The sequence below is a fragment of the Ornithinibacillus contaminans genome, from assembly GCF_001038425.2.
GTDB classification, from domain to species: domain Bacteria; phylum Bacillota; class Bacilli; order Bacillales; family Amphibacillaceae; genus Ornithinibacillus; species Ornithinibacillus contaminans.
In genome coordinates this window covers 1-56898 of sequence record NZ_LDPV02000047.1, presented here as the reverse complement: position 1 = coordinate 56898, position 56898 = coordinate 1, and the positions used below count along the sequence as shown (strand labels likewise).

73 protein-coding genes and 1 pseudogene (1 of these 74 only partly in view) are annotated in these 56898 nt (G+C 33.0%); 12 read left to right on the top strand and 62 right to left on the bottom strand.

Going from position 1 to position 56898, the window contains the following annotated elements; all coding sequences use genetic code 11:
• Window positions 1-259: the 5' portion of a disulfide oxidoreductase gene (locus JF53_RS12530; protein WP_047980636.1), read on the bottom strand. The gene continues 179 nt to the left of window position 1, outside the view; the window shows 259 of its 438 coding nt (coding positions 1-259); it begins with the start codon at window positions 257-259; its stop codon lies off the left edge, out of view.
• Window positions 256-921 (bottom strand): DsbA family protein, encoded by a 666-nt coding sequence (locus JF53_RS12525; RefSeq protein ID WP_047980637.1) that lies wholly within the window; start codon window positions 919-921, stop codon window positions 256-258. Before JF53_RS12525 ends, JF53_RS12530 begins: the two co-directional genes overlap by 4 nt.
• A 325-nt stretch (window positions 922-1246) precedes the next feature.
• On the opposite strand from JF53_RS12525, the gene JF53_RS12520 reads away from it, so the two are divergent.
• The 3 genes from JF53_RS12520 to JF53_RS12510 are packed head-to-tail and all read left to right on the top strand — an operon-like array spanning window position 1247 to window position 2532.
• Window positions 1247-1471 carry a hypothetical protein gene (locus tag JF53_RS12520; RefSeq protein WP_047980638.1) on the top strand — a complete coding sequence of 75 codons (225 nt, stop codon included), beginning with the start codon at window positions 1247-1249 and terminating at the stop codon, window positions 1469-1471.
• 37 nt (window positions 1472-1508) lie between these two features.
• Window positions 1509-2051 (top strand): hypothetical protein, encoded by a 543-nt coding sequence (locus tag JF53_RS12515; RefSeq protein ID WP_236686949.1) that lies wholly within the window; start codon window positions 1509-1511, stop codon window positions 2049-2051.
• 13 nt (window positions 2052-2064) lie between these two features.
• The gene (locus JF53_RS12510; RefSeq protein WP_047980639.1) at window positions 2065-2532 is read left to right on the top strand and encodes a hypothetical protein; all 468 of its coding nucleotides are present in this window, start codon (window positions 2065-2067) and stop codon (window positions 2530-2532) included.
• A 262-nt stretch (window positions 2533-2794) separates the two neighbouring features.
• Here JF53_RS12510 and JF53_RS12505 read toward each other — a convergent pair whose 3' ends face one another.
• From JF53_RS12505 to JF53_RS12450, 12 genes are all read right to left on the bottom strand, one after another.
• Window positions 2795-3022, bottom strand: a complete 228-nt coding sequence (locus JF53_RS12505; protein ID WP_047980640.1) for a hypothetical protein — start codon at window positions 3020-3022, stop codon at window positions 2795-2797.
• Window positions 3023-3036: 14 nt separating this feature from the next.
• Window positions 3037-3396 carry a hypothetical protein gene (locus JF53_RS12500; protein WP_047980641.1) on the bottom strand — a complete coding sequence of 120 codons (360 nt, stop codon included), beginning with the start codon at window positions 3394-3396 and terminating at the stop codon, window positions 3037-3039.
• A 75-nt stretch (window positions 3397-3471) separates the two neighbouring features.
• On the bottom strand, window positions 3472-4353 hold the full coding sequence (locus JF53_RS12495) for a hypothetical protein (RefSeq protein ID WP_047980642.1): 882 nt from the start codon (window positions 4351-4353) through the stop codon (window positions 3472-3474).
• The gene (locus tag JF53_RS12490) at window positions 4353-4748 is read right to left on the bottom strand and encodes a DUF3846 domain-containing protein (protein WP_053071868.1); all 396 of its coding nucleotides are present in this window, start codon (window positions 4746-4748) and stop codon (window positions 4353-4355) included. The genes JF53_RS12495 and JF53_RS12490 overlap by 1 nt, the downstream gene beginning before the upstream one ends.
• An 86-nt stretch (window positions 4749-4834) precedes the next feature.
• A complete protein-coding gene (locus JF53_RS12485) occupies window positions 4835-5197 on the bottom strand; it encodes a hypothetical protein (RefSeq protein WP_047980670.1) in 363 nt (120 codons plus the stop codon).
• A gap of 18 nt (window positions 5198-5215) precedes the next feature.
• A complete protein-coding gene (locus tag JF53_RS12480) occupies window positions 5216-5500 on the bottom strand; it encodes a hypothetical protein (protein WP_047980643.1) in 285 nt (94 codons plus the stop codon).
• Window positions 5472-6209, bottom strand: a complete 738-nt coding sequence (locus JF53_RS12475; RefSeq protein WP_047980644.1) for a PD-(D/E)XK nuclease family protein — start codon at window positions 6207-6209, stop codon at window positions 5472-5474. Before JF53_RS12475 ends, JF53_RS12480 begins: the two co-directional genes overlap by 29 nt.
• Before the next feature lie 12 nt (window positions 6210-6221).
• Window positions 6222-6659 carry a single-stranded DNA-binding protein gene (locus JF53_RS12470; RefSeq protein ID WP_047980645.1) on the bottom strand — a complete coding sequence of 146 codons (438 nt, stop codon included), beginning with the start codon at window positions 6657-6659 and terminating at the stop codon, window positions 6222-6224.
• A 28-nt stretch (window positions 6660-6687) separates the two neighbouring features.
• Entirely contained in the window at window positions 6688-7359 is a 672-nt protein-coding gene (locus JF53_RS12465) for a hypothetical protein (RefSeq protein ID WP_047980646.1), read from the bottom strand.
• Between the two features lie 13 nt (window positions 7360-7372).
• Entirely contained in the window at window positions 7373-7699 is a 327-nt protein-coding gene (locus JF53_RS12460) for a hypothetical protein (protein WP_047980647.1), read from the bottom strand.
• On the bottom strand, window positions 7689-8717 hold the full coding sequence (locus JF53_RS12455) for a RecT family recombinase (RefSeq protein WP_047980648.1): 1029 nt from the start codon (window positions 8715-8717) through the stop codon (window positions 7689-7691). The genes JF53_RS12460 and JF53_RS12455 overlap by 11 nt, the downstream gene beginning before the upstream one ends.
• Before the next feature lie 44 nt (window positions 8718-8761).
• Entirely contained in the window at window positions 8762-8965 is a 204-nt protein-coding gene (locus JF53_RS12450) for a hypothetical protein (protein ID WP_047980649.1), read from the bottom strand.
• Window positions 8966-9337: 372 nt separating this feature from the next.
• On the opposite strand from JF53_RS12450, the gene JF53_RS12445 reads away from it, so the two are divergent.
• The gene (locus JF53_RS12445; protein ID WP_157052519.1) at window positions 9338-10663 is read left to right on the top strand and encodes a hypothetical protein; all 1326 of its coding nucleotides are present in this window, start codon (window positions 9338-9340) and stop codon (window positions 10661-10663) included.
• 49 nt (window positions 10664-10712) lie between these two features.
• Here the strand turns inward: JF53_RS12445 and JF53_RS12440 are convergent, their stop codons facing one another.
• The 14 genes from JF53_RS12440 to JF53_RS12380 form a co-directional block, all read right to left on the bottom strand.
• Window positions 10713-11429 carry a hypothetical protein gene (locus JF53_RS12440; protein WP_157052518.1) on the bottom strand — a complete coding sequence of 239 codons (717 nt, stop codon included), beginning with the start codon at window positions 11427-11429 and terminating at the stop codon, window positions 10713-10715.
• 20 nt (window positions 11430-11449) lie between these two features.
• On the bottom strand, window positions 11450-12298 hold the full coding sequence (locus JF53_RS12435; RefSeq protein WP_053071870.1) for a hypothetical protein: 849 nt from the start codon (window positions 12296-12298) through the stop codon (window positions 11450-11452).
• A 71-nt stretch (window positions 12299-12369) separates the two neighbouring features.
• The gene (locus JF53_RS12430) at window positions 12370-14082 is read right to left on the bottom strand and encodes a type IV secretory system conjugative DNA transfer family protein (RefSeq protein ID WP_053071871.1); all 1713 of its coding nucleotides are present in this window, start codon (window positions 14080-14082) and stop codon (window positions 12370-12372) included.
• Between the two features lie 186 nt (window positions 14083-14268).
• Entirely contained in the window at window positions 14269-15009 is a 741-nt protein-coding gene (locus tag JF53_RS12425; RefSeq protein WP_047980653.1) for a hypothetical protein, read from the bottom strand.
• A gap of 17 nt (window positions 15010-15026) precedes the next feature.
• Window positions 15027-16121 (bottom strand): CpaF/VirB11 family protein, encoded by a 1095-nt coding sequence (locus JF53_RS12420; RefSeq protein WP_047980654.1) that lies wholly within the window; start codon window positions 16119-16121, stop codon window positions 15027-15029.
• Entirely contained in the window at window positions 16075-16725 is a 651-nt protein-coding gene (locus tag JF53_RS12415; protein ID WP_047980655.1) for a helicase HerA domain-containing protein, read from the bottom strand. Before JF53_RS12415 ends, JF53_RS12420 begins: the two co-directional genes overlap by 47 nt.
• Before the next feature lie 15 nt (window positions 16726-16740).
• Entirely contained in the window at window positions 16741-17430 is a 690-nt protein-coding gene (locus JF53_RS12410; protein ID WP_053071872.1) for a hypothetical protein, read from the bottom strand.
• A 19-nt stretch (window positions 17431-17449) separates the two neighbouring features.
• Window positions 17450-17782 carry a hypothetical protein gene (locus tag JF53_RS12405; protein WP_047980657.1) on the bottom strand — a complete coding sequence of 111 codons (333 nt, stop codon included), beginning with the start codon at window positions 17780-17782 and terminating at the stop codon, window positions 17450-17452.
• Between the two features lie 12 nt (window positions 17783-17794).
• Window positions 17795-18199 (bottom strand): hypothetical protein, encoded by a 405-nt coding sequence (locus JF53_RS12400; RefSeq protein WP_047980658.1) that lies wholly within the window; start codon window positions 18197-18199, stop codon window positions 17795-17797.
• A 22-nt stretch (window positions 18200-18221) separates the two neighbouring features.
• Window positions 18222-20783: a hypothetical protein gene (locus tag JF53_RS12395; protein ID WP_047980659.1), complete on the bottom strand. Its 2562-nt coding sequence runs from the start codon at window positions 20781-20783 to the stop codon at window positions 18222-18224.
• A gap of 70 nt (window positions 20784-20853) precedes the next feature.
• The gene (locus JF53_RS17535; protein WP_157052517.1) at window positions 20854-21030 is read right to left on the bottom strand and encodes a hypothetical protein; all 177 of its coding nucleotides are present in this window, start codon (window positions 21028-21030) and stop codon (window positions 20854-20856) included.
• Between the two features lie 91 nt (window positions 21031-21121).
• Window positions 21122-22027 carry a hypothetical protein gene (locus JF53_RS17530; protein WP_053071873.1) on the bottom strand — a complete coding sequence of 302 codons (906 nt, stop codon included), beginning with the start codon at window positions 22025-22027 and terminating at the stop codon, window positions 21122-21124.
• A gap of 192 nt (window positions 22028-22219) precedes the next feature.
• Window positions 22220-22474: a hypothetical protein gene (locus tag JF53_RS12385; protein ID WP_047980660.1), complete on the bottom strand. Its 255-nt coding sequence runs from the start codon at window positions 22472-22474 to the stop codon at window positions 22220-22222.
• Window positions 22449-22700: a helix-turn-helix transcriptional regulator gene (locus tag JF53_RS12380; RefSeq protein ID WP_047980661.1), complete on the bottom strand. Its 252-nt coding sequence runs from the start codon at window positions 22698-22700 to the stop codon at window positions 22449-22451. The genes JF53_RS12385 and JF53_RS12380 overlap by 26 nt, the downstream gene beginning before the upstream one ends.
• Window positions 22701-22954: 254 nt before the next feature.
• Between JF53_RS12380 and JF53_RS12375 the strand changes: the two genes are divergently transcribed.
• Entirely contained in the window at window positions 22955-23221 is a 267-nt protein-coding gene (locus JF53_RS12375) for a helix-turn-helix domain-containing protein (protein ID WP_047980662.1), read from the top strand.
• Window positions 23222-23761: 540 nt separating this feature from the next.
• On the opposite strand, the gene JF53_RS12370 is transcribed toward JF53_RS12375, so the two are convergent.
• The 17 genes from JF53_RS12370 to JF53_RS12290 form a co-directional block, all read right to left on the bottom strand.
• Entirely contained in the window at window positions 23762-24094 is a 333-nt protein-coding gene (locus tag JF53_RS12370) for a ribbon-helix-helix protein, CopG family (RefSeq protein WP_047980663.1), read from the bottom strand.
• A gap of 163 nt (window positions 24095-24257) precedes the next feature.
• Window positions 24258-24755, bottom strand: coding sequence for a hypothetical protein (locus JF53_RS12365; protein ID WP_047980664.1), 498 nt, complete (start codon window positions 24753-24755; stop codon window positions 24258-24260).
• A 3-nt stretch (window positions 24756-24758) separates the two neighbouring features.
• Entirely contained in the window at window positions 24759-24992 is a 234-nt protein-coding gene (locus tag JF53_RS12360) for a hypothetical protein (protein WP_047980665.1), read from the bottom strand.
• Between the two features lie 58 nt (window positions 24993-25050).
• Window positions 25051-26163, bottom strand: a complete 1113-nt coding sequence (locus tag JF53_RS12355) for a replication-relaxation family protein (protein ID WP_157052516.1) — start codon at window positions 26161-26163, stop codon at window positions 25051-25053.
• Between the two features lie 268 nt (window positions 26164-26431).
• Window positions 26432-26899: a RusA family crossover junction endodeoxyribonuclease gene (locus JF53_RS12350; protein ID WP_157052515.1), complete on the bottom strand. Its 468-nt coding sequence runs from the start codon at window positions 26897-26899 to the stop codon at window positions 26432-26434.
• 270 nt (window positions 26900-27169) lie between these two features.
• On the bottom strand, window positions 27170-28264 hold the full coding sequence (locus tag JF53_RS17655) for a peptidoglycan DD-metalloendopeptidase family protein (protein WP_047980627.1): 1095 nt from the start codon (window positions 28262-28264) through the stop codon (window positions 27170-27172).
• A gap of 21 nt (window positions 28265-28285) precedes the next feature.
• Window positions 28286-28948 carry a hypothetical protein gene (locus JF53_RS12340; RefSeq protein WP_047980628.1) on the bottom strand — a complete coding sequence of 221 codons (663 nt, stop codon included), beginning with the start codon at window positions 28946-28948 and terminating at the stop codon, window positions 28286-28288.
• 14 nt (window positions 28949-28962) lie between these two features.
• Window positions 28963-31053 (bottom strand): CD3337/EF1877 family mobilome membrane protein, encoded by a 2091-nt coding sequence (locus tag JF53_RS12335; protein ID WP_047980629.1) that lies wholly within the window; start codon window positions 31051-31053, stop codon window positions 28963-28965.
• 155 nt (window positions 31054-31208) lie between these two features.
• Window positions 31209-33851: an ATP-binding protein gene (locus JF53_RS12330; protein ID WP_064965386.1), complete on the bottom strand. Its 2643-nt coding sequence runs from the start codon at window positions 33849-33851 to the stop codon at window positions 31209-31211.
• Complete coding sequence (locus JF53_RS12325) at window positions 33848-34360, bottom strand: TcpE family conjugal transfer membrane protein (protein WP_047980630.1); 513 nt, start codon at window positions 34358-34360, stop codon at window positions 33848-33850. Before JF53_RS12325 ends, JF53_RS12330 begins: the two co-directional genes overlap by 4 nt.
• Before the next feature lie 40 nt (window positions 34361-34400).
• Window positions 34401-34634 (bottom strand): TcpD family membrane protein, encoded by a 234-nt coding sequence (locus JF53_RS12320; protein WP_047980631.1) that lies wholly within the window; start codon window positions 34632-34634, stop codon window positions 34401-34403.
• Window positions 34635-34667: 33 nt separating this feature from the next.
• Window positions 34668-35744, bottom strand: a complete 1077-nt coding sequence (locus tag JF53_RS12315) for a conjugal transfer protein (RefSeq protein ID WP_053351203.1) — start codon at window positions 35742-35744, stop codon at window positions 34668-34670.
• A 4-nt stretch (window positions 35745-35748) separates the two neighbouring features.
• Entirely contained in the window at window positions 35749-35967 is a 219-nt protein-coding gene (locus JF53_RS12310) for a hypothetical protein (RefSeq protein ID WP_047981722.1), read from the bottom strand.
• Window positions 35968-36002: 35 nt separating this feature from the next.
• A complete protein-coding gene (locus tag JF53_RS12305; protein WP_047981723.1) occupies window positions 36003-36275 on the bottom strand; it encodes a hypothetical protein in 273 nt (90 codons plus the stop codon).
• Window positions 36276-36293: 18 nt separating this feature from the next.
• Complete coding sequence (locus JF53_RS12300) at window positions 36294-36665, bottom strand: hypothetical protein (protein WP_047981724.1); 372 nt, start codon at window positions 36663-36665, stop codon at window positions 36294-36296.
• 10 nt (window positions 36666-36675) lie between these two features.
• Entirely contained in the window at window positions 36676-37752 is a 1077-nt protein-coding gene (locus JF53_RS12295) for a ParM/StbA family protein (RefSeq protein ID WP_047981725.1), read from the bottom strand.
• Between the two features lie 21 nt (window positions 37753-37773).
• Window positions 37774-38292 (bottom strand): metal-dependent hydrolase, encoded by a 519-nt coding sequence (locus JF53_RS12290; RefSeq protein ID WP_053071940.1) that lies wholly within the window; start codon window positions 38290-38292, stop codon window positions 37774-37776.
• Between the two features lie 345 nt (window positions 38293-38637).
• On the opposite strand from JF53_RS12290, the gene JF53_RS12285 reads away from it, so the two are divergent.
• Window positions 38638-39156, top strand: a complete 519-nt coding sequence (locus JF53_RS12285) for a hypothetical protein (protein ID WP_053351202.1) — start codon at window positions 38638-38640, stop codon at window positions 39154-39156.
• A 73-nt stretch (window positions 39157-39229) separates the two neighbouring features.
• Here JF53_RS12285 and JF53_RS17525 read toward each other — a convergent pair whose 3' ends face one another.
• The 12 genes from JF53_RS17525 to JF53_RS12235 form a co-directional block, all read right to left on the bottom strand.
• On the bottom strand, window positions 39230-39400 hold the full coding sequence (locus JF53_RS17525; protein ID WP_157052514.1) for a Rossmann-fold NAD(P)-binding domain-containing protein: 171 nt from the start codon (window positions 39398-39400) through the stop codon (window positions 39230-39232).
• A gap of 32 nt (window positions 39401-39432) precedes the next feature.
• The gene (locus JF53_RS17520) at window positions 39433-39582 is read right to left on the bottom strand and encodes a hypothetical protein (protein WP_157052513.1); all 150 of its coding nucleotides are present in this window, start codon (window positions 39580-39582) and stop codon (window positions 39433-39435) included.
• Window positions 39583-39687: 105 nt separating this feature from the next.
• A complete protein-coding gene (locus JF53_RS12280) occupies window positions 39688-40764 on the bottom strand; it encodes a hypothetical protein (protein WP_053071943.1) in 1077 nt (358 codons plus the stop codon).
• A gap of 352 nt (window positions 40765-41116) precedes the next feature.
• A complete protein-coding gene (gene recD2, locus JF53_RS12275) occupies window positions 41117-43375 on the bottom strand; it encodes an SF1B family DNA helicase RecD2 (RefSeq protein ID WP_053071945.1) in 2259 nt (752 codons plus the stop codon).
• Window positions 43376-43395: 20 nt separating this feature from the next.
• Window positions 43396-43923, bottom strand: coding sequence for a hypothetical protein (locus tag JF53_RS12270; RefSeq protein ID WP_047981727.1), 528 nt, complete (start codon window positions 43921-43923; stop codon window positions 43396-43398).
• Between the two features lie 4 nt (window positions 43924-43927).
• Window positions 43928-44149 (bottom strand): helix-turn-helix domain-containing protein, encoded by a 222-nt coding sequence (locus JF53_RS12265; protein WP_047981728.1) that lies wholly within the window; start codon window positions 44147-44149, stop codon window positions 43928-43930.
• 148 nt (window positions 44150-44297) lie between these two features.
• Window positions 44298-44636, bottom strand: a complete 339-nt coding sequence (locus tag JF53_RS12260; protein ID WP_047981729.1) for a type II toxin-antitoxin system PemK/MazF family toxin — start codon at window positions 44634-44636, stop codon at window positions 44298-44300.
• Window positions 44630-44899, bottom strand: coding sequence for an AbrB/MazE/SpoVT family DNA-binding domain-containing protein (locus JF53_RS12255; RefSeq protein ID WP_157052512.1), 270 nt, complete (start codon window positions 44897-44899; stop codon window positions 44630-44632). Before JF53_RS12255 ends, JF53_RS12260 begins: the two co-directional genes overlap by 7 nt.
• A gap of 125 nt (window positions 44900-45024) precedes the next feature.
• Window positions 45025-46473, bottom strand: a complete 1449-nt coding sequence (locus JF53_RS12250; protein WP_047981731.1) for a vWA domain-containing protein — start codon at window positions 46471-46473, stop codon at window positions 45025-45027.
• 77 nt (window positions 46474-46550) lie between these two features.
• A complete protein-coding gene (locus JF53_RS12245; RefSeq protein ID WP_047981732.1) occupies window positions 46551-47648 on the bottom strand; it encodes an AAA family ATPase in 1098 nt (365 codons plus the stop codon).
• A gap of 63 nt (window positions 47649-47711) precedes the next feature.
• Window positions 47712-48326 (bottom strand): hypothetical protein, encoded by a 615-nt coding sequence (locus JF53_RS12240; protein WP_047981733.1) that lies wholly within the window; start codon window positions 48324-48326, stop codon window positions 47712-47714.
• Window positions 48327-48520: 194 nt separating this feature from the next.
• Complete coding sequence (locus JF53_RS12235) at window positions 48521-49450, bottom strand: DUF6744 family protein (RefSeq protein WP_047981734.1); 930 nt, start codon at window positions 49448-49450, stop codon at window positions 48521-48523.
• Between the two features lie 699 nt (window positions 49451-50149).
• Here JF53_RS12235 and JF53_RS12230 point away from each other — a divergent pair.
• The 4 genes from JF53_RS12230 to JF53_RS12215 all read left to right on the top strand — a co-directional run bounded on the left by JF53_RS12230 (window position 50150) and on the right by JF53_RS12215 (window position 52675).
• On the top strand, window positions 50150-50944 hold the full coding sequence (locus JF53_RS12230) for a ParA family protein (RefSeq protein ID WP_047981735.1): 795 nt from the start codon (window positions 50150-50152) through the stop codon (window positions 50942-50944).
• 3 nt (window positions 50945-50947) lie between these two features.
• Window positions 50948-51370, top strand: coding sequence for a hypothetical protein (locus JF53_RS12225; RefSeq protein WP_047981736.1), 423 nt, complete (start codon window positions 50948-50950; stop codon window positions 51368-51370).
• Window positions 51371-51440: 70 nt separating this feature from the next.
• Window positions 51441-52103, top strand: a complete 663-nt coding sequence (locus JF53_RS12220; protein ID WP_047981737.1) for a hypothetical protein — start codon at window positions 51441-51443, stop codon at window positions 52101-52103.
• A gap of 95 nt (window positions 52104-52198) precedes the next feature.
• Window positions 52199-52675 carry a hypothetical protein gene (locus JF53_RS12215; protein ID WP_047981738.1) on the top strand — a complete coding sequence of 159 codons (477 nt, stop codon included), beginning with the start codon at window positions 52199-52201 and terminating at the stop codon, window positions 52673-52675.
• 34 nt (window positions 52676-52709) lie between these two features.
• Here JF53_RS12215 and JF53_RS12210 read toward each other — a convergent pair whose 3' ends face one another.
• The 5 genes and pseudogenes from JF53_RS12210 to JF53_RS12190 form a co-directional block, all read right to left on the bottom strand.
• Complete coding sequence (locus JF53_RS12210) at window positions 52710-53054, bottom strand: hypothetical protein (RefSeq protein WP_047981739.1); 345 nt, start codon at window positions 53052-53054, stop codon at window positions 52710-52712.
• A 112-nt stretch (window positions 53055-53166) separates the two neighbouring features.
• A complete protein-coding gene (locus JF53_RS12205) occupies window positions 53167-53838 on the bottom strand; it encodes a ZIP family metal transporter (RefSeq protein WP_047981740.1) in 672 nt (223 codons plus the stop codon).
• A gap of 13 nt (window positions 53839-53851) precedes the next feature.
• A complete protein-coding gene (locus JF53_RS12200; RefSeq protein ID WP_047981741.1) occupies window positions 53852-54091 on the bottom strand; it encodes a helix-turn-helix domain-containing protein in 240 nt (79 codons plus the stop codon).
• A gap of 19 nt (window positions 54092-54110) precedes the next feature.
• On the bottom strand, window positions 54111-54587 hold the full coding sequence (locus JF53_RS12195) for a sigma-70 family RNA polymerase sigma factor (RefSeq protein WP_053071947.1): 477 nt from the start codon (window positions 54585-54587) through the stop codon (window positions 54111-54113).
• A gap of 39 nt (window positions 54588-54626) precedes the next feature.
• Window positions 54627-55189, bottom strand: a pseudogene (locus JF53_RS12190) (recombinase family protein).
• A gap of 526 nt (window positions 55190-55715) precedes the next feature.
• On the opposite strand from JF53_RS12190, the gene JF53_RS12185 reads away from it, so the two are divergent.
• Window positions 55716-56246 (top strand): sigma-70 family RNA polymerase sigma factor, encoded by a 531-nt coding sequence (locus tag JF53_RS12185; protein WP_047982124.1) that lies wholly within the window; start codon window positions 55716-55718, stop codon window positions 56244-56246.
• Between the two features lie 3 nt (window positions 56247-56249).
• A complete protein-coding gene (locus JF53_RS12180; RefSeq protein WP_047982125.1) occupies window positions 56250-56861 on the top strand; it encodes a hypothetical protein in 612 nt (203 codons plus the stop codon).
• Window positions 56862-56898: the final 37 nt, after the last annotated feature.

The following is a 56898-nucleotide window of genomic DNA, read 5'->3' as shown; positions in this document are numbered from 1 at the left end:
AATGGTAAAGCGAAATGAAATTACCTAAAATTGACAACGGTAATACATATTTAATTACACTAAAATCTTTAAAAAATGTAGCAATCCCAAGAATTATGGGTACTGGATACATGAAAATTCGTTGATACCAACATAACTCGCAAGGAACAAACCCTTTAATTTCACTAAAATATAAACTGCCAATCGTAGCTATAATAGAAGTAATCCAAGAAAAATAAAGTAATATTAAAACTAGTTTTTCATTATTCCATTTTTTCATTTTCCTTCAGTACTTTCTAATATAACTTTTTCGATTTCCTCATAATCAAAAGGGTCTTGTAAAATAGTTCCATTAATAATGACAGTAGGAGTTTGAGTTATATCATATTTTTCAACAAGGTTATTATCCTTTTCCAACTCATTCATGTATGCTTTATTGGATATAGAATCTTCTAAATCAACCAGATTAATATTTGTATTTTTTTCTGCAATTTTTAGGATATCTTCTTGACTGATCTTATTACCATTCACAAATAATAGGTTATATAGATCTTCATGAAACTTCCAATAAGAGTCGCTGTCTTTCTTTAAAACTGTTTCTGCATATAAAGAAGTAAGACTAGACAATTCACCGTGAAAAAAAACATTTACATAAGAAAAATTAGCCTTTCCCGTATCTATATATTCCTTCTTCAACTTAGGGAAAGTGGTAGCACTCCAATTTTGACATGCTGGGCATGCATAATCTCCATATTCTACGATAGTAACATCTGAATCCTTTTCACCTAAAAAGGGCTGGTCGAGAGTTGTTGGTAGAGTTGTACCTACAAAACTCTGTGCTACTTGCTTATCTTTTTCATATAGAAAGATAAACGCTAATAACATTATTGATAGAGCTGATAATACAAAAAATAATATTTTTCTATTGTTTCTCTTTTTCATGATTACCTCGCTAGAATTTAAAGTAATTAAACTACTAAATTCACCTCCAATACAATTAAATTCAACTTTCCGACACCCCCGTTTCTTGCAAATTTTCAATATATTCCATTTTATCACATTTTTTGGGAGATAATAGCGAAAAAGGTAAATTTTTATAAAATGATTAAATATACCTATTTTTGTTATTATAAGAATTAATAGAAAGTGAATGTAAGCTTTATATGAAAGACCTTCTAAATCAACTCACTCTATACAACAATAATCAAGTATTATATATTAATATTAACGTAATACAGTTAATGGTTTTTTTCAAGGGGTAGTAATGATGTTCAAATTAAAAAAACGGAAACATTTTTCAGTAAGTGATTTTAAAGTATTGCCGAATCTTAAAGTTAATTTAGCTAATTTGAGAGAAGAATTAGAAACAGCAATCACTATATTACACAACTTCGAAATCAAGGAACAAGGCAAGCTGAGTTATCACAGTGCATTAGGTAATTTACCTCATTTAAAATACAACAGTAGTAATAGGCAGATTCAATTGAATTAACACTTAAAGTCTCTTAGTACAGAAGGAGGAATATGTTATGCTTAGAAAAGATATATACTCATTCGTAGAAACTGAAGAATTAGCAACCTGCTCTGTGTGTGGGAATGAGTTTGAAGAAACGGAAATTAATATGACCGATTATGAACTAGACCTATGCAGTACATGTGAAAAGGACCATAAAATTACCAGCACAATACAAAGGGGGTATACTATGTTAACTGACAAAGAACTAGAACTAATTTCTCATTATGATTATCAAGTGTTGAACAATGGCATGTCTGGTTGGCTATCGAACCATCAATATAAACAAATTTTTGATTTTGTAGAGATATTAAGCAAGCGAAATTCAGCCATAGATCAAAAAGTAATTGCCATATTTAAAAAAGCGACAATTTCAGGTATGGAATATCTTCAGCATAAAGATTCTACTTTCATTCCCGAAATTAAAGAAATTGCTGATGAATCTTTAATAGATATTGAATCATGCGGAAAGCAATATAAGGAAGTTGCAACAGAATTTATGAACAGCTATGGAATGGAAGATTATTTGACGAAGTTTACAAATAACATAGGATTATAGGGGGAAATTAATTATGTTTGGTAATAAAAAGATAGAAAGTATCACGACTCACTCAGGAATTTATAAATTTGAGCTGCCTTATTTAACTGATAACTTAGTACCTAGAGAAAATGGTATAGTTCCAGTATATAATTGTGATATTGAAATCCATGTAGGAAATCAAAAGGATTTAGATAATGGTTTTCTTGCAACAGTCATTATTAGCGCAAATTCAGATGGTGTAGGTAATACTAATTTCGTAGAAGATATTGCTACAATGGTATTAAATAATTATATAGACAAAAAATCTATACGAGCTGAACATACCACTTTATATGACAAAATTAGATGGATTGAGAGAAATCATTATCCAAAGGAAAGATTTGATTTAGTGAATTTTGAATGGCACAAGGAAGAAGCTCGATACATTGATCCTGATTGGTACAAGCTAGCAGAAGATGATTGGATTCTTGAAAATCACAGACTACAACCTTATAAGTAATAAAAAAGACTACCATCTAAATTGATTGGTAGTCTTATCTTTTCTTAGTTTTGATAAACATTCGTACTCTATTACCGCGAAATGAGGATTAACTATTGAACGCTAGATCACACTTTACACAGTAGTAAGTTGCTATTTTTTTCTCTCCACTTTCTTTTGTAATGTGAAATGCTAGATCTTCTTTTGTTTGAAATACTACTCTTGTTGCACATTTTGGACACCTAATTAACTTCATAAACAAAATCCCTTTCCTTTTGGTATTTTAATACCAGTATTCAGTCCAGTAGATATTCCCACCGTTCTCAAGGTCTAGTGCTTCTCTAATATCTTCTTTACTCATTCCTGATTTAAAACAGTCGATAATCATTCGCAACCAACTATCCCACCATTCACAAGCACCTTCGATATAATAAGCAGTATCACCATTTTTCAAAAGGCGTTTTGTATCTTCCGTATATTCTGGTTCTATTTCAGTGTTTGCATATACCATATTCTAAAATCCCCCTATTCAATAGTTGATTCTGCAAAGTTTGCCTTCAAAAAGGTATGTGAAGGTATATATAGAATCACCGCTGGAATAAGAATAAGAATTTTAATCCATAGAGCTTCGGTTTCAACCGCAATCATATTTACTATCCCGTATGCGAAAGGCGTGATACACAAAATGAAAGCAATACTTTCATTCATGTATTTTCTTTCAATATAAGCAAATACACATACCGAGATTAATAGATACGCCAGAAACATTATAATGCTATTCATCACGTCTAAACCGACAAGGTTATATGCTAGAACTGGTAACACCGTATATATCGCCATTATTACCAGTCCTTCAATTCCAAATATTTTTATCGTTTTTTCCATGTAGTTCACTCTCCTAAAGGTTTTCCAATACTTATTGAAAAAGGATCTCTGCAGAAAACAGAAATCCCTTTTGTTTTAATTATGTTGCAATTGCCAAACGCCTCTTTCAAACGACACAAAGTTATCGTGCAATTGAAGCGTTTGACGAATTTTTTCCTTCCAATGATTGTTTTTCACAGCTTTATTACTGCCTTCAATAACCTTGTAAACTTGTTCTAATGTTGCCTTTCCACCTAGCCATTCCACAGCTCCTTGAATCAAATCACGCCAAGTAATCTTATTAAAGTTGCGTAAATCGAAGGACTGAGTGACTGTACGTTTCAAGTCAACTTTCCAAACCTGGTTCTTTTTAAACACCAGTAGGTGTTCATGAACTATTGGAATGAAATTGTATTTAGAATACGTTTTATTTTCACTGAAGGTATTGTGCTGCGATTTAATGATATGGCTCTCTAAATCTCCGAACCAAGTCATATCTTTAATAATGGAATAGTATTTACCTTTTTTCCTAACATCACCGACCAGAAAAGCATGCCTTCCACCATTTAATAAAGACTGATAGATTTTAGCGTTTACTTTATCTAGTTTGCTAATGAATTCTTCATAGCTCATAACATTAGATAAATCGTCAGGATTATAAAAATTCCGTTGTTTTTCATAAGCGATAATATCCCAATATGGCGGGTGTGAAAACACAAAATCCGAACCAAAGGGAATTTCGTCTGCTAGGCAATTGAAACCGTTATTTAGGTCAAGGTGTAGGCTATTTTTATAACCTAGTTCTTTTGCTACTGCTTCACCAGTTCCACCCCCACTAAAAACCTCTATGAATCTCTTAGGTTGTGAGTTTGGGTAGAAGTGTTCCAGTATATCCTTAATAACATGTCCAGAGCAATTTCCCCTGTAAGATGAATTGCCCCATTTTCCACGATTAGGGTAACTAATAATAGATTTCATTATGCACGTACCCCCATTAAACGTGGTTTAATTGAATCTATCAGTTTAAAACACTCTCCAGCCGTTAATCCAGTAAGAGATGTGCCATTTTCAGTATATACATTCCTTGCAAAGATAAGCTTTCCTGCTAGTTGGAAATTGCAGCCATCTGGTGCAACGAATTCAGTATAAAAGGTATTTTCTTTAAAGAGCCCTTCATCATCAACAATGATTGCAATATCGTCATTGTAATCTGTAATATCAATCCTTTCACAGCCAATGATTTTATAGTAATCATCTAATTCTAAGGTATCTCGATTTTCCTCGATTTTAACAATACTAAATTCATGTTGGAACATATAATAATTGAAGTCTAAAACTAATAAATTCAATGAAACTTTCTCTGTGTTTTTCATAGTATTTTCACCTTTTCTTCACCTTTGATTTTTAAATAAAGAAAGGATAGGCTACAAAGTGTAACCTATCCGTCATATCAAGTTATTTAGGCTTTTTTAGAACCAAAGCGACTTGATACTTTCTTTTCTCCATACTGTTTCAAAACATCATCACTCCAGCCTAACTTATCAAGATTCGACTTAGAAATTGATAGCATTTCCAAAGGATTAAAGCCTTCAATAGTAATCATAGCCATAAGATCCTTCATCTTTTTACTTTCAAGTTTCCAAGATACGCTTTCGGAATAGCCCCAGATATTACCACCAGCCTCGACTGATCCATGTTCATCAACATATTCCTTTAGTTGATTCTTCATTTGCTTTACAGCTGAGTCCAGTCTTGTAATCTCGTTCGCTAGTGCAACAGCTTCTTCTTGAGTTAGGTTTTTATTTTCAACTTGTGTATTCATTATTTTCACATTTCCCTTCTATTTATCAGTTTTAATTAATTGAAGTACATTTGTTAGCTTGTATTCGTTATCTCTTATACTCTTGAGAATTGAATATACTTCTAAATCATTTAGGACGTGGACTTTGGCGTGTTTTGTATGAATATGAGTGAACAAGCCACCTTCATACATTAAAACGCCTTTTCCATCAACATCTGAATAAGAAATGCTGCTCTTTTGAACATTTACACGTTCAAAGTTTTTCCGAATCTTATTAACTGTGTCCTTTATTTCATTAACAGCTAGAAGTGTTCCTGCTACCATTTATATCTTCCTCTCTCACATTGTCTTTATAACAACGCAGTACAAACGGGCAATACTCACAAGAACTAGATGGAATATCAGGAAACAGCTCATCTAGTTTCTCAGGAAAAATATCGAGCATTTGAAGTTTAAAATTGATTTCATTTGCTAGATTTAACGCCCATTGTTTTGCGTTTTCCATATCGACCTCACTAAAGAAGTATTTACTTTCTTTTTTATAGCGCAAGAAAGATAAAGAACCTTCTATAAGGTCGTACCCTTTCAACTGATGTAACGCCCAAGCATATAAACCAATTTGATGATTGTCGTTTACATCATACATTTTCCAATTAGTTTTCCAATCTTCCAACCTATTACCTTTCACAAGATCAATATACCCTTGTATTTCTGGTGCATTTGGAGAATTAGAAAGAGGGAGACGAAAATAAATTTCCGTTTCCCCCATATTTTTAGTTGCAGAAGCATTTTTCACCAACTTAGAAATTTCCTCAATGGAAACATCAGGGTGAAAATCACATTCTGAATATCCTTCTATAATAGCTTCCTCAAAACTAATCCCTTTAATAATAGATTCAATCGCCTTATGGACAGCTTTACCCAGTGCTAGAAAACTAGTTGAAGTATTTTCAGGAATTCCTAAAACATACTTGTAATAAAATCTTCTAGGACACGTTTCGTAAAGTTTAAGCCTACTGTATGAAAATATCATAATAATTCACCATTAAAATGGTAAATCATTATCATCTATATCAATGGGCTCTGCTTGTCCTTCAAATGGATTATTATTATTAGAATTTTGGTTTTGAGTAGAACCGTTGTTATTTCCATTTTCCCACTTCTTAACTTTCAAGAAGGTAGGAAATCCTTCTATTACAAATTCCGTAATATATTGTTTTTTCCCGTTTTCATCATCATACGAACGAGTTTGGGCTCTTGAAGTTACAGCAATCATATCACCTTTAGAGAGCTGATTCGCCATAGTCTCAGCAGGTTTGCCCCAAGCAACATGACGGAAGTAATCTACTTCACGGTCACCGTTTTGATTTGGAACAGCTCTTTGTACTGCCAAAGACAAGTTAGCAACAGCCTTTCCGTTTGGTGTATAACGCATATCTACTTCTCCAGCTAATCTTCCAATAAAGTTACAGTTATTCATCATTTTTATATTCCTCCAGTTAATAAGTTTTTTAAATTATTGAGGACTGCAATGTGTAGAAAGGGTGTTCTTTATTCAAAATTGAATGTACAAATTCTTCCCTCTCTGACGCCCGTTCAGTCCTTTTATCATTTGAAATTTCTTTTAATACATCAGCTAATAGATTTACTCCTAGCTCAAGTTCTAGCTTTTCGACTTTAGCAATAGCCCCTTTGTAATCATTGGTAAGAATACCTGTATATATGGTCTGATAGGCTTCTAATCTTTGATAATCAACAAAAGCCAGCCATTCTTTATACACATGTTCCCGAAATGCTTTATAGAGATCAACATCAAATTCACGATTATTAACCCAATTAATGTTAGGAAAACCAATCATTCGTAGTTGATTTCTACTTAGCTTTTCTGCAGGGTGCTTCTTATAACTAAAGCCATTTTGTTTTCGCAGCGATTCAATAATGTCACTTTCCTTCTGATCAGTTAGAAAAGAAAGTAGTTTCAGAACGCCACCATACTTTTTACAATACCAACATTTAAATACGTTCTTATTCTCATTTAAAGATAAGTAGTATTTATTGGGTTTATTGGAATCTTCAAGGCAGAAAGGACATTTACATAAGACTTCCTTTTTGCCTATCGTTCCAGTTTTAACAGTTAGATTATGTTCTAACGCAACATCAACGATATTAGGCAAAATACTCATGCCCTATCCCCCTTTAATTTGTTACAGATTGTTTAGAAGGAATCGGAATTTGTTCCCATTCCTTCTTTAAAACAACCCTCTCTGGTGCTATCTTGTACCGTTCAAAACGCTGTTTCTTATATAACATATAGAAAAACAACGCATTTTTAACATACGGGCAATTCTTATGACCGTACATTTCACATACCATGCAAGTATGCTGAACGAGTACAGAGCCATCTTTGGCTTTTGCACACAAAACTAATTCCGAACCCCCTTGAATGGAAGGAAACATAGCAATTAATGATTGAGCTATCTTCCATTCAAATGTTGCAATTGGTTCTATTTTTCTAGTTGACACCTGTTGCCACTCCTTTTATTAAATGGAAATCACCTTGTTCTTCAATTTCCATAACTACCTTTTCGCCTACCTGTAATGGCTTTACTAATTCAGTTAGTTCTTTGCCTTTGGCAAGCACGAGAAGTTTTGAACCATCATTTTTCACAATGTTCACTTTCCCGAAAGGTACTTTTGAAGGACTGACACCTGTTTCAACTGACGCAATTTGAACTTCTTCACCTTTAACTGACTCAGTAGTTTCAGGTTGTTCCTCATTCGCTACTGGTTCAGTTCGAGCTGGTTCTTGAGGTTGTTCATTTTCAGCTGGTTTATCTTCTCGCTTTGGTTCAGGCTTAGTTTCCTGAACTGGTTGTGTTTGTTCATCGGACTTAGGTTCACCCTGATTGCTTTGGTTGTTACCTTCGTTTGGAACGCCTTTTATTTGTTCTGGTAAATTAATATCCTGACCGATTTCTTCTTCAGTAGTTAATCCACCAACAACAGGGAATTGTTTCTTTAAAGCAAATGTTTCCGCGACTTTTTCAATCATAGAACTTGGGTATTTATCCCAGATAAATGATTTACCTTGTTGCGAATTTGCATTTGCTGTGAAATATTCTCCAAAGTCAGCCCAACAAGCATAAGGTCTAAACTGCTTATGATATATAACAGCATAAGCCCCTAAAATGTTGCCTCGTTTATTACCAAATTTATGAACAACAGTTCCCTCAGCAGGAAGAAACTCAAAATGATCTCCCTCACGTACCACATTTGATATTGGTGGTCCGACATAATTTTCATCACGTACCGCAATGCGTAATAACCCATCACGAGTAGTTACAAAACTAGTTTTCGGACCATATTTCGTTTCGAATTTTTGGAATACCACATCACCTAATAGTGGATTCAGCCCTAATTCTTCGCAGTATTCTATGAAGTGATAAGCTTCCTCAGAAGTCCCATTAGCTGGTGCAACGAAACGATTATAAATCAAACTTTTTTGCTCTTGTGTAAATTCAATTGCCTTTTTCTTTTCCATTTTCATAACCTCTTTCTGACCTTTGATTTTTAATTACTAAGTACCTAGATGTTTAACTCTTTCTCTCTAAGCAAAAGCTCTTTCTCTTTTAAAGCTAGTTCTTGACGCTTTAATTCAATTTCGGTCTGCTTCAGTTCGACTAATACCTTGTTATCCTCATGGATAGCTTGAATGGATTTAACCAATTCTGGGAAATCGTAACCAAAGAATCTATGACCATATCCAGTTTCGTGTAGAGCTAACCCCACTTGAACACCCCCTTTCAAAGTTTTTATATATATAAAAAAAGACAATTATCCTCTATGTATGAAACACAGAAAAACAATTGTCTTTTTAATACATCAATTAAACTTTTTTAATAACTAAAATTAACAAAAAGATTTTTGCAAACAAATGTCTACGACTTCTACTATCTACAAAAGATTAGAAGCAAAACGTTTTAGTTATCCTTTTTCTTGCTATTTGCAATGTGCAAATAGTGAAATACGATAACCACTAAGAATAGTGAGTAAAGAAAAATAATATACTAGTATTATAACTGAATTCCGTTTCCTGAGCAAGTGCTATTTAAAACTTTATAAAGATTTGAATCTCCTTTTTTTAAAGATTTTGATATAATATTGATAGATATTGAGGAAGTAGGTGGAGTTTTGTCGATATTTATATCTCGCATAGAAGAAAGTAATATAAACAATCATATTGATATTCTTTTTTCTAGAATAGCAGATGCCAAAGAACTGGATGACTTAACCGAACACGAACAAGATACGATTTATCGTGTTGAGGAAGTATATAATATTGTTAAAAATAGATTATTTTCTGTTGATCCCTATTTAGTATCAAATAACGTTCTGAATTCATTTGTTACACACACAAACACAATTCAAACAAATTTGCACGCTTTTAATCAAAATCACACAAGTAGTCCTAGTAATACATTAAATCAAAACATAAACAAGATAAATGAATCCCTTGAAACAGTATTAGTCAACGTTTCACAAACGTTTTATCCTATTGACGCTACTGATATAGAAGTACTAAAGGACAGTATAGTATCAGCCCGAAGTTCATTATCTCAACATAATAGGTATATTAAGGAAGAATATGAGGAGTTTCATGTAGAAAAGCAGAATTTAGAGGAACAAATAGCTTCTCTTCTAAATAAGCTGGATGGTGCGGAAGATAGAATTGATACTGTTGTTGATAACGGACAATCACAACTTCATGATATTGAAAGAATGTTTTCAGAAAAGCAACAAGAAAGAACAACAGAATTTGCTTCGCTTCAAAGTGAATGCAAGGAAGTATTTGATGAAAAATTAGGCAATATGGATAAAGGATTTAATGAACAAATAGATTCTTTTGGGGAAAAGTTTAACCATCAAGTAGAAGTATTAAGCCAGGACTCCATAAATTATAAAGAATATCTTGCTACTCAAATTAACGAGTTTGAAAATGAAATTCAGACAGCTAAAGAGGAGCTATATAAGTTAATTGAAGTAGCTGGTAATGATGTTATGTCTGATGGATATGCTAAATATGCTAACAAAGCAGCAACTAGAAGGTTTTGGTGGCAACTTACTTCGGTAGCATGTTTGATAGGACTAGTTGCTTCTGCAATCTTTATAATAGTTCCTAGTATTCAAAGTGAAAGTTTTAGTTGGTCAATGTTGGCTTCCAGAGGATTAATAACACTATCTGTTGGTGCGCTTTCTGGTTATACAATCAGACAATCTCAACTAGCATATAATGAAGAACAACGGAATCGTGAAATGCAATTAAAGTTAGGTTCAATTGAACCTTACCTGAAGAATTTTGAACAAGAGAAAAGAAACCAGATTAAAGAACAACTTGTGGGTGACTATTTTTCAAGACATTCTTCAAGATTTTCTGAAAATCAAGAGCCTAATGAACAAGCTGTCGAATTACAACCACAAGAGGAATAACAATAATATAGCAGTCTTTTATAGAAAGAATAAAGGGGGGGATTCCCCCCTATTCTAATAACCATTCCAATTCATTGACTTTGTTATTTTCTGCAAGTCTATAAAACCTTGGAGTACACTCTTGAATTTCATTATCTGTTATTGCTCTTACTTTCATCTTATCTGAGAATATAAACGGTTTTAAAGGTCTTAAGTGATTTAAATCCTCAGTAATTATAATAATCCTTTCTGCAATAGGCTTCCATTTTAAAAACATCATTAGATCATTTATATTACCCCTAGTTGCATAAACGTAAAATTCATTCCCATTCATTTTTATACTTGCAATAAATGGTGAGGGAGAAGGTCTTACTTTTATATCTCCAAATAGAATACATAACTGAAAGAATAACATTCTATTTAAAACAGCTTTTGTATCGTACTCAACCCAATAGTTTTGAACAAATTCCGGCATGACCTTATTAGCCCCTGACCTTCCAATTGTATATATAGGAATTACAATGTCGTTTTTCTTAATTTCATGCCGAACTATCAATTTACGTGCTTCCATACGCTTAACCTTTTGCTTATCTAAATCAAATAACTTTCTTAGTTGCAGCCCCCCAATTACACCAACACTAGCGATCGCTTCTAATGCTCTTTGCTCTTTCTCTGATTGCGTTTCATACGGTCTATCGTATTTTTCATTAGAAGCTATTCTTCTCCAGTCTAATTTCCAGGAGTGTTGATTGTAAGAGAAAGGACTGATAAATGTTTGGTTTTCCATTTTTCCAGCCCCCTGTTGCATTATAAAACTCTTACTATTTTAGTACGAATTTGTTCTTTTTCAAGTTCTACACCAATTACACGTACTAATACTTTATCGCCTTTTTGCACATTCTGAAACTTCAAATGTGGAGCAAGACTATCCACGCCATCTTCTAAATTTACAAAGACACCGTAATTTTGAACACCCGAAACCTTCCCAACATATTCACCATTCTTTTGATAACGTGTAGCACAGTCAGGGAACGGATTCTTTAATAAAGGTTTTGCTGATACCTTAACCTCTTTCTTATCAGAATCTATTTCCATTACTTGAACTTTGATATGATCCCCCGATTTATACATATCTCTTAAATCTTCTACCCAACCATAAGTAAGTTCAAAAACAGGGATATGAACATCAATACCACCTATATCACCAACAATATGTCCTTGATGTACTTCTCTTGCTACACAATAAATGTTGTAACCAACATCAATTTTCCGCAGTGTAATTTCAGTCATTTGTTCTTTAGCCTGTTTACGTGAAGCCAGAAACATATTTTCGTCTTTAGAGTAGTGAAGCACCTTAAAAGCTACTTTTTTACCCGACAACGCACGGAACTTATTGACTGCTTGCTTATCTTCTGGGTCAAGACCTGACTCAAATAAAGGAATTAACCCTTTAACGGTATCAAGTCTTACAATTCCGCAAAGTTCTTTCTTTTCATTGAGCTTTAGGGTTTCAAACCCAATTAGTTCAGCATTTAAAATTGTTTCATTTTGTTGTGCCGATTGAATCTCACGCCATTTGGCATTTTCATTTGTTTTTTCTTCAACCTTTTTAGCGTCAAAACCTTCAATTAAAACATTCAATACATCTGATGACATTTTTATCTCTCCTTATTGGTGTAATTTATATCAAAAATTGATGGACTGGTTATATTGCTAGTCCATTTGATTTACCAAAAATCATCTGAATCTTGTTTCTTCTGAGCTGAAGCTGACTCACCTGAAGGCAATACTAAATTGCTTTCATCATCAGCTTTTGTTGAGTTTTCCAGCGTCTTTTTTTGGTTAGAACTTGTGCTAGTTTCATGGATTTTAGGGCTAGTTATATTTAGAGGTTTGTACTTTTTATTTAAAACCTCTTTTGTGTTTTCGAGAACGGGCCTCGTGATCGCAGCCTGACTATCTGGTTCTTCTTTAAAATCAATTTCATTTGAATGAACCTGAAGCTCTGGGCTTTCGTTTTCTTCAGAACTGGCATTTAATACAGATTCTGAATTATCATTGTGCCTCTGAAAGTCGTCTTGATCGGGATTTTTTTTGTTAAACCAAGCTAAAATTTGTAACTTAGGCTTTCTTATATCCTGATTGACGTCCCATTCTTTGCGTTCCTTCCAATCTCTAGGAACAAATTCCCCTACTCCCTCGATTGGCTTTTGTGGTGTACCTTCATGTAACAATCGGGCAATATAATGGAATCGCTTCATACCATCTTGCAAATAGGTATAAGTAAATCGGAATTCCTCTGATTCTGTATCTCTGTAATTATCAGGAAATAACTTTGGTAGGATTATTCGGTTTTTGAAGGTTGATTGTCGCACGACAACTTTGTCCTTACCGAATTCCTCAGCAAACTCTTTAGCGTCCTCTGCAGAAAGTCCAGAGAAAGCAATTTTATTTCTGCAAGATGTTAAAATAGCTTTTTTCATAGCTTTAGCACCGATTTTTCCTGCCTCTACTTCTAATTGTCCAAGTGATTGTGTAGCAAAAATGCCTGCCACACGATAAGAAGCAGCGATTGATAAAAACATTTCAATATCAGGATTAATATAGCGACTGTATTCATCTGTAACTATGAAATGAGGTATACGGGTCTGTTCAGTCCCTTTTCTTCTGAATGTGCCACTTTGTAAGTGCATAGACACGAACTGTCCAAAGGCGTCACCAGCTTTTTTCAATGTACCGAGAGCTGTATTTACGATTAGTACGCCACCTTTTTCGAAATGTTCATCAATATTAATATCGCTTTTTCCAGTAATAATTTTTCTTAGCTTTTCGTTACCAGTAATGTTTTCAAGTTGCGCTCGCAGACCAATAACTAACTGCCTGTATTTTTCTCCTAGTGAACCAAGCAACTCATTTTCAAAGAATTCTACCAGATCAGTATTTCCTTTTTGCAGTTTCAACAAAGCTACTTTTTCCCTCAACACATGCTCATCTCGTAATGCAACAAGTACATCTATTAAATCCATATCATCACCATGTATCTCTTTAAGTAGCTTTGTAATGTTTCGTGTAGATAATTCCTGAATGGTTTGAAAAAAAGCTTCCTGTTTTCCAAATAGACTTTGCAATACAGCAACAGTTGCTTCAGCTACATCATCAGTATTACCTTCCATTACGTTAAAATGGTGACTATCCTCACTCTCGGGATCAATGTAAACATACGGAATATCCATTTCATCACAGTATTCCTTTACATCTCTAGCTAGATCTCCTTTAGGCTCAATTATACTCAAACCTAACTTTTTCCCTTTTTTCTTCTGCAATAGGGATTGATAAATAATTGGCTTTAGAATTGTTGCTGTTTTTCCACAACGAGTCGGGCCAACACAAAGCATGTGCGTAAAGGGATCATCACCACCCCAAACAATACTATCTGACATTAAATCCCCCCTTCCAAATTAACTGTATTCAGTTATTATTATAACCGAATTCAGTTAATTTTTACATAGTCCTATTGCAAATAATTAGATTACATGGTATATTATTAATAACCTTTTTTGATTTTTGATTTTTAAATTTAAATTGTTTGAACAGTGCCGTATAATAATGCGGTGCTGTTTTTTTGTTTAATTTATGATATTTAGATCTGCTAAAGCCTTTTGTAAAAAGTTCATGCTAATTAAATTTGCTATGAACAACACTACATTTAACCCGATTGCTAGATAACCTAAACTCAGAAAGGCAGCGTATAGTTCACCAGCTGTAAATCTCAGCATTAGAGGAATAACAAGTGACATTCCCATCATTACCATTATCTTATTCTTAAATTGCCTTTTTCTGCGGTATAATTCATCTCTTTTCACTAATTCAAAATTTATATTTTTGTTAGCTTTTGAAAATAGAGATTTTGAATTTCCGCCAACATCATATTTTACCTGTAATATCTGGTGAAATATATCAATTGCAGGGAAATTATATTTATTAAAGTGAACGGTTCGCAACACGGCGTCTTTTTCTAACCCCTCAATAGTTAAATCAATATCTTTTTTAATTTCCTTATCGAGATCCCTTTTTGAAGCCTTCAAGGAATTTATAATGTTATAACCAGATTGCATATAAAAAGTCATGTTTGTTGCGTATTTTTGTAACTCATTCAATAAATATCGTTCTTTTTTTAGTTTGCGTGGTATATAAACTATGTTGTAGAAACCTACTAACATTGTAATAAATCCAATAATCACACTTACCACTACATTATCTAATACAAAGTAATTATAAACAGCAGCCATTGCGAATATAAAAATCATAGATAATACAATCTGTACCCCCGAAAAAAGGGCTAGTATAGGATTAAATTTATTTTTCATCTTTTCTTTTCCCCTCTCTATCGTTTAAATGATTCAGGAATTAAATGATATAATCTTTTATACGTTAATTTCTCCAGTAATTCCTCCGATAATGGATTAGTAATAACCTCGTCTTTGTAATTACCCGTTGTTTTATCAAACGTTCTGCTTTTACGATAAATCGAGATGTACTCTACACCATTTTCGGTAAAATCGGTGAATTCAACCACCTCACGTATATATCTCTTAATACCATTTTCAGTTTCTTCCATATCCATATAAATACCAATAGGAAGAACATTCACTATATCTTTACCGAATAGTAGTTCATTGATTGGATATTTTTGCCTAATCATTGAAAGATAGCGACTAATAATAGCTGAAGCCTTATTGGTGTGTATAGTTGTTATGATATTATGATCAGTAAGTGCTGACTCCACCACTGCATAGGCTTCCGAATCTCTTGTTTCTGTGACAAAAATCCAATCAGGATTATTTCGGAGTGCTGCTTTGATTAAATCTTTGTATTCTATTTTATTTTCTCTTGTATCATCATTAAGCGTTCTCCAGCTCATAATATCCTTTGAAGGGTATAATTCTTTAATGTGGCTATCCATTGTATCTTCAATCAAGATAATTTTTTTATTGTCTGGAATAAAACTTGTTAATAATTTCTGTAACTCCGTTTTACCACTACCCGTTTTACCAGAGATCGTAACATTTGATCCTGCAATAATAAGCGTATCTATTAGTTTTTCAAAATCCTCATTTGACGCATCACTAACGCTTTTCATAGCAAGTATTGGTTTTGATACACGAATTCCAAACGTACAACCAGAAGGACTGATAGCTGTATGTGAGAAATTCACGCGAAGGTAATTTAATTCGGTATCTAAAATAGGTGTACTATTCGTAAATTCCTTCCCTTGAATATCAGCAATCTTTTTGCCGAGTCGATATACCTCGTCATAAGTTGGTTGAAACTCTGGTTTATAAGAACCTATCATATTATCTTTAATCCACATTTCTGTACCGTTATAAGAAATATCGGTAATGTTCTCGTTATATAGGAAAGACCTTAAAAAGCTATCCTCTATGAACTGCGTAATTTTTTCTACTATCTCTTTTCTCATTTACCCGAATCCTTTCATCTAAATAAATTCGTGAAATAATTTGATTTTGCCAAATTAACAAGCCTTCTCCATCTTGTAGATAAGCTAAGTCATTATTATGTTGACGAAGCAAAAGCTCATTCATAAGTCGTTTCAAATTCATGACCGTAGCAATCTCAAAGCACTCTAAGTTTTCTAATGCCAGGATCACCTTTATGCCATTGTTTAAAAGGCGTTCTATTTCGAACTCTTTGGATCTAGCAAATAAATGTTGTGCCTCATCAACAATCACGTAATCAACTTCAGAACTAATTTCATTTAAAAAATCGACGTTACATTCTTCTTTAAAAAATAAAATCTCTTTATTAAATGTTATTCTGTATAGGTTCTTGCTGGTTTCTGCAATTTCGTTCAAATTCACTTGATTCATAAACGTTTTTCCATGATGTTCAGCTAAATTAATATGATTGCCTGTAAAATCAAGTAAGCAAATTCGTTTTCCTCTTTGCAATAATTCCTTTGTTAATTTTTGAATGGTTCTTGTTTTCCCACTTCCTGCTGTTCCGGTAATTAAGATGGAACTATCTAATAATTGGGATATACAACCTTTTTCTATCAATTCCATGTGAATTATCCCCCCTTAGAGCAGCAATTCACTTAGATAGGCTATAAACACTAAAACAGTAAACCCTAGAACATACAATATTGTATAAAGAATGATAGGATTAGCGTGTATTTCCATTGTTGAAACTTTATAATCAATCAGCTCATTTGTTTTATTTTCCTGCAATTGTTCAATGGTGTTTTCAAGCTCTCTAAGTTCTTCTTTGTTTATTCCTTCTTCATCAAACTGATAAATCATTTCAACTATCATTCTAGCTTCACTTGAACCGATAAAATCAGCAAATAACATATAAGCATCACGATTACTAACATTATTCTTGTCCAGATTATTTACGAGCTTTTCTAATTCAGCTTGAATTGGAGCATTAACATAGGGAATGACAGCTTTTAATGTTTGATAAACATTCCCTTTTACGCCAACAAGTGCTATAAAATACCGTAAAAATGTAGGGAAGGCGTACTGCTTAATAATGTCATCTTTGTTCTTCATTGAAATTAGTTTCAAATAAGGGAGTTTAAATCCAATTAACATAGAAAATGGTATACCTATTAACAAGTACCAATTGTTGAACGAATAAATTAATAGCAAGTAGATTGCTAGAAACATGATAGCCATTAGTAATCTATTACTAAAAAATTTTTTCTCATTTATTCTGAAATAATCAAAATAAACCCCTTTATTCCTTTCTGTAAGTACCTCAATCATAATTTTTTCACCTCTTTATTCATCTTTTCAAAATCAACACTCTATTACTTGTGTCGAGTTCACCGTATTCATAATGTATCGTTATTTCTTCTCCTACTGGTACTACGCCATTAACATTTCTTCCATCTTCTGTTTGGAAGGTAATATTTATTCCTTTTTCTGCTTCCTGAGAAACCCTATTTTTTACTTTGGTAGTAACTCCACCCTCAGCTGATACTAATTGCTGAAATTCGTTAGACACCGTTAAAAGTTTTCCAGTTTTCACATGATCACTAAAAGTTGAAATCAATAAAGGAATAATAAAAATAGCAAAGATAACAAGTACGAGTTGAAATCCAGTTTTCTCACCCATTAACTTCTCTCCTTAATTATTCAATTTCTTTTGTAATGCTATTCGTTGTGTAGAGCTTGATACAACCTTTTTCTTGTCATCTAATACATGAACCGTAAACTGAACGCTTTCTATTCTTTTTTCTGCTTTCGTTACATTTCCATCTTCATCTAAATAAACATAATCAATTCTAATGTCTTTCCCTTTTTCTTTGTGCGTATTTACTACTTCCAATATAAGATTGGCGACTAACGCCTCTTTATCCAACACATTAGTCGCACTCTCTCTAATCGTTCCTACTTCTGATGATTCAATGGCTACTTGCACTTCTTGTGTACTGGTTACATTTGAAGCATGCCTAGTTGTTGCGAAAGCTACTACAATGCAGCCACCTACAAATAATAAACCGAAAAGCATGTATTTAATCCAACTTGCCATATATACCCTCCTTCTTTCTTAGTTATTCAAACGAGGGAAGAATCACTTTTAATTGATTATATTTCTCTTGAATATCTGTTGACCTAAACCCATGCAATAATGGTGTTCTATTGCTGGCTATTTCTTTAATCTCATTAATTTGTTCAGAACTAATTTCAATTGAATTCGTATATTCAACATTCTCAACTGTTTCTTGCTGTTCATTCAGCACAGGATTGTCTAAAGGATTACCCAATAAATATTGGCCGAACTTTAAATCCTTGTCTAAATGAAATACGACATCTGAAAGTCCTAACTTCCCAATCAATACATCATCTGCATACCAAGTGTTCGGTCGTTGGGTCGAGTTACCATCAATATTTAGATAGTACCTTGAACCTTCACTTGGAGTAGTCAATACTTCATCATCATACTTCGTATCGGTATACGCCTCATATTCTTCTTTTGCGTGCTGTTCAATTTCGTTCATGTTAGAAATTGAATCAGCAAGAGAAAATAAGAACCCAGCATTTTTGGTTAGATAGAAATTATCTGCTGACTTAAAAGTGATTTGTTTATCTGATTGGCTAGCAATCTTTAACGGGATCATGTAGTCCGTAAAATTAAAAGTTGTTTCATTTTTATACTTACCTTTTAAATTGTCGTCAATATCAGCAACAAAATAATAGAGCTGTTGGGGCAGTATATAAAATGGATTGGAAAGGTCTGATGAATATTGAATTGCTTCATCAATCGGCTTCCAACTCTGCGTGATTAAACTCGTAGATAGGTTATCTACACTAAAGTTCTCATAAATTACTTTTTTGTCGATTGTTGTCGATTTTGTACCGTTGACCGTTGCTTTTCTTCCTATAATCAAGGTTAAATCTGACGAAGAAGTATTCTTAAATGTGAATGTTTCACCGTATTTATGGTCTATTGGCAATTGAGTAGTCCACGTAGAACTTTTAGTATGCTTTGAATCCCAAACGGGGGTATTCTTCACAAACTGCCACTCAAAGCAATTTTCTCCTTGTTGATCAATACACTTATAGTTTGTTTTGTAGTGATTGGTATATTCGTAGGAAAAGGTATATGCAACATCTTTCCCTTTTAGAGTGTTCGGTTCTGAAATAAAGAATACTTGTGGTTTATTACCTTTTTTCGAAAACACTCCTGGACTTTCTGTTTTGTATGAAATGTTTCTTATCTCATAGTGATTACCTTCAACTGTGAGGTCATTCCTGAAGTCTAATCTGCTAGTTGAATCAGCAGTAGATTTAGTTAGATTCCAATTAAATTCACCACTAGCCTTACCCTCTGTTGCACCATCTAATTCCACTATTTTCGAAGGATTTTCAAGTGCAACTTTATAATTAAACGTTATGGTAATGTTTCCATTTGGCGTTGTGCCACTTTCAGTAGCGTTAGCAGGGACTGAAACATAAGGTCTATTTTTAGAATCCTTAAAAACTCCATTTTTTTCTGCAGAGAAAGAGTATTTTTTCCCAACTGTCGCCTTCTTCTTGTCAGTTCGAAGTGTTTCACCACTGTTAGCGTCTTTATGATAGATAGTTACGTTGACCGTACAAGATTGATCCGCATAAACCGTTGTTCCATCAGGGCATTTTTTTGTGTCTTTTTGATAGCTCAAATTTGCCTGACTTCCCCCAAATCTCCAATATGCAGAGCTTGTCCAACTGGTATAACTTCCATCTTTTACGCCATACCAAATTGAAGTACCTGCAGACTCATCTTGAGAAGTTCTATTATAGGTAGCACCTAAGGTAAAGTAACCCCTATTATTTAATCCTCTTGGCGTTGTTCTCTTTAGAACTGGATTACCTATCATAGTCAGTCTGTTTGCATTAACACCACTACTCAAACTAACTTTACCGAAGTTATAATCCAATTCGTTAAAATTAAATGGAACTCGCAATTCATCATAAACCACATAACCCTCTACATTCTTGACAATGTATAAAAACCAATCTGCATTTATTGTCCCGTTCGGAAACAATTCTGTTAACGGCAGCCATGCTTTAAATCCCACATATTCGTAACTCATATTGCAATCAAGATTACTTTTCTTAAACGTGGTCGAACTGCATTTATTCCAAATGTCCTTTGGATCGTTTGACTGTTTGTTATACTCAAGATCTTTTGTTGCACTTAAACTGGACATTTCAGTCTTATACATTTTCTCTTGTCCTGTTTTGGGGTTATAAGCAAGTATATAAGTAGCCTGGTTATTCCTATCGTGATGATGATAGCCAGCAATAGCACTCCAACCCCAAAAGACTAAATAAGGTTGGCTTCCACCGCCAAATTTACTGCTATTTTGAATTTGCCACTTCTTTTTATACTGGTTTGAAGATTGCCCTGAATAAATGTCGTACATCAAATTTTTTCCGCCAGCGTCGTTTCCGTCTTTTGTACCCTTTATATTCCATCTTTCATTCCATGATTCACTAGAAACATCATAAGGGCTGTAATTACTCCCCGTTGCGTTCCCATCTGAAATGCTTTTATGGGCTGAAACAAAATTTCCCGAAACGAAAAAGAACAAGAATACAAACGGTAAAATACTAATTATTTTTTTCATCAATGACTCATTCCTTCTCCATAAAACGTTAAGGCACTTACTCATATTTATTGAATAAGTGCCTTGTAGTTTATTCAGCAGGTGTTTCTCCTTCATTCACGCTAAACTCACTTTTTACCATGTCTGCCATACCACCAGTAACATTACCCTGAATCGCAGGCATAGCTAGTTTTAAACCTGCTATAATTAGCACCGTAACAGCTGCCACTACTAGCATGTTAAAAAGACTTCCTGATTTCTCTCCCACAATCTCACCCCCTTTGTTTTTGGCTAAAAAAAAGAAAGTGCTTTTAATCAAGACACTTTCCTTTTTTTATACAAAAACTATTTATTCTTATTTATTTTTTATTGAAAAATTTTTTAAATGTCCCATTAACCTTTTTGCGAATAACAGGGTGGAAATAATATAGCCCACACAAAGTTAAAATGACGATTACAACGACTGCGATAGCAAAAGGTAATACATTGGTGTTATCATCTTGCTTGTCATTAATAGAGTCACTCGAAGAAATGTCTACCTTGTCTGGAACTTCATCTTCAATTTCCTCACTAGAAGATACCTTTTCCTTAGCCTTTTCCTTATCCTCAGCATCTTCTTTTTCCTCTACTTCTTTTTTGACTCCTTCTTCTACCTCGAAATTTTTGTCATCTTGACTCTCTACCTTTTCTTCCTGTTTTGGTTCGGTGTTAACTGGTTCGCTAGGCTTCTCAACGATATTCACACTAGAATCCTCTTTAGGATTTGATGTAGAGGGCTTAGAAGTAGAAGGTTTACTTTCTTCTTCTTTTGGCTGAGTTTCAACAGGATCTGGCTTAACTTCCTCTGGCTTTTCTGTTTCTGGCTTCGGATCTGGTTTTGGATCTGGCTTTGGATCTGGCTTTGGATCTGGCTTTGGATCTGGCTTTGGTTCTTCTTTAACTACTGTTGTAACAGTTAATTCATAATCATAGAATTCTCCAGCTGTTGGGGGTAGATTAAATTTATATTTCCCGCCATTTTGAACTTCAGTATCCAATGAACCAGTTACATGGAATCTATGTCCATCTTGATAAATATAATAGCCCGTGATAAATCCATCACATGGTCCACTCGCTTGAGCTTGATTGGTATAGAGATTGTCGGTAGTAATGGTAATAGAACACTTACCCGTCCCGCCTCTTTCAGCACTTGCAATAGATGATGTAGTCAAAAAACTAAATAGTAGTCCAACAGTCAAAACAATAACAAAAACATTTTTTCTCATAGTTAAAACCTCCAAAATTTTCGTTCGTTTTTGGCTAATACGAACAACCAGTATTCGAGAAAAGTTGCAATATGGATTTTTAGCAATCGTACCCATAAACTAGTTTAGACTTCAATACTTTCTCTTAGCAACTATTTAGAGAAAGCACCATTATTAAGTTGTTTTGACATCATCACACACATTTTCACACAATTAAATCACACGTTTTAATTCTTCTATTGGTTTCTTTCGTTTAGCAACAACCTGTCCCTTAATATCCTTAACTGTTCTTATTTCATAATAGATAGATGATAGCTTTTGAACTTCACCCGTCATTATGTTTTTCGCCATGATTCCTTTTATCTGGTAAATTTTCTTACCAAAGGTTCTGACGCTGCCACCATTTGCAATAATGGCTAATTCATAAAATGGAACTCTTTCATTAGGACTGTTTATAAGCTGTTGCACTTTCTTCAACACCTTCTGAATCAAATATTTCATCAAGAGGCAAATCTGCCAACCTGACTGAAAACACATCCGAGATTCTTATCAGATGTTTTAAAGAAGGCTCAATAATTTTATGGGTTTCCCAACCACTAATCGTAGTTTGCGGAACGCCACTTCTTGTTGAAAGTTCATTCTGCGTCCACTCTTGTTCAAACCTTTTCTCTCTGAGCCAATCTCCAAACTTCAAATAAATTCACCTCACATATTCAGTTATTAAAACAAAATCTCTTTTGTTTCAACATAAACTCTTGTTTGTCGTTAACAGTAAAATACGATTAACTGTATTCCGTTATAACCAAGTATATATAATGCTATTTCATTTGTCAACGGAATTCTGTTAGAATAATATTAATCCAAATAAATTTGATTTCGTGTATATGTGTATATACAAATTCAAGTTTTGGCATTATAATTGTGTTTCAAAAAGGAGGATAATCCAAAATGGTATCTACCGCAGAGGCAATCATCAAAAGAATAGAGCAACTAGCTAAACGAAAGGGAATAAGTATTTTAAAGTTATCTGAATTATCCAATGTGAGTCAGTCAACTCTTAATGAAATTATGAACGGAAGAAGTAAGCACCCTCGTATTGTTACTCTCCGTAAAATCGCAAACGGACTAGGCATGAGCCTAGCAGAATTCTTTGATGATGACATTTTTAACGACATAGATCCTGATGAAAGAGCAAATAGCCCTAGAAAAAAGTAGAAAAGGACTGATAAAATTGTCCTGCATACATAAAACAGATGCGTCGTTAGTCCTAAATAAAGGTTAAAAAAAACTAATACTAAAAAGAACTTAGATTCTTTGGTATTGGTTTTTTTATTGCTCTTTGTGTCAGAATACCTAAAGTTCAAATACCATTCATATATCAACCTTCCACACTCATAGTAGCAACAAATAACCGAACAGTCAAGAACACATGTTCTTATTTTTTGTGCCATATACTCTTTTATCGGTTTTAATTCTTTTTCATCTATTAACCGTAGAACAAATCGCATGTAATATTCATTTATTTCAAAGACATTGATATTCAAATCCATAAACATATCACTTTGAATTTCCTTTTGATAATTTTCGCGAAAATAAGATTTTACTCTTTTTGGATCTAATATGTTAATAGCATTTCCTAGTTCTTCTTCCACCAATCCTCTGTATGCTACGTATAAATTTATATTCACTTTCTCTTTCATACATTCTTCTCCTAAATCTCTTACTAGCACAATAAAAAAAGTAACCAAGGGCTGGTCACCTGTTTTTTTTCGCTCTTTTTAAAATTGATTCTAATTCTTTTATATTTTGAACCAGTCGCAGCTGATCTGGTTCTATCCCAAATGAAATCAATTCCATTTGGAAAGACAAAAGAAATTCAAGCTGAGCTTTTGCTAGTTTCTCTTGTCCTTCTTCAAACCCCGTCTTATACCTATCCTTATTTGAAATTCCCCCCTCATTATGAATGTAGTTATTAATCCAACTGCGTATCAAATCCGACCGATTGATATGTCTTTCTTTTAGCAGCGAATCAAACAAGCCCTTTGTCTTTTCATCAATCTTTACTGGGATAAGTTTTTCTTTTTTCATGTTGTTCCCTCCCCCTTAAAGTGTTGTTTCAAAAACCACTTATCATTATACAGTAATAATATACTTGTATATACATTATGGCAACAATTGGAAAAAAACTAAGTAATAGAACCCATTATCTAGTTAACAGGTTCTATTACTATTACGCAAATATTTATTGAGATTATTCGTCAGGCTTCTCGTACACCGTTCCTAAAGTCAGATAAACTTCATCTGTACTCTCTAATTCTTCTTTCCTACGATTAGATACTCTCCATTTATTGTTCTCCCTTTGGTTTCCTTTCACTTTTTTGTATGAAATCTTCGCCCTTATATATGCAACTATCAAATAAACCGTTGTAAGTAGAAACAGGAACATTAAAAACCTAAAGAGCGATTGCTTAGAAAAAATGACTTCCCATTCCCATATTCCATAAATCAGAATTGAAAGAAATAAGTTAGCAAACAATCCAATTGAAAACAAAATCGAAATTTCCTTCACTCTGTTATATTGTTGCTGTGCTATATGAACAACGTACAGAGCAGTCGAGATCAAGCCAAAGATAAAGCAAACAAACGGACTAGGTATGTACCACTCTTTATACGCTAAACCCATAAAAGTAATTCCAGTTATTAAAACACCTGTCAACAGGATATATTGTACCTTTAAATTCCAGCTCATTTTTTAAACCCTCCCACCTTCGATTAAACGAAATTCCTTTTGTTTTGTTTCCCTAAGATCTTTCTGCCTCTGGCGTTCCTGCATAACCATTACAAAAGCAATTTCATCTGACATGATATTACGGAACATCTCATACATCTGTTCTTGTTCCTGCATACTAAATTTGTCTTTTATTTCATCTGCAATATCTTTTCTATCTATCACTTGTAATATTTTTTGAAACTCTGACTTAATCATCTCTCTATTACTCCTATCTTGTTCACTTATTCACATACTGATTTTATGAATGAATTCCCTACGTTAGCAGTTCGTTAAAATAGTCCTCTGCCTTGAACTGCAATAATTCTATATTTTGGTTATATAAATTTAAAACTTCTTTCTGCTTGTCATTAAAGGTTGTCACTAACACTTTCCGGTTATTTTCTAATTTAAAACTATGTTCATTGTAATTATTAATCTTAGAAACTAGTGTTAAATCGGTATCGGTTAAATCAACAAAGTACTTTTCTTCCCCGTTGTGACGAATGATTGTTGGGAACGATTGCCGTGTTGGCTGCTTAACCGTTCCATTCCTTCCAGTATCTCCAATTCCATTGTCGCCACTCTCTGAAATGTCACTAATAACATGAAATCCGATATGTTCTGCTAACGCTTGAATCCATTTATCTCTAGTCGGATATTTACTGTATAGCCCTAAACCCATTTTCAATGAAATTAGTTTTAAATCACTTCCTGTATATAATGGCTTCTGCTGGATAATTCGTTTTCCTTCTCTTTTATCAGGGGGATTGAGGGCATAGTCAATGAATCTATCGTAAGACCCCTTTCCTCTCGTAAAGATGATGAAGTTTTTAATGAAATCGTTATTATCACGTATCTCTGCAATAACCTTCCCTAGCGTTTGTGGTAAAACATTGTTTTCCATCACATAGTAACCATACTGCTTACCCTTTGGATTAATTAGCAGCCCGTGAATATTCATTCGTTGATCCATATTAAATTCTTTCTTTGTTTTTCTGCTATCCCATACTTGCCAACCAGCTTTTGTTAATTCAGCCATAACCTCATTTGCTAACAGTAAATAATGTAAATGCGAAGGCTTCACGTATAGGTTTTGTATTTGCCCCTCAACAGGCATTCCGTATCTTATCAGACACTCCAAGCCTGTTTCCGTAATTCGGTGATATGAAAGACCTTTCTTTCCTCTCCCTCTGCTTCCAGAGAAAATATTGGACTTAATCATCTTCCTTTTTCTCAATTTATTCAGTACATAATTCACAGCTTGCTTCGTATCAGGAAAATATTTTTTCTTTATCTGAGTAGTTGTCATTGCTCTATAAGTATACAAATCTCTCAATATGTGGAATTCTCTCTCCGTTACACCAAAACCAGTTACCTCTTTTTCCACTCTTTTCTCACTCCCTACTTCAGCTTGTGCATTAGCCTGTTTATCGTTCGCTATTCTCCTTTTCTCGGACAGCTCACAATAAACTCCACTCAAAATATCGGTTGTTTTTGGACTAAACCTCTATAAATTCACGTATCTATAAACTATTGATGTAAAAGGGATAATGACAAGTTCAATCAGTACCCACCAATACCCTAAAATTACCCCTAAAAATTACTTTTAAAATTTATGTCCAATTTTTAGGGGGGTGTCATTAGGCACTAAAATACTATTTTTTTATAATCTTAACCATATCCTTCAGAGCAACATTGAACTTTTCAGGTACTAGCGTAAATAAGAATTCAATAGCATATTCATGTGGAGTAACATATACCTCTATCTTTTCTTTATCAGCAAGATCTCCCAATGTTAATAAGGAAACATTTTGCCAAGAATCATCTTCTATAATTCGTGCTTTCCTTATCGAATCAATAATTGGCTTATAGTAATTGTTATCCAAATCTCTACTTCTATTGTCTGGAAAATAGTGAATTATAGTCATAAACGCCTTGTCAAAGGGTTCTAAACTCTTTATTTGTTTTATTGTTTCATTTGCAAAATAGCTATTTATCCTTGTTCCGTCTGCTAGATACCTATTTTTCAAGCGTAAATATTGATAAAACTCCCCATCATACTGTAAATGGTAGTATGGTATTTCCAGTCCATTAAAACTAAATGTATCTACTTTCTTATTCATCAACCTCAAAACTCCTTGAAACGTAAACATTATCAACCTCTTGCTTATCAAGGTTTCAATAAGGTTATAACCTCAAAAATGTTTACAAAATAATGTTTATTGAACAGTTTTACTCTAGAATGTTTACATTTATATTTACAAAACTCAATTAAACGTTGATACATCAATAATAATCAATGTTTACACTTCCCTAAAATTATGTTTACATTTTACTTAAAGAAATCGCCATAACCATTGATATTATTATCCTAAATCATGTTTACACTTTAGTTATTCACTATCGCCTAGCCATTCTTGAAGGTATAATCTAGGATTTACTGGCTTGTCATTAATTCTTATTTCAAAATGTAAATGCGCACCAGTTGAATTCCCCGTACTGCCTATATAACCAATAGTTTGTCCTGCTTTAACCTTAGTACCTACGCTAATTCCCTGCTGTTTTAAGTGTCCATAATAAGTTTTCATGCCATTGTCATGCTGAATAATTACGAGATAGCCAAATCCACCTGTATTGAACTGTGAATATATAACCTCGCCTTCCATAAACGCCACAGCAGGTTTACCAGCAACACCAGATATTGCTATATCCATTCCGTTATGTAAGTCTCCCGCCTCTCCTGTATGCGGATCATAACGATACCCAAATTCAGATGTAATATTTTTTGTGAACGGTACTACCCATGCCTTATCTCCTTTAATATCTACCAATTTCCCATCTACTGGTTCATACCCGTCAGTATATGTTTCGAAGTAGCTTAAAACTTCATTCACATACCAATCAGCATGGTTATAAGCAAAGATTGCACCTTCATAATCATTAGGACTGGACATGTTGGCTGATAACATCTTAGCAGCTGTAAATACACTATCTTCTAAGTCTTGTGGTGATGCTTTTTCATCTCCATTTGCGTCAACTCCATATCCTCCGTACTGAGCGATAATTGAAGGATTTGTATAAACTGACTCAGGAATATCAGCGTCACCATAAACAGAGCTTGAACACGCTGGATAACTCCATGAAAGCCATGTACATATCATAAATTGGAAATGACCTTTAGCTCCTACTGAAGAATCTGTAAGATTCGTACTAAAATTTGTCTCAACTCTATGGATTGAGGCTAATAATATCCAATTAATATTGTATTCTTCCCCTGCTCTTTGATAAATGGGTATATACTCACTCGGAATTTCATTTTCTCCAAATTCCGATAGTACGACATCACCCATTTCTGAATCATCTTCGCTACCAGCAAACGATATAAAAGCTGCCCCAACTAACAGTATCAATAAGATCACTACTAGAATTATTGGGAGTAACAACAACAAGAGGATTAAAAGCCATTTCTTTTTTGGTTTTTTATTCATATAGATTATTTCACACCTTTGCTAGTCTGCTAGATTTAAAGAAAAGTCTTGCACCTTAAATGAATCATTGTCTTTAATAATTTGAAGTGAATAGGTGTAAGTTTCTTCCTTCGTTATATTGCCTTCGGTATCAAACACTTCTCCTGTAACCTTTACATTCCATTTAATGTAATCCTTAGGTGGATCGTAAGGCTCATATACTTCAATATTTTTTAATTCCTTCCTAAATATTGTCTGAGTAGGTTTTGCAATAAACTCTTTAAATCTTTCATACAACGAACCCAACATATACTCCTTAGCATTTTCTATGTTTTCTAGGGGGTTATTACCATCAAACGGATAGTACGCTTTAATAAAGCCCTCAGCTACGTTTCGAGAACGTTCTATATCCTTTTTAGAAAAATAGTCTGAGAGGGTACTAGACTTTTCCTCTGGAACACTTTTTTTATCTACTTCAGGATTAAAATATTCATAATGCTCATGTTCCTCTTGAGATTCTTCCACGCTTTGATTTAAGTCAGAAGGAGAATAAACCTCTGTATATGCTTCATCTTTTTCTTTTTCTTTCTCTGCAATTGCTTCCTGTTCTTCTATCTTTTTTCCTACATTAAACCCAACAATAAAAAGCATGATAGCAAATACTACCATGCAATTCACCAGGATTGTTTTAACTTTAGAACTCAAGTTCAATACACCCCTTAATTACTGTTTTCTAGCCTAAATTCTTCTGTTCTTCCTTCGTCTATTACTGTTTCAGGTATTTCTTCTAATGAATATCGTTTTACGTTAATAGCTGAATCAAATTCATTTGCACTTTCCAATAAGTCATTATCTAATAAAGTTTGATTTTCAATAGGAGTTGATTTTATCGTTTTATTGCTTGAGCCCGTATTTTTTATTGCTCTTTGTTCTCGATTAATTTTTAATCCCTTCGCAAATGAATCAGCAAACAACTTATTGTTTTTTCCTGCTTTGCTCGTATTCTCTAACTTATTATACTGATCCCTAATTTCTCCAATTTCAATATCCTCTAAGTTTAGTTTATCAACTGAAAGTAGTGTCTCATTAATCGTGTCCGTAGGTAAATCTTTCGATTGTAGATATTGCCTTAATCTATTATAACTGCTATCACCTTCAGCCAATTCCATTGCTTTTGAGCTGTTATCTTTCAGCCTTAGATCCCTACTTTCCGTATTGGTATTACCATTTTTCGATTTATTTATTTTGTCAGCCATATACATAGACATTCCTACATTTCTTGCGGTATCACCCATATCCGTTTCACCAATAATACCGTTACCGACCGTATTACCTATATTCATACCTACCATAGCACCTTGTGGTCCTGCAACAACAGCACCGCCCACAGTTGCAGCAGTATTAATAACAGCCTTTGTCCCTTTCTTAAATGGATTAACAAAGGAATTGTTCATTTCTTCTCTAATTACTTTTAACTGTCTTGAACCTTCAGAGAATATACCAAATATTCTTTTTCTCAATAGGAACATTGTAACCAATAACACCCCTTGAACAATGGCGCTCAAGATTAATCCCATTGAACCATTAGCTAATGCTGATAATGAATACATAACTTCACTTAATGCAAATACAACTAACGCCAAAAATGAAACCCCTATTTTTAAAACTAAGGGTATAGCTAACTCAAATAAATAGCGTTTTAACACACCTATTTGATTAGGCAAGGAAGCCCAAAGCATTGCAAAAGGCGCAATCATTGCAATTACAATAAACCAAATTTGAAATATAATTAGACAAATAGCTAGTAAGTACACAGGTATTGAGTTCACTGCGTTAGCCGTATTTAAAATACCCATAAAGTTTAGCCGATCTCTCAGACCAGAAGAAGAAATTATGTTATTTCCGTGTTCCGTAACTTCCTCGATAGCAATGGCTTTCCTCATTACCGTACCACTATCTTTTGATAGCAAACTGTATACCCTATCATCACCTATTTCTTCTTGTTCAGTAGTTCCATACTGTAACATTAAATACGGCTTATGAATAAATGTATTAAATAGATTATCTTCCATTCGCTCTCTAACTGTTCTACCACTTTCGTCACCATTTTCAGATATAATCGAATCAGCATCCCCCGAAAGTAATAGTGCGGAAGCTTCAATAGAAATATTATTAATCCCCTTAATTACTGTTGAATAGTTACTAAAGAACAGTAGTGCAACTACTAACACAGCAATAGTTTTTAGTAATCCCTCAAACGCACTTATTCTAGCTCTTTTTATGATAAGCTGGTAAAGAGTGTAGATTGCCACTACTATTCCAATAATGCCTAGAAATCCTCCAAATAATCCATCAGAAGTAAAAGATAAATTTTCTATCCCTGTTGTAGATACAACAACATTTTCCAACGAATCAACTAGCGCACCAATTAAGTCGGTATCATAGGCAAAACCTAATACGCCTAGCATTGCGTTTGTCATAAAAATATTAAAATTAAACATGAACTGAACCGCAAAAAATATAGAGTAGTCAAAAGCCTCAGCAAATCTATCATCAATCTTTGCGAAACTTAGGATATCATCAAAAAATCCCTTATCTTCTAAATCCGAAGCACTAACAAAATCTAAGGAATAATCAACATCTTCATTTTTATAAATTCCATTATTAGCTTCATACATAGGATCTCTTGTTGTATTATGCTCTATTTTGTTTTCTTCTTCATCTGCCAATACAATAGAATTTTCTGCTGGCAGCAAAAAAAACAATGTAATTGCAATAACAGCAAACACCAATTTAAATTTCCTGGACATTATAAACCTCCTTTCTACCTATGAATAAATCCCAAATGTTAAGCTATCAGAAGGGCTGTATTCATAAGTTGCACAGCCCATTAATAGAATTGCAATTAACACTAAAACAAAACAACTTTTAAATAATGTTTTTAACATTTATTAGCCTCCTACAATCAGGATACTTGTACTACTTCTCTTGGCTTTTCGGTTTCTCCTTCTACAAAATTATTAGCTTTATTTCTTTCTCTTTCTTTTTCTTCTTCAGTTGAAGTAGATGAATCAAACGCCTTTGCTAATTCAATGAAAATAGGATCTATTTTAATTACAGCTGAACGCCCGTATATATCTTGGAACAAGCAATATCCTTTCGAAAAGCTACGTAGTTTATTAACGCTATCCTGTGTGTTAGGCAAATTAAAGAATTCAAGCATTTTTTCAGCTTCTTCTTTCTTCCTAAGTCCAAAGGAGAACTTCATACCCATATTTGCTACATCTTCCCCATGATCCGTAGCATTTTGAGAACCTTTTAATAACGTTGTATTATAGTAACGACCTTTACGAACTATGAAGTCCATTAGCTCTCTACCAACAGGAGAATTGTCCACGGAACTAGCTTCATCTTGAAGAATGATTTTATGCCTTGAGCGATCCTGCTTAAGCATATATTGCTTTGTAAAAGAAGTAATTGAAATCATGATTGCCTCTGATATTTTTTGAGATGGTCTAATTTTTTTTACGTTTTTATCAGGCAAATTAAGATTTTCTACCATTAAAATTTGTAATGGCTTATCGACTTTTAATACCTTGTAATTCTGATTTACTTCACCAAATAGTAATACAGATAATTTTTGCTTTTTTAAGGAATTTAATGTGCCAATTACAGACTCCAAAGCCTCGTATCTTTTTTCAGACATTCCTTCCTCACGATTTTCTTTCTGTTCTTCTAAGATATTAATTACCGCACCAATACAAGGATCATTAGTTTTCCCTATTTCATCAACTGCCTCACTAATCACCGTATATTCCATATCTTTTATATTTGCGTCTATTAAGTACGATAAAATATCAAGAACAATACTTTTTCCTTCTTCTATATCAACGCTTGTTCTAAATGGATCTAAACAGCCAGCATCTTCTCGACTTGAACCCAATGTCCATTTAGAAATGAAATGGGAGGGGATTAAAGGTAGTGACTCCCAACCTTCACGATCCCCTTTTGGATCAATTACTAGAGCTTGTGAACCTGTAAGGACTGAAAGATATGTGACTAAATTCATTGCATATGATTTTCCTTTTCCTGTTGCCCCTGCAACAAGCATAGAAATTGAATCTTCAACATTTCCCAGCCCATCAAAAGCTTTAGCTGCTAAATCAGGTTGAATAAAAACTGGTCTATGCATTTTTTGAGTATAGCCGATAAAAATTCCTCGATTATCCCCGATATTCGTAGTTGCACCAAACATCATACTTGCGATTACACCTGAATCGGTTTCTATTTTGTAATCTTGATTAATTTGACGTGAACCTAATATTTTTTCCATCATTAAATTCAATTGCTCACCATACGGTGCTACTATTTTAATTCCATACTTAACTAATCTATCCCTCAATATTTTAGTACGCGAATTTAATGTTTTTTCATCTTCAGCAGTCAATTTAAAGACAATAGAACATTGATAAGCTGGTTGACCTGTCTTTGTTAAATAGTTTTCGGCTTGGATTGCTCCCTGTTCTGATGTATCTAAACTTAAATCTGTACTTTCCCCTGCCTGATTTGCGTGAGCTCTTTGATCTTTAAATTCTAATCGCTTGTTTGATAGTCGTTTTGTAATTCTTTCATTTGACTGGTGATAGGCTCGAATAGATACCGAAACAGGAAAAGGTATGCTAGTTTTTAAATGATATAGCCATTCTGCGTTAGGAAAATAATTTTCAGTATCCATTTTATGAACAACTAAATATTTAACAAGTTGGCTTTGAATAGAGTCATCTTCCAATACCTTACTGAATCTTAAAGTTGTTGGAGAAACTTCTTCAATATCAGTATTTTGTATCTCTACAAATGACTTCTCGGTAGGTCTTATAGCGTTTTGCGCTCTTCCCTCGTCGTCAAATCCTTGTACCCAGTCACCTGAAGAAAATCCTCTCCTTACTTGAATATCGTTATTAGATTGAGATACAGAAAACTCTTTTTCTACTAAATATACACTCTCAGCAGTCGTTGCCGGTTTTATTCCACAATTATATGCTGTTCGGATACTTTCCATTAGAGTTTCAGACTGCTCTCTCCAATTAGCAATTTCCGACTCTAGAATATCGTCAGGATTTAGCCCGTTTGCTCTGTTGATTTGTGAGCTTATTCCTTTTAGGAAGTCTTTAAAACTATTAATCATATTAGTTCCAGCATTACCATCTTTAAATTTTTCTAGTTCTGGATTAAGCTGGACACCAAGATAATCGTGGTAATCAGAGGTTTCTTTAGAATTCTGTTGATCCAACAAGGCTTTCTTCAACATATCCATATATTTAATACCGTTTTCTTTTAGTTCGTAATCCTTATACTCCATATCTTCAATGGTGCTGTTGATAATTTCCTCAATGCTTGTAGGAAAGGGTTCAACCATAAAATGAAGATCGTAGCTATTATTGAATAAATATGCCGTTTGAGACTGATACGGAATAAACTTATCATCATGTGATAAAAACTCATAATTAAACCCCGATACTTGATAATAAGCTGTAACAGAACCGTCATGACCAAACACAAGATTTCCATCTATATGTTTAATTGGAAAGTCCAAAACTGCTGTTTTCATAATAATTCTCCTTCCTTTTCATCTTTAGCGTATAAATCACTAATACCTGTCTTTATTTTTAATCGTATTTTCTGTGGTTTGAATATATCGTCTGACCTATCTTCAGCAAATGTTACTGTTGAATATCCAGCAAACCGATAAGTTGTTGGTTTTGCTACTTCTCTACCTCTGATATAAGTTGTTTTCCTAATTTTTCTAAAATGATAAAGTAAGACAGAACGGAAAAAGACGAGAGGAATTCGCCCTTCCGTTCTTACATCTGCAAGTAGATAAGCTATTCCAGCAGGAATAAAAAGCAGGTAAATGACTGGTAACCATCTTATAGTCGCACCCAAGATTGGTGTGAAGTAGATAATTATTTCAATCAATAAGATTGCAATAAAATACAAAAGTAATTTTACTTTTATCGGTCTGCCTAGACTCATTCCGAATAAGTGATAGATTTTTTTTTCAAACGTTAAGAATTCGTTTAATACAAATGACCTAATTCGGTTTTTTTCATTATCCATTCTAGCAACCTACTTTTCTCATTAATTTCTAACTAAATAGTTATTCTGATAGATCAATCATTTGGGCTATTGTCTCTCCGATACCAAAGATTAGTTCTGGATTTATAATGAATACAGAAACTAATGCTATACCTACAAGTGAAACTATCATACCGATCCAAGCTCTCTTAACAAGAAAGAAAATAAACGCTACTATTGCAACAAGCATAATTGCGTATTGACCTTGTTCCTTACCAAATTGAAATACACCTTCAAGTCCAAATAAAAAGTACATAAATATTCCTCCAAAATTTTAATAGTTTTTTCCTTAATTGTTTTCTGATGTTTCTTCTAGTTCAGTACCTTGTTCGTCAACTACTTCATCAGTATCTGATTTTATAATCATGTTTTCTTGATCATTAATTCCAGAAACTATATACCTATCATCACGATTAACCACTGTTATATGATAGTTTGTTTCTATCGCAAGGTTAGTCTCTGGCTCTAGGAAAATCACCGTTGCAAAAACTACATAATGGTCTGGCTGTTCTCCTACAAACACATTTGCTTCTTTTACATCACTAAACTTCATCATTCCTTGAAGTCCGTCTGTAACATTTTCTTCAGTTAAAATGTAATTAAGTTTGTCTTTGGTGTCCTCTGCGTAGCTTTTTAAAAAAGTTGGTAAAAACTCCTTTATCTCACCAGCGATACTTGTTTCAGCTCTATTTAATTTATTAGAGACTACTTTTTGTAACGTTGTATTCTCCTGAATAAACGTAAACTTAGGTAGTTCATAAACTCCAAATGTTTTCCCATCATAGGCAACTGGAATAACAAAGTATTTTTCTATTTTTTTTGTATCGTTACCATCAACGCTTCTTAATTCAAATCTAGTAAGTAAGGTAATTAAAGCAAGGTTTTCACCATTCTCAACCACTTCCTTAACCTCTGAATCAACAAAATTCGAATTCCATTGTAAACCGTTGAAACTAATCCCTGCGTATTCATCAAGACCATCTGCTAGATACTTACTCATTGTTTCTTTTCTAACACTCTTACCTTTATCAGAAACTTCCCATGTAAAATAGTCTCTAGTAAAATTCTTAGCAAATTGTATTCCTTCAGCTGAAGCTGCTAAATTTTTAACGTTTGAAACTTCTTTTGTTTTAGCTTCGCTGGAGTCCCCACTGAACAACGTTGAGAAAACAACTAAGAACATGAATCCAAAAGTTACCCAGAATATTATTACGCCAGACTTTTTAGCAATAAAACCTTTTGGTTTTATAGAAGCTTTTTTTGCTGCTTTTCTTTGCAACTTCTTTTCCTTCTGATATTTGTAATCTCTAAAAAAATAGTTATAAACCTTCTTAATCGTTCTAAAGAATCCTTTCTTCTTTTTCACTCTATCACCTCCTATTTGTGCCAACTGCCAGTATCACAGCTACGATAATGGCTACTGTTGCTAAGGCTCCATATTTCACTTTGGAAGATTCATATAAGTTAACAATGATACCTTTAAATTCTTCCCAAAGTGGATTCAACTGCGGAAAAGTTTCAAGGATAATACTTCCTACTATCAGTATGATAAATATCATTAAAATCACATATAGAATGTTCTTAAACATCTTCTTCAGTCCTTTCTATTAAAAAATTTCACGAATTAACCTTTACCGCCTTCAATAACTCTAAATTTACTTTGCTGTTTACCGTGACCCTTTTCTTCCTGTTGCTTAATAATATTGCTATCATTAATTTCAACAATTACTTTTACTTGTAGTCTAAGGTTGTCACTCTCACCAATCCATTCCATGCTTCTAATCTCTCTTACAATCACGGTACAATCCTTCCCGTTGACTTCAGCAATACCAATCTCACCTATTACTGGGAAGACATTTTTACCTACTTGCACTTCATAATTCGCATTAACAAACATCTTATTCCCCCCTTTCTTTTATCCATTCATAAACATAGATAATGCTTCCTGCATATTGTTTTTAGCCTTATTAACATCTACTTGAACATTCTCTTTGTTTTCTGTTTCTACTAATTCATCTTCATTTTTCGCGACAAACGAATTGTTATTTAATAGGTTTATGATCTTATCAAGTTTTGCATCTTGCTCTTGTTTTAATTTCGAAATGCCTTCTTGTAACTCCTGAATAGATTGTTGAGCCTGAAAGTTATTATTTAGAGAGCTAATACCATAATTAATCAGCTCTCTTAAAGCATTGGCTTGCTCGTCTTGAGGAAACTGAGATAAATAATCTCTCAAATCTTTGTCTTTCTTGTTTACTCGAATAGCATAAACATTTTTAATCTCCATCAATTTTCACCTAGTTAGCTATTTTCTCAGGCTGTGTGTCCCCAATTAGCATTTTTCCGATTCGGTAATAACCAATAGCATTTGCATATTGGCTATCAACAATATTTAGCAATCTATTATCGAAGTTCGGTTGAAGGTACTTTGTAAAGAGAGAACCACCACCGCCAACAACAAATATCTGTTCAAAAGTATCTGATTCATCTTTCCAGAGTTTTGAGATCCTATCACTTACGCTGTTTGCTACTGCTTGATGGGATTCCCCAACCTCATTTGCTAATTCAATTCTTTTTCCCTTATACGTAATGAACTGATTTTTGATAATCTTATTTATCTTGCTTTCGGATAAATCCGAACCACCTGTTTTGTCTTGATAAGCCCGTTTGATATTATCATTTAGGTTTACAACTCCTTGATCTATGGTGTCCGATAAAGGTAATAGAGGTAAGAATCCCCCACCTTCTTTCATTTCCACTACACAAACATCAGTTGTACGGAATCCAATATCAATTACAGCTATTTGATTTCCTTCGCTCATTAATTCTGGCTTCAGGAATTTCCCTTCATGATTTATTAAAGTCGCCCAAATAGCTGACATACCTTGTGGAAACACTTTTGCTTGAGTAACCTTTACTTTACGTTTTCCGCTAGGTAGTCCACTTACCCATTCGATTTCTGGAGTTTCTTCTAGTAAAGACATTTCAAACGGCTTAACTTGAGATTTGTAATACTCAAGGGGTAGACCAGTAAATAAAACTACTTCCTTTGTATCTTCTGAGGCTACTAATTGAATTCCAACATTCAGCAGCACCTTTGTATAATCATGGTTAAATCTTTCTCTCTCGAAAACCCTTGAACCATCACTGGAATTTTTATCTGCCATATCTCCTACATAGTAGTGTTTTCCGTTGATTTTAATGTGCAATTCAGATAGATCTAGCTTGTTTTCTTCACGCTTTAAGAAATTAGCTAAACCTCTATCTCTACCAGTTCCAACGATAGAAGGAAATAATGCTCTTTTTCCATTTGATGAAATTGCCTTAACAAACCCATATCCAATATCAATTGAAACGTATTCTTTTTTTGCCATTTTTACCTCTCCCCTCAACTTTTAAATCATCATGGTTACATCTTTATAAATCGTTAATGCTACGAATATCAATAACGCTACCCTTACAATACGGTCGATTAAGATATAATTAATCCTTGATACTTTAAGACCGACTTTTGTTTGTAACGGAAATAGCAGTTGGACTTTTCCTGTTATCATATCTCCAACAATGTGAGCTAGTAATCCTACAAATAAAGCTGTTGCAATCTGAAAATCAAAGACTATAAGCCCTATTAATCCAATAGATAAAGCGAATAGCATTGAGTGAGTTAAAGTTCTATGCCCTACTAATTTATTTAGTGGAATAGATATAAAGAAAAATGGTTTTCCAAATTTCGATCTAGGCTCATCAAGGTCTGGTATGACACTCGCAACCCCACCTGCTACTGCACCTTTCCAATCGTTTGTAATTAAATAGCCTGTGGCTACTCCTGATAAAGCGTGTGTTGTCCATTCCATAAAACTTTTTCCTTCCCCCTTTAACCCTGTATTTTTAAAAACAAAAACAAAAAGCCCCAAAATAACTTCTTCAAATTAAGAACAAGTTATTTAGGACTTTTCATTAAGGGTTTGTACGGGTTTACTAAACGATTTTTATTCTTGCAGATAACAAGACATGAAAAAAGCGTGTGAACTCTTTTCATAAGAATACCAATTTTTGTGTGACAAACATACGTGTGTGGCGTATGTGTGATAATGCCATAGATTAACTTAATTCAGTTAACCTGTTAATTCTATAATACTGAATTCCGTTAATAATTGCAAGTAGTTATTATAAAAAAATAAAAAACCCTTATTTCCTTGATATTATAGGTGTTTTTGGTATATTTAACCTAATATACAATTAGAAATGTGGTGATTTATTTGTTTACTAGATTAATTTTAGGCTGCCGCCATTGTGAAGAACAGTTAAAAACAACTAAGGGATATTCATATAATACAAACGGTGATTTGCAATTACCCTTCTCAACTCGCACCGAATTTAAAGAAGATGAATTAACGGAACTGTTCACTAATCATTATCATTGTCCCTTTTGTGGAGAATCATTAGAGATCACGCCTCGAATGATGAAATGCATCACTAATTTATTTCAAAAGAACTTTCATGTTGATATTCAAAATGATTTTATTCAAATAACCAATGGAGAATTGTCGTTTGCAGTTCCTGTTGAAAAAGAAATCAATTCCATTAAAGAATTTTTATCGAAATCTGGTGTTCAATTAGAAAACGCTGAACAATACTTGCCTACCAAAGATGACATTGAATTAATTCAAATTGCTATTCGTGAGTTTGATACTTCAAAATGGTCCTTCCGCATTGAATCAGGAAAAGCCCACGAACCTTTCGTATCAGCAACGGGTCTTTGGTTTAACGGTATTTAGAAAAAGAGAAACCTAAAATGGCTTCTCTTTTTTTGATTATGACCAAATTTGAATAATATTTCCGAAATGTGCATTAATCCTCATAACCATTTTCATAAGATTCAATGTCCTCTAGTAAAGTTTTTGCAAATTCACGAATTGCTTTTTGTTGTTCTTCTGTATAGCCAACATGTGATGTACCATTATCAGCAGAAACCTTTAAATTGTTTTTTGTTAGTTCTAATACCCTTTTATCAGATACCATTTTATTCTCCCTTCTTATTGCGCATTTTGTCTCTACTTCTCATATTCCGTTTGTATTTCGTTCATTTCTTTAATGAAATGCTTTTTGTTTGTATCTTGTTGATGGTCAAAATAAAAGCCTAAAGAGATAAAAACAACAGCCATTAAACTCATAAATAAAATAAATCCCTTTGCTTTTCCCAAAATCCTCAACTCCTTACTTCACATTTTTTCTCTAAATTTAATCCTTCGTTAATTGTCTGATAGAAAAGTATGTCAAAGAACGGAAAAGCAATCAGCCCATTCCTTCTATAAACCTAAAACTTCTTTCATTTCACTTGCTATAAGATAACTCTCACTATCTATTGGAAAATAAGTTTCCCCATTAATCATATTTTGTTTATATGCAATACCTGATTTGATCCAGGAATCTATTAATGCCCTTACACTAGCAATATCTTTTACTTTTTTAAACATAGCAATTACCGTTTGTGTAAATTGAAAATCATTTAATGCAGTTTCCTCAATTGTGTCACAATCTGGTATAACGTTAGATTTTTGAATTTGATATTGGTATGCTTCCTCTATTTCAAAGATTTTTTCTAAAGTAAGGTTAATTTCATTATTTATTAACATTGTCTTAATCTTAACCTTTAACTCTTTTGGTATGTTCAAATCCCATAACACGTTGTATGTATCGACTTCTTGTTCTTTAAGATTAGGATTAAGATTATTACTAAAAGAATTAAGAGAGTTATTAATAGAATTAAAGGAATTATTGGGTTCTATTTCAGAACGCCCCCCCGTTCTATTTGAGAACCCACCCCCGTTCTCATCTGGAACCACAGGGGGTTCTATTTCAGAACCCCCTATATTTTGAACGGAATCAGCGTTGGTTTTCTTTGGTCTACCACCCTTTTTGGCAAATGTTTTAGAGGTTGATGAATAGTCTTTATCATAATCTCTAACTTGTACTAAAGGTTTAACTGATAAGCTATAATTGTTTTGAGGATATTTGTAAACAATGATATTAATAGGTTTAGTACCTTTTATGTTAGAATCCCCGAATTCTTCAATATCAATTAATCCAACGTTCCATAAAGGTTTTAAAATTTTGTTATAGAAGGTGTCTTTTCCAACTCCTAAGTCCTTTATCACCTTCATTAAACTTCTAGGCACTCTAGCTTGTTCCCATTGGTTAACCTCTGAATCTTTGTCGTCCCGTTTGCACCAAGAATACATTTTAAGCCAAGCTAATAACGCCTTATCGCCTATAACATTTATCCATTGATCCATCACAACGAAGTGCAATGTGGGTAGTTCTAATTCTTCTCTCGGTATTGAACCACTTTTAAAGTTCGTTTGCGAACCCTTGTTTTCAGACATAATAAAAACCTCCAGAATTTTTCACGAATTCACCTTCTTACTCTTTGAAAATAGTAATCTGGTCAAACACAAGAAAAATAAAAGAGGTTTAGTTATATGAGTGCTGCTAATGCAACAAACGATATTTTTATATAAATTTTAATAAAATAGTTTCCATTTGGTATGAAACTATGATATTATACATATAACTATTAATATTAATAATTTTTCTTGTGTTCTTTGAACCAGTCGCCAAACTATTATCAAAGAATGCAGAACTGAAATTTTGAGCCTATTGGTAAAGCCGATAGGCTCTTTTCCTTTTTTATATATAAAGTTGTTTGTTAAAAAGTGCTAAATTAGTTATTTAAGATTATACCACAGAACTTGTCGTTTGTGGTAGACTAATTCGGAATTCAGTTATATTTTTTATTCTATTGTTGATTTTTGGCGCTAGAGTAGTATTTCTATCAGTAATTTTGTTATTTGAAATAGCGATATTCAAGGCTTTTGATTGCCCTATGAATACTAACACGCTTTCTGCTCTTGTCATACCCGTATATACTAAATTTCGTGCTAACATGATATAATGTGCTGTGGACATTGGTATAATTACTATCGGTGCTTGTCCGCCTTGTGACTTATGAATGGTAATCGAATAGCCCAATTCAATTTCTTTCCATTCATCTTTTTTATAGGTGACAGTAACACCTTGATAATCACATTGGATAATATCAACTTCAATTTTTTCTTCGTTTTCGTCTAGTGTAGTTGTTTTTCCGATATACGTTATTATGCCAATGTCACCATTAAATACCCCTTTATTTACTCTATTAATCAACTGCATAACTTTATCGCCTTCCCGAAATACCTTTTCACCGTATCTAATCTCGGATTTATTAAAGCTAAAAGGGTTTAGAACTTCTTGTAATCTCTTATTTAATTCAATCGTGCCTATTATTCCTTTTCTCATAGGCGAGAGAACTAAAATATCGGAAAGTGAATATCCTAATTCGATAAAGCGTAAAGCGCTTTTAATTGTCATATCGGCAATATTACTGTTATTTTGTTGATTGATAAAGTACATGTCATCTTTAGAATCATCAATAATAATGCTATTACCTTTATTTACTCTATGTGCGTTTGTGATAATCTGGCTTTCCTTAGCTTGTCTAAAAATCTCTTTTAACCTAACATTAGGAACTCCAGAATCAAGTAAATCTTTTAATACATTCCCCGCATTGACGCTTGGTAATTGGTCTACATCTCCTATGAACAATACTCGTGACCCTTTACTAATTGCTTGTAGCAAAGAATAGGTCATGTGAAGATCCACCATACTCATTTCATCTACAATAAAAAAGTTGTGTGATAGCTGGTTTTCGTGATTATATTCAAATCCATCTTTACTATAACCTAGTAATCTATGATTAGTTAGAGCTTCATGGTTCGTTGTTTCTTGAAGTTTTCGACTAGCTCTGCCGGTAGGGGCTGATAACGATATTAAATCATTCGGAAATAGTTTTCGATAAACAAATATTATTGCTTTAACAACGGTTGTTTTACCAGTTCCAGGATTCCCTGTTAGAACCACGACATTACTTTTGAATGCTTCTTTAATAGCCCTAATCTGGTCTTTTGCTAAGATCATATTATTTTGAAGTTGGTAGGTTTTAATTAATTCGTCAAGTCTCTGTTCGTTAATAGCATGATTTGTTTTATATTTCAGCAAAATATTTACTCTCTCTGCAATCTTGTTTTCATAGATATAAAAATTTTTAGGGTAAACTTTTCCTTCCTCAATGATGATTGTATTATCTTCTAAAGTATATATAGATTGCAAAACGGATTGAGTATCAGCGATTTCTGTTGCATTATGGTTAAGCATTGTAATTGTTTGTTGGATTAAATCAGTTTCAGGAATAAAGCAATGACCGAATTTGAAACACATTTCGGTTAGTACGTAATTGATACACGCCTCGATCCTAAAACCTGAAAGTGGTGAAATACCAATTCTTTGTGCAATTTCATCTACTTTTGGAAAAGAAATCATTTTCATTTCTGTTAGTTTATAGGGATTATTTTTTAAAATAGAAACGGTATTTGAACCATATTCCTGATAGAGTTTAATTGTTAAATCAGGCGAAACCCCTATCACGGTTAACTCAGAAATGATATTTTGAAGTTCATAGGTTTCTTTAACGCTTTTAGCTATGCTTATAGCTTTTTTCTCCCCTATCCCTTTAATCCCCTTTAGACATTTCTCTTGCTCTCTCATAATGGTTTGAACAGCGTTATCACCTAATTTTTCAACAATTTTCTTGGCTTGTACCTTGCCACAACCTTTAACAAATTTAGATGATAAATAAGCTAATGCCTTTTCCTTTGTTTGTGGTATTGGTCTTTCCCATTTTTTTACCTCAAGCTGCTTACCGTATTGATGATGTTCGACCCAATTCCCCTTTAATGTGACTTCTTCGTCTTTTTCCAAACCAAAGATTGTACCTTTAAAAGTAATTTCATTATCATCAGCCTGAAGTGTAGCGATCATATAATCTTCTTTATGAAAAATGATATTCGTTATTACTCCTTTAACAGCGACTAATTCTTCTTGCTCTAATTGTACATTCAATTGTATCTCCCCTCTCTAATTTAAGTTGCAATGTAATAGTCCCTAATTGATTTAAAGAAAGCTTCCATTTCTTCTAATGGTACGTTGTATGGACTAGGAACACCTATTACTTTTGGAACGGATTTAATATCATAATAAATTGAGTTTGGTAACTGATTAAAGTTCCCATCTAATTCAATAATGATGTAACCAGATATGACCGTTTTATTTTTAGGCAGCAAGGACTGGTTGGATCTGACTTCTTTAGTAAGATTGCTTATTTTATCTCTATATTCCTGTTTTAAAGCTGGTTGTAATTCCTTGTCTATCTTTGCGTAAGCGTACCTCATAGTATTTAGTTGTTCTCTAAGCCTTTGCTGATATAGATAAAATCGTACATCTTCATTACTTTCATTAATACTTTGAGAAGAATTACTTAAAGCAGTATGTGTATCTAAGGCATAAATGGAACGGACAACAATTTCTTTTTTTCTACTGAATATATATGCAAGTGTCTTTTGTACGGTTATTTCATGATTGCTCTGAACTTGAACAATGAAGAAAGACATGACATTACCCCCTTACTTTTAATAGCTTGTTTAGATCTAAGTCCTCTACATTTTCCACTACACCTGATATGAATTTAAAACCAATTCCGTTTTTATTTCTTAGCACTCTACTAACGCTGCTTTCATGAACACCAACTTTTTCTGCCAAAGCTCTGTTTGTCAGACTGTGCTTTTTCTTATATGCCTTTAGATACTCAATGTTGATTTTTAATTCCCCTTCATACATGCTTAGTTATCACTCCTTTGTAACTGTATTCCGTTAATACAATCAAAAAAATAACTGTATTCCGTTAATTTTATTATAACACACACTTTCGTCCATGCAAGTTTTTGGAATATAAAAAGGACTATACCAATAGGCATAGTCCTTATAATTAATCAAAATTTATGAAGGTAGAAATTAACTCCAAACATTCTTGAATAGTAGTGTCTGAAGCCTTATCAACTATTTTTAAATTTCTCGATTTCCAATCTAAACTTCTCAATTGGTCTGTTAAAATAACACCATTTACTTTATACCCATCTGGTACCTTTACTTCAAAGGGATAACCTTTTTCTTGGCTTGTGATAGGACAAGCAAAAAGAAATGCTCCTCTGTTAAATAATTTTGGTGATAGAACAATCGCTGGTCTATATCCAGCTTGTTCATGACCTGATTGGGGGGAAAAGTTCAAAAATACTAAGTCCCCTTTATCGGGTACTTGCGCTACCATAGTTCTCTCCCAACAGGTTTACCCCAATCTACTACATCATGCTGGTTTTCGGGGGTTATTTGTGCCATTAGTTCTTCCAATGTTGGCTTTTTCTTAACAGGAGTAATTTTAATAGTTTGATTTTCTACCGTAATATTTATGTCAGATCCTTCAACGATTTTTGTGTTATCAGTTACGACTTTTGGAATTCTAACAGCTAAACTGTTTCCCCACTTTTGAACTTTTGTCGTCACAAATATCTCTCCTTCGTTTCTATTTACCATTATTTTATCACCCTTTGCATCAAAAGTATATACCTAGTATATACACCGAAGTGGAATTTGATACTAAAAGGTTAATAAGGTTAAGAAAGCTATGCTCAATAAAATAAAACATAGCTTTATCCTTTTTAAATTTCAAAGACTTCATTTGCTTCTGTAAAATCTTTTGCTTTAACGATTTTATCAGAAAAACGACTTACCGTATCCTCTCGAACACCTTTACCAATTATTACAGATAAACATTGAAAATCATTTTGTTTCTTGTCTTGATTGAATTTAACAATAAAATCATCACCAAGATTTGCTTCTCCATCTGTAACAAAAACAATATCAGCATTTTTAAAACGACTTTTATTTATTAGTTTTAGCGACTTCTTTAATGGATCGTAGAAATTCGTTCCACCACCTAAAAAATTTTCAGCAAGTACTATTAAGTCGTTAATTTTACTCTTTCCTTTCGGGAATTCCTTAACATAAGCACTATTTGAAAAACTAATTAACGCAAAATCGCGTTTCTGTTTTTTTGCAATTGACATAAGAGCTAGGGCAAAGCCTTTGCTTTGTTCTTCCAAATCCCTCATTGATTGTGATTCATCTAAACAAAGAATAATCGGACCTTTACCTAATGCTTCTTTCCCTTTTTTGTCATACTGCATAGCCTGACCTTCAGAAAACTTTCTCATAAAGTCCATTTTCGCTTGTGGAATAGCCAAATTTACTAATTCGCTAGGTAATAGCCTTTCAATCTCATTACCTAATGCAATTCCGTTTCTTTCAAACGCTTCTTTATGAAGTGATTTCTGTTTAGTACGTGCTATTTGTTTGAACCTTCCAGCCCAATCTGAAATTCCTTTCATTTTCTTAGTTTTTTGTAAGGCTTCTGCAAGAGCAAACTTATCTCGAAGTGGTATTTTTTCCATTTCGGATTCGCCATCACCAGCTGAGATACCACCGATAAGTTGCTTCATGTTATCCTTATCACTTTTAGCTTCCTTTACTGCCTCTTTCATCATTTCTCCAAACTGATTTGAAGCATTATTTAATTGATTGTTCAATTGTTCAGCCAGTCCATTCATTTTTTGTTCTAATAACTCCTGCTGCTTTTTAGTTGGCTGTTTCCCGTTCTTTTCTTTCTCTTGTTTTTTAGAAAGTTCTTTTAAAGCCTCATTTACTGCATTATCGAATTCCTCGTTTTGGTCTCTAGCTTGCTGAATCCATTCTAATACCTTGTTGCTGAAGGAAACAGTTGATAATGCTGATGATAAATTATCTAATTTAGTGACGTCACGATTACTTTCAAATGCTTCATCTTCCATTACTTGTTGCATGTAAGTGTGGTTTGGAAGTAATTCCTTAGAAATCTCGTCCTCAGATAATAGATGTGGTTTCGTTTTATACAAGGAACTCCAAATATCCCCCATTAATTGGGAGTATGCAGGGAAAATCTGTTCACCATTCCCTTTCAGTTCTTGCAATCCTTTTGAAATTTTAAGTAGTTCATTGAACCTTCTTTTATCAAAACCATCTGCATTAATTGTATTATTTTTATATATTTGTTCATGTTTCTTTAAAAACATTGTCATTACCCTCTCTGCTTTGGATTTTAAAAAAGTGACAGCCGAATAGATGACTGTCACTTACTAATTAGATAAATTTAGAAACCTAGCACAGTTTCTTGAATATACTTATCTGTACCATCAATTTTTGACAATAAAGCACCAACAAGTGGATTGCTGGTTTGATTTTGAATGTTTCCTATACCTTCTTTAATGGATATAAGTTTCTTTCTAGTTTCAATTTTTGTATCAGTGTCATCAGTTTCTTTTGCAATTCCTGACAACTCATTTACTTCTTTTTCCCATTGTTGAAGTTGCAAGGTCACTTTATCTTGTGCATTTTCAGTCACTATTTGAACTGTAATATCCTTTTGATCCACAGTTTCCCACAATGCGTTTTTCAGCAGCATTATGTCGTTAATGACTACTTCTTGTCTACCTTCAATATAGGCTTTTGCTCTTAACAAGGATAGGCTTTGCTTAAATCTACGGTCTGAAGGTCTAACACCCTCATTCTGTAAATACCTTCTAATTTCAGCCAATGTAAAATATACTTCGTCTGGAATATTAATCGTATCAGAAACGAATTGAGCTTGTGCTAATTCATCTAATGTGATAGAAGGCGTTTCGATTTCTTGACCGTTACCTTTTAGCATATCAATAAAGTTGTTTTCGTCTTTGATGTAATTAACTTCAAAACGAAGTAAAAAACGGTCAAATAAAGCCTCTAATCCTTCTCCTTCTTCTGGATACTCGTTACTTGAGCCTATGATTGACATTAATGGTGATTTAGAAGGCGTTCCATTGTTATAGAATAGCCTTTCGTTTATCAACGTAAGTAAACTGTTTAAAATCGCTGAATTAGCCTTGAAGATTTCATCTAAAAAAGCGAAATGTGACTCGGGCAGTTTACCTGAAGTATTACGTTTATATACTCCTTGTTCTAGGTCTTTCAAGTTGAGTACACCAAATAATTCTTCTGGTGTAGAGAAACGAGTAAGTAACCATTGGAAATAGTTACTACCAGTAATGATGTTTTGTAATTCGGCTGAAAGCGCCGACTTACCAGTTCCGGCAGAACCGATAAGAAGCACATGTTGACGAGCGACTATTGCTGTCAGCAACGCTTCAATTTCGCCTTCTCTTTCAAAGTATTTATTAGTTAGTGCATTTTTAATTTCCTGGATTTTGTTCATTATATAAGTTCTCCCTTTTGGTTTTTATATTTTTCTATTATGGTTTTAAGTTATCTCGAAATTTTAATAATCAGCGTAGAACGAATTGTAACATTCGCTACATGCTGAATCAGAAACAGGTCTTTGGTTTTTTAATGTGCGTTCAAATGCTTCACGATAAGCATCTATTTCGCTTTCTGCCACGTAAAATTTATTTTCGCAGCCACCCATCTGACAATAGCCAGTAACGACCTTCCATCTTTTATCATCTTTATCAAAAAAGACATCAAAATTTTTCTCAACCTTTTCTCGTTCAGAAGGAACAAGAGCTAATTGATAAGCTTTTATCTTGTTGTCTTTATCAAGTAGTTCTTTTTTAAGTGAATTTATTTCTGAAATACAATTGCTGCATTTTTCATTTAAAGATGGTTTTCGCCCATTGATTGTGTTCTTAATAGCTATAAAATAGGCGTCTATTTCATTATCAGCAACTAACTCAATGATCTGAATATCACAATTGACACAGTAACTAGCCACAACGATCCATTCTTTAATGAAATCATCAAATTCTACTTGATAATTTGTTTTAAATGTTTCTCTTTTTATAGGATCTGAAGCTATTTTGTATGCCTTTTTGTCAATTAACTTCTCTTTTATGTTCTCGATAGCTTCTGAAACTTTATTTAAAATTAACAACATTTCCAATCTCCCTCTCAATTTATCTGGAAGAACTTTATCCCAGTATGAAACAGAAAAAAGAAACCACTTTTAAAAAGTAGTTTCTTTCTGTATTCATACATGAAGATACACGAACTTCATCATTCATTTGATTTTAACCTTAACCTTTTTTCACCTTTGATTTTTAATCTTGCTAATAGAATTAGCAATCTTTCCTAGTATTTATCTGTTTTTTGAATCAGCAACATAGACTTACTTCTAATTGAATTAAGATTTTTACTTAAAACCTCAACATCAAGATTAACCACACTTTGATATGTTTTAAATGTATCAGCAATACGCTTCGCTTCCGCAATAGCTTCTTTAACTTGTGATAGGGGAATTCCTTCTTTATTTAGTACCGAATCACAATGTTTCATCACCGATAGCATATCATCATGTAGCTTTTTATTTACCATGCCTCTATTATCTTTCGTATCGAACAATGGAATTGAGTACGCCTCTGAATTATTTAGTAAATTAACGAGATCATTTAATTTACCTAATTCATTTTCATAAGTACTAGGAATGAAATACACACCACCATTAGGTCTTACTTGAGTTGGTGCTAATGAACCCAATATCTTAGCAATCATGATTCTAAGATTCTGCGAAGCATAGTACGTTGAATACTTCTCAAATCTTTCCTCAGCTTCTCTTGCCAATTGTTCAGCCTGTTCTTGACCCTCTTGTACTTCAACTTTAATTGAACCATCATTTTTATCTAACTTAATGACAGCTGCATTTGAGTTATACTCCAATCGTTTACCTGATTGATCCACAGTTTCTATTACAACATTACGCTGTATCATCTCCGTATCAGAGTATACTTCTCTTGTTAGGAAATTTAAAAACTTTTTAGGATCTGATGAAGGTACTTTCTTTTGCTGAATTTCTCTAGTAGCCCTTCTGAAAGCGTCAGATAGTCGAATTGGATTCGGCAACCAAGCGTGATCAATACTTGACTGGTTAAATTTTTGCTCTAATTCCTCTCTGGTAATTAGATGATTGCCAATCGAGTACCAAAATAGATTTCCGATTGTTCCTTCCTGATTGTCGTTTACGCCAACAATCTCATTTGTTTTCAGTCCTTCTGTAATGTTCATTACAAAATTCCCCTTTCTAAAAGTGTTTTTATATATAAAAAAACCAACCTCCTTTTATAAAAAAAGATAAGATTGGTTTTTAAATATCGCTATATGAACGTATAATATATACGTTTTTTATTTTGTGTAACAGACGTTACGACTTTCTACATCAAATGCGAAAGTGAAAATTTTATGTTGGACTTATCCTAGTTCCTACTAAGGAAGGATTACTCCAACCACTTGAAAAGTGAGAAAAAAACTAATTAATACATATTGATAATAACATAATTCCGTTAATCATTTCAATAGAATAACAAGAATAAAATAATCTCACTAATAAATGTAAACGTAAATGTTTACATTTATTTAAACGTATATTTTTGTGTTTTGTTAAAGGTAAATATATACATTTTATTAATAGGAACATTAAACGCAAAATTAAATTTAAAATTAACATGATTATTATTATTTTTCATAAATGTATAAAATTAATAATAATGAACTGGTTAATTAACAATTTTTGTAATGGGAATTGTATGCATTTACTGTTACGTAAAATGTTGTTTAAATTTAAAATGAAATGTAAACTGTTGCTTAAACAAAAAAACATTAAATTAAATATAATTATCAAGAATAGTTTATGAATCAATAAATGTATGGTTAAATGGAATAGAATACTAAACTAAACGATTTTTTATTTTGAGAGGAGAATACCAAGTGGCAAAAGTAGTAACGTTTGGATTGCAAAAGGGTGGGGTATCAAAGAGTACTTCAGCTGGCGCATTGGCATATTTGTTATCGCAGGACGGATACAAAACGCTTGTAATAGATATGGATAGTCAAGGTAACGTCACAGAATTATTAACGGATCAACCAGCAAATAATTTTATAGGAAAATCAGTTTTCGAGGCAATCGTTTATAAACAGCCTAAAGAATATACATATAAGGTAAACGAAAATTTATATGTTCTACCTTCGAATAATTATTTAGCCTTATTTGCCAAGTGGATCTATACAAAAACACTACCGAATAATGAATTAGTTAAATATGAAGGAAAAGTGTTTGAACAGCTTAATTTAATGATAGATGAAATTCGTAACGATTATGATTACATTCTGATTGATACACCACCATCTTTATCAGAACAAACTACAAATTCACTTTATGCAAGTGACTATGTAGTAGTGTTGTTTGAAGCTTCAAAGTTTTGTTACTCTGCAATCCCGAATTTCATGGAATCAGTTGAAATATCTCAACAAATTAGTCCGAATAAAGTTGAGCCAATAGGTATGTTAAGAACTCTAAATGACAAAAGAAGGTCTGACGCAAAATTCTTCAATGAGAAAATTGCTGAAGATTATCCTGAATTAGTCTTTGAAACAGTAATTACTAGAAAGGCTTCCACTGGTAGATTGCCATTCTTTGGTTTTGAGGATAATGATGAACTATCTGACGCTTTATCACAGTACAGGGAAGTATATAAAGAATTATTAAAAAGAATAGGGGAGTAAGGCATGGCGAAAAAATCAACCAAAGAATTAATGGAAGAAAAGTCTAAAAAATTGAATACTGTAAGTCCAAGTCAAGCACTATTCGGTATGGCAACAGACAGTACAAATAATAGGGAAGAAAAAGGGACTGAACCAAAAGAAGTTGTTGAAAAAGAGGGAAAGTCGGCAGCAACTGAGGAAAGAGAAGAAATAACAAAATCAGTTCCAAATGAAGAAAACGAAAAGTCAGAGAAAAAACATCAAATTTTATCATTTAAGAAACAAAAGATAGAAGATACCCATACCAGAAGTACATTTTTGGTTAGAAATGAATTATTAGCACGTTTTGATAAATTAGCAAAAGGTAAGCATGGATTTAAGACTGAGTTTATCAATTATGCTATTGAAAGTGCACTTAATGAAATAGAGGAAGAAATGAATAGATAGGTATAATAAACAGCATGTTGAAAAGCATGCTGTTTTACAATAAATAATAAATTAATGGCTGGAGGAAGAAATGAAATTACAAGAATTAGAGAAGAAGTACATTGAAGTAATTAATACATATGAAAAAGAACATACTAATTATAAGAAATATAAATTTTGGATGTTGTTTTGTTCAATAGCATTAGCTTTCATTCCAATAATATCCATTCTGATTTTGACCGTTATTGATTATATTTTCCATACAAATTTTTTAAAGGTTTCACCTATACCATACCCTCTTATTTTTGCTTTCGGCCCATTATCAGCTTTATTAATTAATGATAAATTAAGAAGGAAATTAATTCTAAATGAGAAGGAGATCGATAATATTTACGAAAGATACAAACCGGTTTTAAAAGAGCACGTTAATATTAATTCAATAGACCTTATAATAGAAATGATTGATGGAGAGTTAAGTAAAAAAACCAAAAATTACTTTGCCAATCTTGTAATAGCAGGTACATTGTCGTTGGCAATCTGGCAAACTCTTATAAGCAAGGCTTTCGAGGAGGATCTTCCAATACTTCATATTGGTATTGTATTTTTATTGGCTGCGTTATTACTTACATTTTTTATTAAAGGTGCTATTGATTTAATTAAAACATTTGTATTTAGGATTGTGAATTCTAGGTATGATTCCCTTGAATGGATAGCTTATTTTCTTAGGGAATATAGATTAGAAATCTCACAATAGGAATTAGTTTCAAATTTAATTAACAATCTAGTACATTAACAAAGTTAATAGTCTATAATATAAATAGATGTTTTTATATAAAAGGGGGTGTATCTATGCATTTTCATAGTAAGCAACATGAAACCAATTTTAAACATTTAATAGCAATGGTATTTCCTCATGCTAATAAAGATGTAGAGTATAAAGCTATGTGTTATATCCAATCACTACCCGAGATTTATAGACGTTGTAATGATGACCCTATGCTACATGAATTTCCTTTTTTATGGACTACAAACTATGTAAATACATCACGCGAAGAATATGACGATGATACCAATGAGAAATATTATCTTGTTGACTTCGAGGTTGAAAAAGATTCAGAAGGAAAAGAGGTAAACAGCGAGCGTTATAATGATTTATCTCACGGCTATAAGATTATGGTAGAGTTTGGGGCAAACTTATTTAATTCCAGCAATGACGAATTTAATCTTACAGAAGCCTTTGGGACTTGGGACAGTGAGATGATAAAAGTTTTCTACCAGGCATTGGAAATCAGGTTTTCTTCTAAAAATCTCAGTATAAATATATAGAAATCCTCCCAGCTGCTAAAACAGGTAGGGGATTTTAGTTAGTCCAGGGGCGATTTGTAGGAATAAATGTTTCGGCTTTATTTCCTGTAAGATACTCATTCATAAGTTGCTTAGTCATTTCTTTTAGTTCATCAGAAGTATATTCGATTACCTTACCATTTATAGTATATTTCTTACTATTTAAGCGTCTAACATCAATGTGATTTTTGGAATAGAGTTCTGATTTTAACTTGTAAAAATCCTGTTCCATTCGCTTAATGATTGATTCAACCAAATCAAGATAAAGGTTTCCAAGACTAAACTTTTTTAATTCCTGAAGATCTTGCTTGAAAACCTGTATAGCCATAGGATAGGTAATGTATCGTTCGACATCATTCATTTTTGTTCAGCTTCTCTCAATATATTTATAATTAGGCACAAAGGAAAAGTTTAACCTAGCCTAAATTAGGAAGGATTTTTGATGTACCATTTACATATAATATTTCTTTTGATTAATGAATAAAAGGTGCGCTGAAAAGTAGTGTCAGGGATATTCCGAATGCAAGGTGTTTTAAGGTATAAGAATTATTTAGGTTGTTCATTATGAGTGAATTTATAGCTAAGTAAAAAAAGCCTCCGGCAAATAGAGCATATATGAAGGAGAAACTTGGTAATGAAATAATATCCCCTATGAATATTATACCTATAGATGCACCCAAAAAAGTGGATAAGAACAAGCAGACAAAAGGTAGAAATAAATGTTTTGAAAGTAAAACAAGTATAAACCCGTCAGTAATTTTGTGAATGAAAATCCCTATCAGAAGTACGACACCAGTGTATGAATCAATATGAAATGAACTAATTAAAATTAGACTTTCTATAAATGAGTGAAATAATATTCCACACATTATTAATTTTTCATTTGTTTTTTTCGATTTATTGAAATGCTTTCTAGTAACAATATAGTAGGTAATCAAGAAACCAAATAAAATAAAATATGGACTAATAGAATTTAAGTGGATAGCTTCAGGAATTAAATGTGTTATTGCTAAGGTAATCATAATTCCACTAATAAAGGGAATAGTTGAACTAGTATTCCAACTATTATTTTTATAGAATATTATTCCCCCTACAACATATGCCAAGATTGAAAATGATAAATACACGCCTATTAGTATGAACATTTGTTTTACTCCTTTAAATATTTTTTTCAAACTCACTGATAAATTTCCAAAATCCAGGGGTGTGAGCTTCGTCTATAAAATTACTTACCTTTTCCATTATTTTCATTTTAATTTCTTGTTCTAAATCATCTCTTTCTTGTGGATTCGTGTTGTGAATACTCTTCTTTATTTTCTTATCGAATTCCTTCAATACCTTCTCTAGGTCCTCAAATTTATTAATATCAGGTGTATTTTTTTTCTCATCACAACACATCGTTACCCTCCTGTCTTTGTTAAACAATCTCAGATTTTAGTTTTTCTAAAGTTCTTCGATGGATTTTTGATATGTTTTGTGGCGTTTCTTTAAACAATTCAGCAACTTGTTTATTGTTAAGGTCTTGGATATAAATTAATTCTAAGATGGATTTCTGTTTTTTGTTTAGTTTATTTATAGCTGAATACAGCTTTGGATTTTCAATGTGGTCTTGTAGATGTTCTATATTTTTGAAGAATCTCGAAGGTTTATCAGGTATTGAGTCTAATATTTGAGATTTAGGAGTATCCAGAACTAAAAGAAAGCGATTATGATTCTTTCTAATCCTTTTATCATAGTCAATAGAATAGAAGTAAATTAGATTACTAATATATTTTACAATTCGTGCCTTTCTATAAAACTCTTGGAATCTTATGTCTAATAATTCTCTGTTTTGTTTACTTGGATTATTAATAGGGGTAGTGTCAGGAAAATGCGGATTTACAACGCTAAGCACATTTTCCCGACGCTCCCTTCTTTATGGGCTATGAAATTTTTATTTTTTCATTTTTCGATATAGTGTCATTCTAGAGACACCAGCTTTTTCTGCAGCTTCTGTAAGTGTTATCCCTTGTTCAACAAGATAAAATGCGTAATTTAATTTTTCTTTATCTATTGGAGGTCTTCCCGGAAATTTACCACGTTTTTTTGCTGCCATAATTTTTTTGCTGCCATAATACCTTCCTTTGTCCGTTCGGAGGTTAGGTCTCGCTCAAATTGAGCAATTCCTGCAAAGACAGTAAATAGCATTTTCCCATGCGCTGTTGTTGTATCGAGCCAAGATTCTTTTAAACTTTTCAAATTCGCTCCTTTGTTAGAAATCAATTCTGCAATCTCAATCAAGTCTTTTGTTGAACGAGAAAGTCGGGTAAGATCTGTAACTACTACGGTATCTCCTGTACGAAGAAATTCTAACATTCGGTTTAGTTCTGGCCGGTTCCGTTTAACGCCAGTGATTTTTTCATAAAATATTTGCTCGCAGCCGAAGTCTTTTAATTCTTGTTCCTGACGATCTAAGTTTTGATCCATAGTGGACACTCTCATGTATCCAAACTTCATCTAATTTCACATCCTTTTTTATTTCATTGTATCAAAAACGCAATTTGATTAATAAAGTTACAGATTGATTTTGTTACACATTTTTGTTACAACTAGATTGCTATTTTCTGATCTCTAATATTGCACAATTGTTCTTGTCACAAAAACGACCATTTTTGTGACAATGATTAAATAATATTCAGTTAGGGTATTACCATATTTTATAAGTATCTGCTTTGAATTAGCGACGGGTTAGTTCCACTAAAATATTGAGTTGTACTTTAGAAAAAAGATTGATTAAAATACTCCCTTTAGTCCTTATTTAACAGCAAATACAATTGGATCGCTGTAAACAATAATAAAATAAGCCATTAGTTACATACTGAATTAAAAGTTGTATTTTTAATATCATCAAAAACCCTTTGAATAAGGGTACTTAATAATTATAAATAGATAGTGAAATTTTTCTATTTCATAAAAAATAAAGCTAAAATACTAATATTACCGTCTAATATATAGAAGGTAATAATTCAAGGAGGTGTAATTTTTGAAGGCTCTTATTAAAAAAGCACAGAATAGTGATGAAAAAGCATTTACTAAAATATTCGAAAAATATGAATCGGATTTATATAAAGTTGCATATGTGTATGTTGGCAATCAAGATGCTGCTTTAGATGTACTTCAAGAAACCGCATATCGTTCATTTAAGTCAATTAAAAATCTAAAGGAAAATCAGTATTTAAAAACTTGGTTAATAAAAATTGCGATAAATTGTTCACTAGATTTTATTCGTGCTCAGAAAAAAAATCAGATAATTGATAAAGATATTGATATAGAAAATATGGCTCTGGTAAGCGAGGACACAGAAGATTTTACTGACAACATAGTTCGGAAAATTACTTTAGACGATCTAATCCATCAGTTAGAACCTATTGAAAAAACAGTGATTATTTTAAGATTCTATAATGACTTAACAATAAAGCAAGTATCGGAGATATTAGAAATGCCTCTAGGAACTGTCAAAACTACATTATATAGAGCTTTAAAGAAATTACGAAATGATATAATGGAGGGATAAAGAATGAATAAGGTTAAACAAGAATTAGATAAAATCACCATTCCCGAAGACATAAAACGTAAAAGAGAAATAGGGATAAATCTTGCGAAATCAGAAATGCCTCGTAAAAAAAGAAATATCTATCCTGTATTTGCAATAGCGATTCCAGTTTTTCTAATATTTTTAAGTATGCTATATTTTAATAACGATAATCCGCCAAGCAATCCAAATTTAAGAACTATAGAGTCTGATTACGTTATTGATATTAATGATCCTAAAGCTGTTGTTGAATTTGCAGATAATGTATTTATCGGGACTGTAAAAAGAACAGCAGAGACGATTAAAAATAACTATCCTGAAACAAAATATGAGATAAATGAGATAGTGAACATTAAGGGGAATTTAAGTGAATCTGAAGTTATTAATCAAATTGGCGGATACGAGGGAAATGACTTATTTCTAATGGAAGGTGATGAACTTCTTAAAGAAAATAGTACTTACTTATTCGCTACTATAAATGGTGAAGATAATAATACAAAGACCATTATTCCAGTTGGTGGAAGTATTGTTATTAACGGGGAAAAAGAGAGAGAGGAAATTAAAGAAAAGTACTTAAATATTTATGAAGCTAAGTAACCAAAGAGATCATGATCTCTTTGGTTACTTATTTTTT

Coding starts and splice junctions, on each gene's coding strand:
- JF53_RS12525 (WP_047980637.1), bottom strand. CDS start 921: ATGAAAAAGAGAAACAATAGAAAAATATTATTTTTTGTATTATCAGCT.
- JF53_RS12520 (WP_047980638.1), top strand. CDS start 1,247: ATGTTCAAATTAAAAAAACGGAAACATTTTTCAGTAAGTGATTTTAAA.
- JF53_RS12515 (WP_236686949.1), top strand. CDS start 1,509: ATGCTTAGAAAAGATATATACTCATTCGTAGAAACTGAAGAATTAGCA.
- JF53_RS12510 (WP_047980639.1), top strand. CDS start 2,065: ATGTTTGGTAATAAAAAGATAGAAAGTATCACGACTCACTCAGGAATT.
- JF53_RS12505 (WP_047980640.1), bottom strand. CDS start 3,022: ATGGTATATGCAAACACTGAAATAGAACCAGAATATACGGAAGATACA.
- JF53_RS12500 (WP_047980641.1), bottom strand. CDS start 3,396: ATGGAAAAAACGATAAAAATATTTGGAATTGAAGGACTGGTAATAATG.
- JF53_RS12495 (WP_047980642.1), bottom strand. CDS start 4,353: ATGAAATCTATTATTAGTTACCCTAATCGTGGAAAATGGGGCAATTCA.
- JF53_RS12490 (WP_053071868.1), bottom strand. CDS start 4,748: ATGAAAAACACAGAGAAAGTTTCATTGAATTTATTAGTTTTAGACTTC.
- JF53_RS12485 (WP_047980670.1), bottom strand. CDS start 5,197: ATGAATACACAAGTTGAAAATAAAAACCTAACTCAAGAAGAAGCTGTT.
- JF53_RS12480 (WP_047980643.1), bottom strand. CDS start 5,500: ATGGTAGCAGGAACACTTCTAGCTGTTAATGAAATAAAGGACACAGTT.
- JF53_RS12475 (WP_047980644.1), bottom strand. CDS start 6,209: ATGATATTTTCATACAGTAGGCTTAAACTTTACGAAACGTGTCCTAGA.
- JF53_RS12470 (WP_047980645.1), bottom strand. CDS start 6,659: ATGATGAATAACTGTAACTTTATTGGAAGATTAGCTGGAGAAGTAGAT.
- JF53_RS12465 (WP_047980646.1), bottom strand. CDS start 7,359: ATGAGTATTTTGCCTAATATCGTTGATGTTGCGTTAGAACATAATCTA.
- JF53_RS12455 (WP_047980648.1), bottom strand. CDS start 8,717: ATGGAAAAGAAAAAGGCAATTGAATTTACACAAGAGCAAAAAAGTTTG.
- JF53_RS12440 (WP_157052518.1), bottom strand. CDS start 11,429: ATGGAAAACCAAACATTTATCAGTCCTTTCTCTTACAATCAACACTCC.
- JF53_RS12435 (WP_053071870.1), bottom strand. CDS start 12,298: ATGTCATCAGATGTATTGAATGTTTTAATTGAAGGTTTTGACGCTAAA.
- JF53_RS12430 (WP_053071871.1), bottom strand. CDS start 14,082: ATGTCAGATAGTATTGTTTGGGGTGGTGATGATCCCTTTACGCACATG.
- JF53_RS12425 (WP_047980653.1), bottom strand. CDS start 15,009: ATGAAAAATAAATTTAATCCTATACTAGCCCTTTTTTCGGGGGTACAG.
- JF53_RS12420 (WP_047980654.1), bottom strand. CDS start 16,121: ATGAGAAAAGAGATAGTAGAAAAAATTACGCAGTTCATAGAGGATAGC.
- JF53_RS12415 (WP_047980655.1), bottom strand. CDS start 16,725: ATGGAATTGATAGAAAAAGGTTGTATATCCCAATTATTAGATAGTTCC.
- JF53_RS12410 (WP_053071872.1), bottom strand. CDS start 17,430: ATGATTGAGGTACTTACAGAAAGGAATAAAGGGGTTTATTTTGATTAT.
- JF53_RS12405 (WP_047980657.1), bottom strand. CDS start 17,782: ATGGGTGAGAAAACTGGATTTCAACTCGTACTTGTTATCTTTGCTATT.
- JF53_RS12400 (WP_047980658.1), bottom strand. CDS start 18,199: ATGGCAAGTTGGATTAAATACATGCTTTTCGGTTTATTATTTGTAGGT.
- JF53_RS12395 (WP_047980659.1), bottom strand. CDS start 20,783: ATGAAAAAAATAATTAGTATTTTACCGTTTGTATTCTTGTTCTTTTTC.
- JF53_RS17530 (WP_053071873.1), bottom strand. CDS start 22,027: ATGAGAAAAAATGTTTTTGTTATTGTTTTGACTGTTGGACTACTATTT.
- JF53_RS12375 (WP_047980662.1), top strand. CDS start 22,955: ATGGTATCTACCGCAGAGGCAATCATCAAAAGAATAGAGCAACTAGCT.
- JF53_RS12370 (WP_047980663.1), bottom strand. CDS start 24,094: ATGAAAAAAGAAAAACTTATCCCAGTAAAGATTGATGAAAAGACAAAG.
- JF53_RS12365 (WP_047980664.1), bottom strand. CDS start 24,755: ATGAGCTGGAATTTAAAGGTACAATATATCCTGTTGACAGGTGTTTTA.
- JF53_RS12360 (WP_047980665.1), bottom strand. CDS start 24,992: ATGATTAAGTCAGAGTTTCAAAAAATATTACAAGTGATAGATAGAAAA.
- JF53_RS12350 (WP_157052515.1), bottom strand. CDS start 26,899: ATGAATAAGAAAGTAGATACATTTAGTTTTAATGGACTGGAAATACCA.
- JF53_RS17655 (WP_047980627.1), bottom strand. CDS start 28,264: ATGAATAAAAAACCAAAAAAGAAATGGCTTTTAATCCTCTTGTTGTTG.
- JF53_RS12335 (WP_047980629.1), bottom strand. CDS start 31,053: ATGTCCAGGAAATTTAAATTGGTGTTTGCTGTTATTGCAATTACATTG.
- JF53_RS12330 (WP_064965386.1), bottom strand. CDS start 33,851: ATGAAAACAGCAGTTTTGGACTTTCCAATTAAACATATAGATGGAAAT.
- JF53_RS12325 (WP_047980630.1), bottom strand. CDS start 34,360: ATGGATAATGAAAAAAACCGAATTAGGTCATTTGTATTAAACGAATTC.
- JF53_RS12320 (WP_047980631.1), bottom strand. CDS start 34,634: ATGTACTTTTTATTTGGACTTGAAGGTGTATTTCAATTTGGTAAGGAA.
- JF53_RS12310 (WP_047981722.1), bottom strand. CDS start 35,967: ATGTTTAAGAACATTCTATATGTGATTTTAATGATATTTATCATACTG.
- JF53_RS12305 (WP_047981723.1), bottom strand. CDS start 36,275: ATGTTTGTTAATGCGAATTATGAAGTGCAAGTAGGTAAAAATGTCTTC.
- JF53_RS12300 (WP_047981724.1), bottom strand. CDS start 36,665: ATGGAGATTAAAAATGTTTATGCTATTCGAGTAAACAAGAAAGACAAA.
- JF53_RS12295 (WP_047981725.1), bottom strand. CDS start 37,752: ATGGCAAAAAAAGAATACGTTTCAATTGATATTGGATATGGGTTTGTT.
- JF53_RS17525 (WP_157052514.1), bottom strand. CDS start 39,400: ATGGTATCTGATAAAAGGGTATTAGAACTAACAAAAAACAATTTAAAG.
- JF53_RS12280 (WP_053071943.1), bottom strand. CDS start 40,764: ATGTCTGAAAACAAGGGTTCGCAAACGAACTTTAAAAGTGGTTCAATA.
- JF53_RS12270 (WP_047981727.1), bottom strand. CDS start 43,923: ATGTCTTTCTTCATTGTTCAAGTTCAGAGCAATCATGAAATAACCGTA.
- JF53_RS12265 (WP_047981728.1), bottom strand. CDS start 44,149: ATGTATGAAGGGGAATTAAAAATCAACATTGAGTATCTAAAGGCATAT.
- JF53_RS12260 (WP_047981729.1), bottom strand. CDS start 44,636: ATGGTAGCGCAAGTACCCGATAAAGGGGACTTAGTATTTTTGAACTTT.
- JF53_RS12255 (WP_157052512.1), bottom strand. CDS start 44,899: ATGGTAAATAGAAACGAAGGAGAGATATTTGTGACGACAAAAGTTCAA.
- JF53_RS12250 (WP_047981731.1), bottom strand. CDS start 46,473: ATGTTTTTAAAGAAACATGAACAAATATATAAAAATAATACAATTAAT.
- JF53_RS12245 (WP_047981732.1), bottom strand. CDS start 47,648: ATGAACAAAATCCAGGAAATTAAAAATGCACTAACTAATAAATACTTT.
- JF53_RS12240 (WP_047981733.1), bottom strand. CDS start 48,326: ATGTTGTTAATTTTAAATAAAGTTTCAGAAGCTATCGAGAACATAAAA.
- JF53_RS12235 (WP_047981734.1), bottom strand. CDS start 49,450: ATGAACATTACAGAAGGACTGAAAACAAATGAGATTGTTGGCGTAAAC.
- JF53_RS12225 (WP_047981736.1), top strand. CDS start 50,948: ATGGCGAAAAAATCAACCAAAGAATTAATGGAAGAAAAGTCTAAAAAA.
- JF53_RS12220 (WP_047981737.1), top strand. CDS start 51,441: ATGAAATTACAAGAATTAGAGAAGAAGTACATTGAAGTAATTAATACA.
- JF53_RS12215 (WP_047981738.1), top strand. CDS start 52,199: ATGCATTTTCATAGTAAGCAACATGAAACCAATTTTAAACATTTAATA.
- JF53_RS12210 (WP_047981739.1), bottom strand. CDS start 53,054: ATGAATGATGTCGAACGATACATTACCTATCCTATGGCTATACAGGTT.
- JF53_RS12205 (WP_047981740.1), bottom strand. CDS start 53,838: ATGTTCATACTAATAGGCGTGTATTTATCATTTTCAATCTTGGCATAT.
- JF53_RS12200 (WP_047981741.1), bottom strand. CDS start 54,091: ATGTGTTGTGATGAGAAAAAAAATACACCTGATATTAATAAATTTGAG.
- JF53_RS12180 (WP_047982125.1), top strand. CDS start 56,250: ATGAATAAGGTTAAACAAGAATTAGATAAAATCACCATTCCCGAAGAC.